Source organism: Nitrococcus sp. (genome assembly GCF_059432795.1).
The window spans coordinates 1-51,480 of record NZ_JBXWZQ010000002.1 but is presented as its reverse complement, the minus strand read 5'-3'; the positions used below and the strand labels follow the sequence as shown (position 1 = coordinate 51,480).

43 protein-coding genes are annotated in these 51,480 nt (G+C 64.9%); 28 read left to right on the top strand and 15 right to left on the bottom strand.

The annotated features are described in order from the left end of the window. The first annotated feature begins 40 nt into the window (after positions 1 to 40). The 15 genes from hmgA to AC52Q4_RS00290 all read left to right on the top strand — a co-directional run bounded on the left by hmgA (position 41) and on the right by AC52Q4_RS00290 (position 14,738). Positions 41 to 1,354 carry a homogentisate 1,2-dioxygenase gene (hmgA, locus tag AC52Q4_RS00360; RefSeq protein WP_495534807.1) on the top strand — a complete coding sequence of 438 codons (1,314 nt, stop codon included), beginning with the start codon at positions 41 to 43 and terminating at the stop codon, positions 1,352 to 1,354. Positions 1,355 to 1,559: 205 nt separating this feature from the next. Further along, the gene (gene paaX / locus AC52Q4_RS00355) at positions 1,560 to 2,483 is read left to right on the top strand and encodes a phenylacetic acid degradation operon negative regulatory protein PaaX (protein WP_495534806.1); all 924 of its coding nucleotides are present in this window, start codon (positions 1,560 to 1,562) and stop codon (positions 2,481 to 2,483) included. Positions 2,484 to 2,637: 154 nt separating this feature from the next. Continuing rightward, on the top strand, positions 2,638 to 3,633 hold the full coding sequence (paaA, locus tag AC52Q4_RS00350) for a 1,2-phenylacetyl-CoA epoxidase subunit PaaA (RefSeq protein WP_495534805.1): 996 nt from the start codon (positions 2,638 to 2,640) through the stop codon (positions 3,631 to 3,633). A gap of 20 nt (positions 3,634 to 3,653) precedes the next feature. Next, complete coding sequence (paaB, locus tag AC52Q4_RS00345) at positions 3,654 to 3,935, top strand: 1,2-phenylacetyl-CoA epoxidase subunit PaaB (RefSeq protein WP_495534804.1); 282 nt, start codon at positions 3,654 to 3,656, stop codon at positions 3,933 to 3,935. A gap of 23 nt (positions 3,936 to 3,958) precedes the next feature. Next, the gene (paaC, locus tag AC52Q4_RS00340; protein WP_495534803.1) at positions 3,959 to 4,717 is read left to right on the top strand and encodes a 1,2-phenylacetyl-CoA epoxidase subunit PaaC; all 759 of its coding nucleotides are present in this window, start codon (positions 3,959 to 3,961) and stop codon (positions 4,715 to 4,717) included. Next, entirely contained in the window at positions 4,704 to 5,201 is a 498-nt protein-coding gene (gene paaD, locus AC52Q4_RS00335; RefSeq protein WP_495534802.1) for a 1,2-phenylacetyl-CoA epoxidase subunit PaaD, read from the top strand. Before paaC ends, paaD begins: the two co-directional genes overlap by 14 nt. Before the next feature lie 62 nt (positions 5,202 to 5,263). Next, positions 5,264 to 6,346 carry a 1,2-phenylacetyl-CoA epoxidase subunit PaaE gene (gene paaE / locus AC52Q4_RS00330; RefSeq protein WP_495534801.1) on the top strand — a complete coding sequence of 361 codons (1,083 nt, stop codon included), beginning with the start codon at positions 5,264 to 5,266 and terminating at the stop codon, positions 6,344 to 6,346. Positions 6,347 to 6,504: 158 nt separating this feature from the next. Beyond that, entirely contained in the window at positions 6,505 to 7,278 is a 774-nt protein-coding gene (locus AC52Q4_RS00325; RefSeq protein WP_495534800.1) for a hypothetical protein, read from the top strand. A gap of 539 nt (positions 7,279 to 7,817) precedes the next feature. After that, positions 7,818 to 8,531, top strand: a complete 714-nt coding sequence (locus AC52Q4_RS00320; RefSeq protein WP_495534799.1) for a hypothetical protein — start codon at positions 7,818 to 7,820, stop codon at positions 8,529 to 8,531. Between the two features lie 133 nt (positions 8,532 to 8,664). After that, entirely contained in the window at positions 8,665 to 9,663 is a 999-nt protein-coding gene (locus tag AC52Q4_RS00315) for a hypothetical protein (RefSeq protein WP_495534798.1), read from the top strand. 15 nt (positions 9,664 to 9,678) lie between these two features. Next, positions 9,679 to 10,482: a hypothetical protein gene (locus AC52Q4_RS00310; RefSeq protein ID WP_495534797.1), complete on the top strand. Its 804-nt coding sequence runs from the start codon at positions 9,679 to 9,681 to the stop codon at positions 10,480 to 10,482. 39 nt (positions 10,483 to 10,521) lie between these two features. Further along, positions 10,522 to 11,304, top strand: a complete 783-nt coding sequence (locus AC52Q4_RS00305) for a Dyp-type peroxidase (RefSeq protein WP_495534796.1) — start codon at positions 10,522 to 10,524, stop codon at positions 11,302 to 11,304. A gap of 52 nt (positions 11,305 to 11,356) precedes the next feature. Then, positions 11,357 to 12,721 carry a cytochrome P450 gene (locus AC52Q4_RS00300; protein WP_495534795.1) on the top strand — a complete coding sequence of 455 codons (1,365 nt, stop codon included), beginning with the start codon at positions 11,357 to 11,359 and terminating at the stop codon, positions 12,719 to 12,721. Beyond that, positions 12,711 to 13,550 (top strand): glutathione S-transferase C-terminal domain-containing protein, encoded by an 840-nt coding sequence (locus AC52Q4_RS00295; protein ID WP_495534794.1) that lies wholly within the window; start codon positions 12,711 to 12,713, stop codon positions 13,548 to 13,550. The genes AC52Q4_RS00300 and AC52Q4_RS00295 overlap by 11 nt, the downstream gene beginning before the upstream one ends. Positions 13,551 to 13,955: 405 nt before the next feature. Further along, complete coding sequence (locus AC52Q4_RS00290; RefSeq protein WP_495534793.1) at positions 13,956 to 14,738, top strand: hypothetical protein; 783 nt, start codon at positions 13,956 to 13,958, stop codon at positions 14,736 to 14,738. A gap of 170 nt (positions 14,739 to 14,908) precedes the next feature. Here the strand turns inward: AC52Q4_RS00290 and AC52Q4_RS00285 are convergent, their stop codons facing one another. Then, positions 14,909 to 15,625, bottom strand: coding sequence for a response regulator (locus tag AC52Q4_RS00285; protein WP_495534792.1), 717 nt, complete (start codon positions 15,623 to 15,625; stop codon positions 14,909 to 14,911). A 37-nt stretch (positions 15,626 to 15,662) separates the two neighbouring features. Next, entirely contained in the window at positions 15,663 to 19,418 is a 3,756-nt protein-coding gene (locus AC52Q4_RS00280; RefSeq protein ID WP_495534791.1) for a chemotaxis protein CheB, read from the bottom strand. A 986-nt stretch (positions 19,419 to 20,404) separates the two neighbouring features. On the opposite strand from AC52Q4_RS00280, the gene AC52Q4_RS00275 reads away from it, so the two are divergent. Further along, positions 20,405 to 22,483 (top strand): PAS domain-containing sensor histidine kinase, encoded by a 2,079-nt coding sequence (locus AC52Q4_RS00275; protein WP_495534790.1) that lies wholly within the window; start codon positions 20,405 to 20,407, stop codon positions 22,481 to 22,483. Between the two features lie 233 nt (positions 22,484 to 22,716). Here the strand turns inward: AC52Q4_RS00275 and AC52Q4_RS00270 are convergent, their stop codons facing one another. Beyond that, complete coding sequence (locus AC52Q4_RS00270) at positions 22,717 to 22,962, bottom strand: hypothetical protein (RefSeq protein WP_495534789.1); 246 nt, start codon at positions 22,960 to 22,962, stop codon at positions 22,717 to 22,719. Positions 22,963 to 23,318: 356 nt separating this feature from the next. Here AC52Q4_RS00270 and AC52Q4_RS00265 point away from each other — a divergent pair, with 356 nt between their 5' ends. From AC52Q4_RS00265 to AC52Q4_RS00250, 4 genes are all read left to right on the top strand, one after another. Then, positions 23,319 to 24,044 carry a hypothetical protein gene (locus AC52Q4_RS00265; RefSeq protein WP_495534788.1) on the top strand — a complete coding sequence of 242 codons (726 nt, stop codon included), beginning with the start codon at positions 23,319 to 23,321 and terminating at the stop codon, positions 24,042 to 24,044. Beyond that, positions 24,041 to 24,745 (top strand): LamG-like jellyroll fold domain-containing protein, encoded by a 705-nt coding sequence (locus AC52Q4_RS00260; RefSeq protein ID WP_495534787.1) that lies wholly within the window; start codon positions 24,041 to 24,043, stop codon positions 24,743 to 24,745. Before AC52Q4_RS00265 ends, AC52Q4_RS00260 begins: the two co-directional genes overlap by 4 nt. Positions 24,746 to 24,947: 202 nt before the next feature. After that, positions 24,948 to 25,985, top strand: coding sequence for a L,D-transpeptidase family protein (locus AC52Q4_RS00255; RefSeq protein ID WP_495534786.1), 1,038 nt, complete (start codon positions 24,948 to 24,950; stop codon positions 25,983 to 25,985). An 87-nt stretch (positions 25,986 to 26,072) separates the two neighbouring features. Next, positions 26,073 to 26,945, top strand: a complete 873-nt coding sequence (locus tag AC52Q4_RS00250) for a DMT family transporter (protein WP_495534785.1) — start codon at positions 26,073 to 26,075, stop codon at positions 26,943 to 26,945. 114 nt (positions 26,946 to 27,059) lie between these two features. Here the strand turns inward: AC52Q4_RS00250 and AC52Q4_RS00245 are convergent, their stop codons facing one another. The 4 genes from AC52Q4_RS00245 to paaN all read right to left on the bottom strand — a co-directional run bounded on the left by AC52Q4_RS00245 (position 27,060) and on the right by paaN (position 31,128). After that, positions 27,060 to 27,278, bottom strand: a complete 219-nt coding sequence (locus AC52Q4_RS00245; protein ID WP_495534784.1) for a TOBE domain-containing protein — start codon at positions 27,276 to 27,278, stop codon at positions 27,060 to 27,062. After that, positions 27,265 to 28,149: a molybdate ABC transporter substrate-binding protein gene (modA, locus tag AC52Q4_RS00240; protein WP_495534783.1), complete on the bottom strand. Its 885-nt coding sequence runs from the start codon at positions 28,147 to 28,149 to the stop codon at positions 27,265 to 27,267. The genes AC52Q4_RS00245 and modA overlap by 14 nt, the downstream gene beginning before the upstream one ends. A gap of 491 nt (positions 28,150 to 28,640) precedes the next feature. Further along, a complete protein-coding gene (locus tag AC52Q4_RS00235; protein WP_495534782.1) occupies positions 28,641 to 29,420 on the bottom strand; it encodes an enoyl-CoA hydratase in 780 nt (259 codons plus the stop codon). A 40-nt stretch (positions 29,421 to 29,460) separates the two neighbouring features. Further along, positions 29,461 to 31,128 carry a phenylacetic acid degradation protein PaaN gene (gene paaN / locus AC52Q4_RS00230; protein WP_495534781.1) on the bottom strand — a complete coding sequence of 556 codons (1,668 nt, stop codon included), beginning with the start codon at positions 31,126 to 31,128 and terminating at the stop codon, positions 29,461 to 29,463. Positions 31,129 to 31,458: 330 nt separating this feature from the next. Between paaN and paaG the strand changes: the two genes are divergently transcribed. Genes paaG through pcaF form a run of 4 tightly spaced genes read left to right on the top strand, consistent with a single transcriptional unit; the run spans position 31,459 to position 35,428 of the window. Beyond that, positions 31,459 to 32,250, top strand: a complete 792-nt coding sequence (gene paaG / locus AC52Q4_RS00225) for a 2-(1,2-epoxy-1,2-dihydrophenyl)acetyl-CoA isomerase PaaG (RefSeq protein WP_495534780.1) — start codon at positions 31,459 to 31,461, stop codon at positions 32,248 to 32,250. Position 32,251: 1 nt separating this feature from the next. Next, complete coding sequence (gene paaH, locus AC52Q4_RS00220) at positions 32,252 to 33,769, top strand: 3-hydroxyacyl-CoA dehydrogenase PaaH (protein ID WP_495534779.1); 1,518 nt, start codon at positions 32,252 to 32,254, stop codon at positions 33,767 to 33,769. Beyond that, a complete protein-coding gene (paaI, locus tag AC52Q4_RS00215; RefSeq protein WP_495534778.1) occupies positions 33,762 to 34,226 on the top strand; it encodes a hydroxyphenylacetyl-CoA thioesterase PaaI in 465 nt (154 codons plus the stop codon). Before paaH ends, paaI begins: the two co-directional genes overlap by 8 nt. After that, positions 34,223 to 35,428 (top strand): 3-oxoadipyl-CoA thiolase, encoded by a 1,206-nt coding sequence (pcaF, locus tag AC52Q4_RS00210; RefSeq protein ID WP_495534777.1) that lies wholly within the window; start codon positions 34,223 to 34,225, stop codon positions 35,426 to 35,428. The genes paaI and pcaF overlap by 4 nt, the downstream gene beginning before the upstream one ends. 40 nt (positions 35,429 to 35,468) lie before the next feature. On the opposite strand, the gene AC52Q4_RS00205 is transcribed toward pcaF, so the two are convergent. Beyond that, a complete protein-coding gene (locus tag AC52Q4_RS00205) occupies positions 35,469 to 37,451 on the bottom strand; it encodes a hypothetical protein (RefSeq protein WP_495534776.1) in 1,983 nt (660 codons plus the stop codon). Between the two features lie 29 nt (positions 37,452 to 37,480). Further along, positions 37,481 to 38,707 carry an ATP-grasp domain-containing protein gene (locus AC52Q4_RS00200; RefSeq protein ID WP_495534775.1) on the bottom strand — a complete coding sequence of 409 codons (1,227 nt, stop codon included), beginning with the start codon at positions 38,705 to 38,707 and terminating at the stop codon, positions 37,481 to 37,483. A 210-nt stretch (positions 38,708 to 38,917) separates the two neighbouring features. Between AC52Q4_RS00200 and AC52Q4_RS00195 the strand changes: the two genes are divergently transcribed. Next, a complete protein-coding gene (locus AC52Q4_RS00195; protein WP_495534774.1) occupies positions 38,918 to 40,324 on the top strand; it encodes a GGDEF domain-containing protein in 1,407 nt (468 codons plus the stop codon). Between the two features lie 81 nt (positions 40,325 to 40,405). On the opposite strand, the gene AC52Q4_RS00190 is transcribed toward AC52Q4_RS00195, so the two are convergent. From AC52Q4_RS00190 to AC52Q4_RS00180, 3 genes are all read right to left on the bottom strand, one after another. Continuing rightward, complete coding sequence (locus AC52Q4_RS00190; RefSeq protein ID WP_495534773.1) at positions 40,406 to 41,146, bottom strand: endonuclease/exonuclease/phosphatase family protein; 741 nt, start codon at positions 41,144 to 41,146, stop codon at positions 40,406 to 40,408. A gap of 163 nt (positions 41,147 to 41,309) precedes the next feature. Next, entirely contained in the window at positions 41,310 to 41,942 is a 633-nt protein-coding gene (locus AC52Q4_RS00185) for a thiol:disulfide interchange protein DsbA/DsbL (RefSeq protein ID WP_495534772.1), read from the bottom strand. Between the two features lie 201 nt (positions 41,943 to 42,143). Next, positions 42,144 to 42,794: a c-type cytochrome gene (locus AC52Q4_RS00180; RefSeq protein ID WP_495534771.1), complete on the bottom strand. Its 651-nt coding sequence runs from the start codon at positions 42,792 to 42,794 to the stop codon at positions 42,144 to 42,146. A gap of 85 nt (positions 42,795 to 42,879) precedes the next feature. On the opposite strand from AC52Q4_RS00180, the gene yihA reads away from it, so the two are divergent. Further along, complete coding sequence (yihA, locus tag AC52Q4_RS00175) at positions 42,880 to 43,800, top strand: ribosome biogenesis GTP-binding protein YihA/YsxC (RefSeq protein WP_495534770.1); 921 nt, start codon at positions 42,880 to 42,882, stop codon at positions 43,798 to 43,800. Between the two features lie 174 nt (positions 43,801 to 43,974). Here the strand turns inward: yihA and polA are convergent, their stop codons facing one another. Continuing rightward, entirely contained in the window at positions 43,975 to 46,671 is a 2,697-nt protein-coding gene (polA, locus tag AC52Q4_RS00170) for a DNA polymerase I (RefSeq protein ID WP_495534769.1), read from the bottom strand. Positions 46,672 to 46,899: 228 nt separating this feature from the next. On the opposite strand from polA, the gene AC52Q4_RS00165 reads away from it, so the two are divergent. Then, positions 46,900 to 47,625 (top strand): LOG family protein, encoded by a 726-nt coding sequence (locus tag AC52Q4_RS00165; RefSeq protein WP_495534768.1) that lies wholly within the window; start codon positions 46,900 to 46,902, stop codon positions 47,623 to 47,625. Between the two features lie 12 nt (positions 47,626 to 47,637). Next, positions 47,638 to 47,997 (top strand): DUF2782 domain-containing protein, encoded by a 360-nt coding sequence (locus AC52Q4_RS00160; RefSeq protein ID WP_495534767.1) that lies wholly within the window; start codon positions 47,638 to 47,640, stop codon positions 47,995 to 47,997. A gap of 36 nt (positions 47,998 to 48,033) precedes the next feature. Here the strand turns inward: AC52Q4_RS00160 and uvrD are convergent, their stop codons facing one another. Then, positions 48,034 to 50,199, bottom strand: coding sequence for a DNA helicase II (uvrD, locus tag AC52Q4_RS00155; protein WP_495534766.1), 2,166 nt, complete (start codon positions 50,197 to 50,199; stop codon positions 48,034 to 48,036). 148 nt (positions 50,200 to 50,347) lie between these two features. Next, positions 50,348 to 51,295, bottom strand: coding sequence for a LysR substrate-binding domain-containing protein (locus AC52Q4_RS00150; protein ID WP_495534765.1), 948 nt, complete (start codon positions 51,293 to 51,295; stop codon positions 50,348 to 50,350). Between the last annotated feature and the right edge of the window lie 185 nt (positions 51,296 to 51,480).

Below are 51,480 nucleotides of genomic sequence, written 5' to 3'. Positions count from 1 at the left end.
CTGCGATAATGGGACCGGACGAGCGGGGAGGGTCGCGAACATGCCCACATCGGAGCGTGCGCTTGAATACCTCAGCGGCTTTCACAACGAGTTCGAGACCGAGGCGCTGACCGGCGCCCTGCCGATCGGGCGCAATTCGCCTCAGCGCCCGCCGTATGGACTCTACGCGGAACAGCTCAGCGGCACCGCCTTTACCGCCCCGCGCGCGGCGAACCGACGCAGCTGGCTTTATCGGATCCAGCCCTCGGTGGTGCAGTCGGAGTACCGGCGCATCGGCAACGCCGGGCTGCAGCCTCCGGGGAGCGACGAGCCGGCCGACCCCAATGCGATGCGCTGGAATCCACTGCCGATGCCGACAAGCCCGACGCAATTCCTTGACGGTCTGCTTACCTACTGCCTGGCCGGCGACATTGTCGCGCAGGCCGGCTGCGGCGTTCATCTCTACGCTTGCAATCGCGACATGACGGATACGTTTTTCTACGACGCCGACGGCGAGCTGCTCATCGTCCCGCAGTCCGGCGAGCTGCTTTTACACACGGAGATGGGACGCCTCACCGGCGCCCCTGGAGAGATCCTGGTCATTCCGCGCGGGGTGAAGTTCCAGGTGCGCCTCGCCCCCGGCACGAGCGCGGCGCGCGGATACGTCTGCGAGAATTTCGGCGCGTTCTTCCGCCTGCCCGAGCGCGGGCCGATCGGAGCCAATGGCCTGGCGGCCGCGCGGGACTTTCTCACTCCGGTCGCCGCCTATGAGCAGCGCTCGGGCGAGTTCACGCTGCTCGCCAAGTTCCAGGGCCACCTCTGGGCGTGCACCCTCGATCACTCACCGCTCGATGTGGTCGCCTGGCACGGTAATTACGCCCCGTACAAGTATCCGCTCGCGCGCTTCAACACCATCAACACGGTCAGCTTCGATCACCCCGACCCGTCTATCTTCACGGTACTGACCTCACCGAGCACCGTGGCGGGCACCGCCGACGTCGATTTCGTCATCTTTCCGCCCCGCTGGCTGGTCGCGGAGGACACCTTTCGCCCACCGTATTTCCACCGCAATGTCATGAACGAGTTCATGGGCCTGATACGGGGTGTTTATGATGCCAAGGCACAGGGCTTCCAGCCGGGCGGCGCGAGCCTTCACAATTGCCTGACCCCGCACGGCCCGGATGCCGAGACCTTCGAGGCCGCCGCGCAGGCCGCGCTGCAACCCGTCCAGCTAAGCGATACGCTCGCCTTCATGTTCGAGAGCCGTCACCCCTTCCGCGCCACGGCGCAGGCGCTTCGCACGCCTCTGCGTCAGCGCGACTACGTGCGGGTGTGGCAGGATCTGAAGCCGCGTTTTGACCCCGATTCGTGTTGATCGCCTCGCCTCGCCGCGCTCCGGCCCGGGCCCGGAGATCCTGGCAAGGGCGGCCACGTTGCGCCCTGCCGGGGTAGCCGCTGTGATCGGGAGACCTCAAGGGGCAATATTCCGTATAATATCGCGCACTTGCGCGACCTCGTGAGGTTCGATCCCCACGTTCCGTAGCCGAAAGGCGCTCCACCGGCGTCCCCTTGAGCGAGCCATGGCGAAGATCCGCAGCGTTGAAAGGCTGATCGAAGAATTCCGCGCGCGCCGTCCCATCCGCGCCGGCTCTTTAATCATCACGGTCTATGGCGATGCCATCGCGCCACGCGGGGGCACGGTCTGGCTCGGCAGTCTGATCGAGCTGCTCGAGCCGCTCGGACTCAACCAGCGCCTGGTGCGCACCTCGGTCTTTCGCCTGAGCAAGGAGGGCTGGCTCAGCGCCGAGCAAATCGGCCGGCGCAGCTATTACAGCCTCACCCCGTCCGGCTGGCGCAGCTTCGAGAAGGCCTACCACCGCGTTTATGCCGAACCGCATCAGGACTGGACCGGGGAGTGGACGCTGGTTTTGACCTCATTGCTGCCGAACGGCACACGTGACGCGCTGCGCCGGGAGCTGGCGCAGCTCGGGTTCGGCAACATCGCCCCGGGAGTCCTGGCACATCCCAGCCCGCCCCGGGAGGCGTTCATCGCCACGCTTCAAGAGCTCGACGTGCAGAGCGAGCTGATCGTGATGAAAGCCCGCCACGAGGGGCTCTCCACCTCGCGGCCGATCACTCGCCTGGTGCGGGCCTGCTGGGACCTGGAGCAGCTCGCCCACGACTACCAGCATTTCCTGGAGTGCTTCCGGCCGGTCTGGCGGGCGCTCAGGAATGGCAGACACCTCGACCCGCAGCAATGCTTTTTGGTGCGCACCCTGCTCATTCATCACGTACGCCGCCTGCTGTTGCGCGACCCGCAGCTACCCGATGCGGTATTGCCCTCGGATTGGAACGGGGCGGCCGCGCGCCTGCTCGCCCGCAATATCTACCGGCTGACGTATCGGCTCGCGGAGCAGCATCTCGCACGGATTCTGCAGACCGCGGAAGGGCCGCTGCCGGAGCCGGCGCATTACTTCTACCAACGCTTCGGCGGCTTGATCTGATCCGAGACGCGCCCGGGCAGGCCGCCCCTCTGTCACCGACCTTAATGACACATATTATTGACTTGTCCCTTGCTGGCTGTATCATTTAATTAGCCTTCCGAAGGCCCAGTCCCGCGGCTTGCGGCTCCCTTCGTCCACGACCGGGAGGGTTGCGATGCCCCGCCAGCGAGCCGACACCGAGATCGAATCCCGCCGCGGCGCGCCCTCGCTTGCGCAGAGGGAACGTGCCTTTCAGGACAAGATCGACGCCGATATCAAAATCGAGCCCAAGGACTGGATGCCGGAGGCTTACCGCCAGACCCTCGTGCGGCAGATTTCCCAACATGCGCATTCCGAGATCGTCGGCATGCTGCCGGAGGGCAATTGGCTCACTCGCGCCCCGAGCTTCCGCCGCAAACTCATCCTGCTGGCCAAGGTGCAGGACGAAGCGGGTCATGGTCTCTACCTCTACAGCGCCACCGAGACGCTCGGCACTTCCCGCGAGTCGCTTCTGGAGGCGCTGCATGCCGGACGAGCCAAGTATTCGAGCATTTTCAATTATCCCACGCTCACGTGGGCCGACGTCGGGGCGATTGGCTGGTTGGTGGACGGTGCGGCGCTGATCAATCAGATTCCGCTGTGCCGCTGCTCCTACGGACCTTACGCGCGCGCGATGGTGCGCATCTGCAAGGAGGAGAGCTTTCACCAGCGCCAGGGCTACGAGATCATGCTCGCGCTGTGCCGCGGCACAACCGCGCAAAAGCGCATGGCTCAGGATGCGCTGAACCGCTGGTGGTGGCCCTCCCTGATGATGTTCGGGCCGCCCGATGCCGAATCCCTGCACACGCAGCAGTCCATGCGCTGGAAGATCAAGCGCCACACCAACGATGAGTTGCGCCAGCGCTTCGTCGACCAGTGCGTGCCGCAAGCCGAATACCTGGAATTGAGCTTGCCCGATCCGATGCTGCGGTGGGACCCGCATACCGGTCATTACGCTTTCGGCGCCATCGACTGGAGCGAATTCCACCGCGTGCTCAAAGGCGACGGCCCCTGCAACAGGGAGCGCATCGACACGCGGCGCCGGGCCTACCGGGACGGCGAGTGGGTGCGCGAGGCGGCGCTCGCCTACGCCGCGAAGCATTCTCACCGTGGCGCGCCGGCGCAAGGCTAAAACCTCGAGGGGGCATTGCCGTGAAGGACTGGCCGCTTTGGGAGGTCTTCATCCGCAGCCGTCACGGGCTTTCCCACAAGCACGTGGGCAGCCTGCACGCCTGCGACGCGGCGATGGCGCTGACCAATGCCCGTGACGTCTATACCCGCCGCAGCGAGGGCGTGAGCATCTGGGTCGTGCGCTCCACGGACATCGTTGCCACCGCGCCCGAGGACAAGGACATCCTGTTCGATCCGAGCGATGACAAAATCTACCGGCATCCAACCTTCTACGAGGTCCCGGACGAGGTGGACAACCTCTAGCCCGTGGCCTGAGGCGCCCGGCAATGAAGGAAGAGCACGCCTTATTCGAGTACCTGCTGCGCCTTGGCGACAACGCGCTGATTCTGGGGCAGCGTCTGACGGCCTGGGTCGGCCGCGCGCCGGCGCTCGAGGAAGAAATGGCCTGCGCCAACATCGCCTTGGATCTACTCGGCCAGGCACAGCATTGGCTCACCTACGCCGGCGAGGTGGAGGGCGCGGGCCGCGATGCCGACGCACTGGCCTGGCACCGCGACGTCCTGGACTTCCGCAATGCCCTGCTCGTGGAACAGCCGAACGGCCATTACGGTGATACCCTCATGCGGCAGTACCTGTTCGACGCCTTCCACCAGCCGCTGCTCGCCGCGCTGAGTGACTGCGCCGATCCGCGCCTCGCGGGCATCGCGGCCAAGGCCTGCAAGGAAGCCGGTTATCATCGCCGACGCAGCGCCGAGTGGATCATCCGTCTCGGCGACGGCACCGACGCGAGCCATGCCAGGTTGCAGGCGTCCCTCGACTCGCTGTGGCCGTATACCGGCGAGCTCTTCGCCACGGACGAGGTCGAGCGCACGCTGGGCGCGGCTGGGGTAGCCGCGGATCCAGCCATCCTACGCCGGTGCTGGGACGAAGAGACCACGCGCACGCTGACGGCCGCCACACTGCAACGCCCGGCCGACGGCTGGATGCAGGCGGGCGGCAAGCAAGGCCGGCATTCCGAGCAGCTCGGCTATCTCCTCGCGGAGATGCAGTTCCTACCGAGGGCCTATCCCGATGCGCACTGGTAACGATACGCAACGCCTCCCTGAGCGTGCGGCGGCCGAGCTACGCACATGGCTCGAAGCGCTTCCCGACCCGGAGATTCCGGTGCTGAGCATCGCCGATCTGGGCATTTTGCGCGACGTGCACCGGAGCGCCGGCGAGTGGGTGATCGTGATCACCCCGACCTACTCGGGCTGCCCGGCCACGCATGCCATCGAGCAGGCCATCGAAGCGCAGCTGCGCCGCCGCGGCGTGACGGCTTTCCGTATCGAGACGCGCCTCTCACCGCCATGGAGCAGCGATTGGATCACGCCCGATGGGCGGCACAAGCTGCAGGCGTACGGCATCGCCCCGCCAGCGCCCACCGCCGCCGGGCCGGCGCGACCGGCCTGCCCGCGCTGCGGTTGCAAGGACACCAGGCGCCTGAGCGAATTCGGCTCCACCGCCTGCAAGGCGCTATACCGGTGCACGGACTGTCTGGAGCCGTTCGATTACTTCAAATGCATTTGACGAGCGGACAACGATGAGCGTACCCATCATAGCCGCCGCTCACACCGCGCGGCGCGGGCCGGATGCCGATGGCCACCTTTCATGAGCTCACCATCGCCGATCTGCGCCCGCTCACGCGGGAGGCCGTCCTTATCACCTTCGCCGTGCCGGAGCCACTGCGCGAGACCTTCCGCTACCGCGCGGGTCAGCACATCGCGCTGCGCGCCCGGATCGGCGGCGAGCCAGTCACACGCACTTACTCCATCTGCGCCGGCGTCCCCGCCAACGAGCTGCGCATCGCCGTCAAGCGCCAGCCGCAAGGGGTGTTTTCGAACTTCGCCAACGATGAGCTGCACTCGGGGCAAGCGCTGGAGGTCCTACCGCCGCGGGGCCATTTCCATACGCCGCTCGACTGCCGTCAAGCCAAGCACTATCTTGCTTTCGCCGCCGGCAGCGGCATCACCCCGGTGCTCTCTCTCATCGAGACGGCTTTCGCCGTGGAGCCCGCGAGCCGCTTCACGCTCGTTTACGCCAATCGCGACGGTGCCAGCGTGCTCTTTCGTGAGCGGCTCGAGGATCTCAAGAACCTCTACATGGAGCGGTTCAACCTCGTTCATGTGCTCAGCCGCGAGCCCACCGAAATCGAGCTTTTTCACGGACGAATCACCCAGGAAAAGTGTGCCGAGCTCTGCGAGCGCTGGCTCGATATCGCGACGGTGGACGAGTGCTTCATCTGCGGCCCCGAGCCCATGATGCACGCCGTCTCCACGGTGGTGCGCGCGCATGGCCTGCCCCCCGGGCGGATCCACGTCGAGCGCTTCACCGCTCCGGGGGAGGCGAGGCGGCAATCCCGCCAGCGCCGCACTGAGACGCGGGCCGATCACACCGTCAGCCGCGTCACCGTCATCGCCGACGGCCGGCGGCTCGAATTCACCCTCGCGCGCAACACGGACACCATTCTCGAGGCCGGGCTGCGCTCCGGCGCCGATCTGCCCTTTGCCTGCAAGGGTGGGGTCTGTGCCACCTGCCGCGCCCGGGTCATCGCGGGCGGGGTGGAGATGGCCACCAACAACGCCTTGCAGGGCGACGAGCTCGCAGCGGGCTACGTGCTCACCTGCCAGAGCTACCCATTGAGCGATGAGGTCGTCGTGGACTACGACGCCTGACGAGCCGGAGTCATCCGCGCAGTGAGCAGCCTGCCAGACCACGGCGCACGAGAAGGCGAAAGACGTCGGGTGCCGATTGCCGACGAGGGCGCGTGGTTGTTGTAGAATAGCGGCCGTCGATCCACCGCCAGGACCCGCTTCCCGAGGTTCGAGACATCATGGGCAAAGCCTCCCGCGGCAAACGCCGGAGCATTACCCGCGACGATGCACAAGCGCTTCGCCTCGCGGCGGAAATGATTTTTGACCCGCGTCTGATCGCGACGTTCCAAAGCATCAAGCTGCATGACAAGCTCAGCGCGGCTCGCCTCGATGGGATCACCCCCGGGACGACGGCGTTGCTGGAAGCCCCGCGCACGCCCACTGACGCACCGGCGCAGGGCGACAATCCCACCGAATCCAACGCCCGCCCAGGGCATCCGACGCCGACCGCCTGGGCGGAGGGCATTCGCAAAGGCCTTCGCAGCCCGCCGTTGCGTGAGCGTCTGACTGCCGCGATCGAGTTCGGCCGCCAAGCTCTGCGCGCCGAGCCGGACTTCGAACGCCACACCGATCGCTTCGGTCTCGACGAGCCCACCCGCACGCAGGCCGAACGCGCCTACACCGCAACCCGCGAGCGGCTGCTCGCCGAACCTGCCGGACCCGACTGGCTCGCGCTGACGATGGTTTGCCTCGGCCGCGCCATTGCCACCAGCGCCCACGAGCACTTCGCCGAGGAGACGTGGGACGAGCTGACGTCGTTCATGTACGGGCTCGAAAGCCATTTTCTCGCGGCCGACGGGCCGCGGTTCGCGGACGAACTGCTGGAGTTCGACAACGTCTTCTACGAGGATCGGTTGCCGGAAATCCTCGGCTCGCGGATGCCCTTCGGCCTCGCCGAGCTCGCCTGCAACATGGCCGACGCGGGCCTATTCGAGACCAGCCGCCAGAGGTGATCCGAGGCACGCCGCGCCAGCCGCGTCGGCGCAATGGAACGGCCAAAAAGCGACGCAGTTGGCATTCCTGACAACGAATTCTTTACCGCTGCGCGCCGCTGCCCCTAATCTAAAGCCCGAGGCGCGCGGGGCGGGCGTATAGCGAAGTGCCGATCCATCTCTCATGCGGACCGAATCGCATCCGGACTCCGGTGTGGCAACCCCCCGCCGTGCTCATTAGGTTTTCTGGATCGCAGCGAACCTCCCTTATCGGCATCCATCGAACTGCCTTGGGCGAAAACGCCAGTCACCCGTCTCGAACGGTCTCCGAGGGCAAGCCGGATTGGCAAGTACGCGGCGCGGGGCGCCGTGTTGAGCTGTCCGTTGCGCCTGGCCCGGCGTTTCGTTGGGACGGCCGTGGGAGGATCCATCAGGGCTTGCCGAACAACGAAAAAATCTACTACCTGCCCGGTGTCATGCCAGGCGGCCGGGGGCGCCCCACGCACCGGCGTCCGGCCACTCAAGGATGACCGTGAGCAGGCACTCTGCGGAGGCCTTCTATGTCGAATATTGCTGGCAAAGCCTATGCCATGAACGTGGTCACACCCATGCCGCCGCGATGGACCTGGGTGAACCGCTTCCTGTTTTTCCTCGCGCGCGTGCTGCCCAGCAATCTCAAAGGTCTGCTGGGGCTTTCCCTTATCCACTTTGCCCGCTGGGTGGTCATCCGGCGCGATCAATGGCCGGATCTGGGGCAAGGAGGGCAAAGGCTTAAAAACGATTACATGCTCTTCTGCAGCAATTTCAACGGCACCTGGGATCAATACATCGATGCCTTCTCCGATGGTATTCCCAATGGCCTCGATCTTTTCTGGTATTCGAGCCGCAAATATCCGCACTCCATTCCCATAACGCCTTTCAAGGACTACATCGTCCACAATCAGATCGATACGACCTATTACTACAATGCCGTGCCCGGATCGGCGCAGCGCGACATCAAGTGTGCCCTGCGGGTGCGCCGCGCGATCAAAGCCCTCGCCGAGCAACACGCTCGCCTCGACGCCGAGGCGTTCGCGGCCGAATATTACCGGACACTGGCGGCGGTACAGAACGCCCTGGGCGCACCGGGATACGCCCCCATTGCAAGCAACGATACTGAGGCGGCCGCCATCAACCGTCAGCCCCATATCGAGCAGCGCTGGCACGAGGCGCCCGGGCGTCGAAGCGAAACGCCCGCGGAGCAGACCGGCGGCGCGGTCCTCCAGGAGAGTTGACGCCGCGAGGACGGCCGTACCCCGCTCTCGGGCGGAATCCTCGGCGATACCTTCTCCCGGCCGGCTCCGCCGGCACGAGGACGAGCCGTTAAGCCGGTTTTTGGCGTAAGAAAAACGAATAGGGAAGGGCACCATGCCGAATTTCGACGGCGGACATTACTTTCTCACGGTGCTGGCCCCTGTTAGCCAGCAAACCTTCAGTCAGGGCGATCACCCGCCCCAAGCGTGTGTGCAGGCACTGCGCGAGACGTTGGCCTGCCTGCCCACGGCCCGCCAATCCCCCGCGAGTGAGGCGGGCAGCCTGAACAGCCCCTTCGCGCGCAATCGCCGCACGCACTTCGCCCGCTTCGTGGTGCTGGAGGATGTTGTCGACAACGGACGCGATCCGACCAACACCCTCGTCACGGCCGTCACCAACACCAACCTGGGGATCGCGCAACCCGTCGACCATCTGAGCACGCCGTATCTGCTGTTCGCGGCCGACATCGACGCCGCCAGCGGCGATGCGGCGGAGCTGCGCAGTTATCTGACGGAATTATGGGCCGACATGGAAGCGGAGCTGCGCGCGATCTTTCGTTACTGCATCGGCTTCGAGTCAGTGAACGATGCCCGCGGTTTCGCCGACTACATCATGCGCTGCCAGATCGAGACCACGATGCCGTTCAACGACTACTGGGTCGGTGTGCCGCCGCTGCAGGACATCAACCGCACGGCGTTGCTCGCCCCCATCGCGATTCCCGGCGGCATGGCGCTGCTCTGCGGCGCGTTCTGGCTGCTCGGCAATTTCGGCCTGGACGTGGGGGATGCCCTGGTTTCCCTGTTCGGCGCCACCGCCGGCTGGCCCTGGGGCTGGATCTCTGTAGGCTGGGCCGCGTTGACCGCGGTGCTCGGCTATGGAGTCTACCGCTTCATCCTGCATCGCGGCAGCCAACCGCTGCCAACCGCTCCCGATTCGGATCTGCCCTCTGTGCTGAAGGCGCTGTACCTGCAGCAGCAGCTCACACGCTTCGCCATCGAGCAGCAAGGCGCGGACGCCGCGTCTTTGTACGACGCCTTCGGAGAATTCCTGGCACGACACCGGCCTCACGATCTCGAGCACCCGACCCAGACGCCCGGCGTCATTCGCTCATAACAAGAGGGCACGGCAATGAGCAGAGCACTGAACCTGGCGGATATCCAGGGCAATATCATTCGGGCGTATGGGGGCTACGGTTATCCGATCGCCCGCTATTTTTGTCTGCATATACGCAACCACGTCGCCGGCCGCGCCTTCGTTGATGCCGTACGCCGGGAGGTGACCACCGCCGAGCGCTGGCAACGCGGCGCCCGTGACTATAGTGGCAGCGATGCGGTGCCGCGACCGGAGGTCACCGTCAATATCGGGTTCACCTTCCGCGGTCTGCTGAACCTGGGCCTGCCGACCCGTACCCTGCGCCTCATGCCGGATGAGTACATCGACGGCATGGCAAAGCGGGCCGATATCCTCGGCGACGTCGAGGCCAGTGGCATCCCCCGTTGGGACAGCGTCTGGCGGGATTCAGCGGGTGCTGACAGTGCCAGTAATGGCGAGCGGGCAGTGCATATCTGGATCTCGCTGAATGCCCAGGCGGATGAAAACGGTGAGCCGCTCCCGGCGCTGGAAGAGAAAACGCAATGGATCCGCGATCTGTGCAAGACATCCATGGGCGGCGTCGAGCTGCTCGCCGGACACGGCCCCCAGCAAGCCGATTTTCAGGCGGCCAAGGCTCTGATGGTACGACGCAACGGCCGCATGGTGGCGAGCGGCAAAGAGCACTTCGGGTTCAGCGACGGTATCGGCAATCCGGTTTTCCAGGGTCAGTACGAGGCGCCCATCGAGGCGCAGCGCGTAGTCGGTCGCGGCAAGCTGATGCCGGACCTGGCCTGGGCGCCGCTGGCGCCCGGGGAGTACAACCTCGGCCCCGCCGATTAATCCCAGCAAAACCCCCCGGCGCCCCCGCCGGCGGACTTCATGCGCAACGGCACCTTCATGGTCTATCGCAAGCTCCATCAAAACACCGCCAGCTTTCACGACTATATCGATGAGGTGGCGCAGAGCTACGCCAAAGCCATGGGCGTCGGCCGGGAGGAGGCGGCGGAGACGGTGCTCGCGAAGATGGCGGGCCGTTGGTCGGATGGCGTACCGCTGATGGCCGCGCCGACCTATGCCGAATGGCAAGCGTTCAACGAGCGCTGGGCGCCAGGCGACCCACAAGCCGCGGCGGAACGCGCGCGCGCGCTCGCTGATTTCAAGTACGCCGACGATCCGGACGGGCTGCGCTGCCCGATCACCGCCCATATCCGCCGCGTCAATACGCGGGATATGCTCGATCCCGCCCTTGCCACCGGCGAGACGGCCAAGCGTAACGGCTCGGCGCTCAACAAGCGCCGGCGGATCCTGCGCCGCGGTCTGCCCTACGGGCGCTTCGACTCACAGGCGAATGCCGACGAGGACGAGCACGGGATCATCTTCATGGCGGTATGCGCCAGTATTTTCCGCCAGTTCGAGTTCGTCCAGCAACAATGGGTGCACTATGGGCTGGACTTCAACGCCGGCAATGATACGTGCCCGATCGTCGGCAATCATGACCCGCAGGCGAAATTCGTCATCGCCAGCGATCCCGCGAGCGGCAAGCCGCCATTCATCTGCGAGCGGCTGCCTCAGTTCGTGACCACGCGGGGCGGGGACTATTTCTTCATTCCCAGCATCACGGCTCTGCGCATGATCGCCACCGGCATCGTCGACCCCACCTGATCGCGCAGGCGCCGGCCAGGACGAATCACAAGAAAGGAAAATGCCGACTCCCATGCAATTCATCATCAATGTGCTGCTCAGTATCCGCACCGCGCTCGCGGTTCTCGGCGAGGGCGTCCTCAACATCCTGCAATTGCTTACCCTGGGACTCCACGCCCTCGCCACGGGCACGGGCGGGGTCAAGGCCCGGCTCGCCGCCCCGCTCGCCTCCCCCGGCGGGCAGCGCGCCGTGTTCAGCGTGCTGCGGGCGTTCATCCCCAATCTGCTGCTGCGCCGGGCGTTCGTCACCGCCTATCCCAACACCGCCACCGCCGTCGTGAGCCGGTTTGAGGACGTACACGAGGTGCTCAACCGGGAGAGCGATTTCGAGGTGGTGTACGGCCCGAAGATGCGCCGGATCACCGCGGGAGAGAATTTCTTTCTCGGCATGCAGGACAGTGCCCGCTATACGCGCGACGTCTCCAATATGCGTCTGGCGGCCCGTCGCGACGACGTCCCTCGGCTGATCACGCCGTTTGTCGAGAGGGAGGCCGCCGCGGTCGTCCAACGCGCCGGCGGCAGCCTCGACGTCCCCGAGCAGCTCACTTTGCCTCTCGCCGCCCGGCTTGTCGGGCACTATTTCGGTACACCCGGCCCCTCGGAGCGGACGCTGATCGACTGGACCACGATCATGTTCTGGTACCTGTTCATCGACCTCCGGGACGACCCCGAGGTGATCGCAGGCGCCGAGCGGGCGGCGGGCGAGTGCCGGGACTATCTGGATCAGGCCATCGCCGAGCGCAAGCGCACGCCCACGGCCGGCGATGACGTGCTCAACCGCTGCTTGGCGATGCAGGCCGCGGGCCTGCCCGGAATGGACGATCTGGCGATCCGCAACAATCTGATCGGTCTTATCATCGGCGCTGTGCCAACGCTCTCCCGAGCCGCCGTTCAGGCGCTCGATCAACTGCTGCAGCGGCCCGAAGCGCTCGCCCAGGCGCAGCAGGCGGCGTGTGCGGAGGACGACGACGCGCTCGGGCGCTGCCTCAACGAGGCGCTGCGCTTCAATCCGCTCAACCCCGTGATCTACCGACGCGCGGTCCGTGATACCGAGATCGCCCGCAGCAGCCTGCGCCGCCGGCCGATTCCGAAGGGCACTTTGGTCTTCGCCGCCAACCTGTCAGCCATGTTCGATCGCCGCGAGGTCTCGAACCCCGGCACGTTTCGCACGGACCGACCCCGATCCCACTACATCCTCTGGGGGTTCGGCTTGCATACCTGCTTTGGCGCCCACATCAATCAGGCGGTCATTCCGGCCATGCTCAAGGCGCTGCTGAAACACCCCAAGCTACGGCGTGCCGATGGCGCGGCGGGCCGAATCGATACGGGCGATACACCGTTTCCACAACATCTGAGGGTATGCTTTGATGCCGAGTAATTCCCGGACCGCTCGCCGGCCAGGCGACGAGAGCAGCGAGCCGTTCCTGGTAACGCTGCTGCCGAGTACCGACTGCGAATTGGGTCGCTGGCTGCTGCAGCATTACGGAGTGAATTATCGGGAGCACCCGCATGCACCCGTGTTTCACGCCCTTGCCTTGAAATGGTACGGCTACGGCGCCGACGACTATCCGTTGCTCGTCACCGCAGCCGAGTCCATACCAACTGTTGATAAAATGCTCCCCTATCTGGATTCCAGGGCTCCGGCGGCACGGCGGCTACTGCCCGAGCGGACGGAGCTGCGCGAGCAGGTCATCAATGCCGGCCACGAATACCGCTTCGGTATGGGCGTGGGCGTGGTGGATTGGGCCTATTACCATCTACTGCCGCACCGGCGCCTCACCCACGCCGCATTCACAAGCGGTGTACCCTGGTTCGAAAAGCTTTTGGTGCCGATCGCTTATCCGCTGATCCGGGGGCTCATGTCGCGCGCCCTGCAACTGAGCCCCGCCAAGGCCGAGCAAGGCCTCGCGGCCGTATACGCCGGGTTCGATCGCATCGACGCCCGGCTCGCCGACGGCCGGGAGTTTCTTTACGGTGAGCATTTGAGCTATGCGGACATCGCCTTCGCCGCCGCGGCGGCACCCATGGTGCTCGCCAGCGGCTATGAGGGTCATTTACCCACCTTCGAGGCGCTTACCCCGCCCATGCGCAAGGTAATCAGCGCGCTGCGCGAGCGGCCCGCCGGCGCCTTCGTCCAGCGGATGTACGCTCGCCACCGCCTCGGTGCTCAGCAAGGAGCCACAGCCGAGCAGTATTCGCCCGCCTAGCGCCGAGCGCGCGCAAACCGCGTCGCGCACCCGCACGCCACGCCCGACGGCCGCCTTCCTGCGCAACCGCACTCCGCCCGTGCGGAGTGCGGGCGCTCGCCTTGCGCGTACCGCCGCGCTTGTTAAAAATGTTTACAGATCGCCAACACATTGAGCATCGAGTGACGCAGAAGACATTTTTAATACCGATAATTCAATCCGATACACACTTAGGCATCTATTTTGCTTATAAGTTGGCAAGGACAACGCACAATGAAATGACCGAAAACGTTGTGCCGTACCGACAGATGCACACAGTGCCTCGAGACCTCAAACAACCGAATAAAGATAATGGGACAAAACTAACGAAGCAGGCCTGGGGCAAAGACGCATTGGAAATGCAGTAAAGTCTGAGAGAGGGAAGTCATGCTCAGGATCGCGAAGATACTTGCATTATCAGGGGGTTTGCTGTCGGCCGCCGTGACTCAGGCGGCCGTCGTTGACCTGACCGACGGCAGCTGGTCCCGTCACGACAACAGCACGAGTGCCACACAGACATTCGGCGCCAACCACGTCACGTTATCAGCGGGCGGAACGCACCGATTGCGCTTCACCGGCTACGATGGCGGGCGCGACGCGGCATGCGGCTCGCTGGCCTGCGCCAACGACGGCGTCGGCATCAACGACGACGAAGTCACCTTCGGCTCGGAGCGGCTTACCGCCCGCTTCTCCAGCGCCGTTACATTGAACCGCGTGCACTTCCTCGATCTGTTCGGGGCGGGGCCCGGCGGTGATCCCATGGCGGAAGGCGTCGGGATGCTGATCGAGTACGCGGGCGGCAGCACCGAATCGCTCAGCGCCATGGGGACGGACCGGAATGGCGCCGGTTATCTCGACTTCGCCATTGGCCTTTCCAACATCATGAGCATCAGCTTCTTCACGGATGCGGACAGCGGCCCCTCCAACTCGGACTTCGCACTGGCGGGGCTGGATCTGGACTGGACGGACGGGCGTACCGACGAGTACGGTCAAGACGGGTCCGGAGACGAGAGTTCATGGCTCAACGATGCGCGTGGACCGGCCAACCTGATCGTCACGGCCGCGCAAAACGTGCCGGCCCCGACGCTGCCTTGGCTGATGCTGCTCGGGCTGCTCCTGATCGTGCTGACCGGCCCGCGCGCGAGCGCGGAGCCAGTGCCCGCCCCCTAGCCCGCGAAATCATTGCATCGGCAAGCCGTCTACGGCATTCGGCGGCGGGCACTACCGAAGGGAAGTGCCCGCCGCCATCGCTTAATCGCCCCGCCCAAGGCAACTTCGAACGAGATGACAACCGCCGCCCCGATGAACGGCGTGACCGTCGCCTCGGCTTACGCGGGCATTCATTGATTCTGCAGCACCCATAGGGTCGCTTGGTGGGTAAGCTCGGCACTGCTTCCAAGGGTTAGCTTCGTCTTCAGACGCTCACGATAGGTCTCGACCGTCGTCATCGCCACGTTGAGCTCGCAGGCGATCTGTCTCGTGCCATACCCCAACCCGATCAAACGAAAGACCTCCAGCTCTCGATCGGAGAGCGACTCGAGCGCATCCTCGCCTCCCGCCTTCAACAAACCCGCCTTGCGGTGCAAAAGGCGTTGCGTCATTTCCTCGCTCAAGTAAACGCAGCCGTCACACACCGTACGCACCGCTCGCAAAATTTCCCCGGGCGAGGCCTGTTTGGAAAGATAACCACGCGCTCCGGCCTCCAGGGCGCGCAGCGCATAAAGCCGGTCATCGTACATGGATACCACCAGAATCAAGGTCGTCGGCGCGATGCGCTTGATTCGCTTGACCAGCTCGATGCCACTCGCCGAGCCGAGCGAGATGTCCACGGTCACCAGAGTGGCGCAGGTGGTACGTATCTGCTCGAGCGCTCCGCCCACATCGGCCGCCTCGCCGCAGACTTGCAGATTCGGCTCACCTAGAAGCAGCTCCCTCAAGCCATCGCGGAAAAGCGGATGATCGTCGACGATGAGCACGCGAACCGGCGAGGCCGCCGCCGCAGGGCTCCCTGCCTGATTGCTGTTGCTGCGCTTGACCACGACTCGGAACCCACGCAATAAGTATCTGTTTGGACCCCTCGCCAAGCACCCGCGTTCAGTTCCGGAGGTAACAGGTCACCGTGGTTCCTTCGTCGTCACCGGATTCGATGGTAAGGCTCGCACCGATCAGCTCCGCCCGATAGCGCATCATGCGGATTCCGATACCCGCTAGGTTAGTCCCCGACAAGCCGATGCCGTCATCTTGCACAGAGAGTACCTTGCCGTCGGCTTTGCTCAGGCACACCGTGACTTGCCGGGCTTGGGCATACTTGACCGCGTTGTGGACGGCCTCAAAGGCGATGCGATAAAGATGCGTGGCGGTGAAGCTGTCCGTAATTTCGACCGGTTGGCTACATTCGAAGGTGCAGCGCAGCCCGTACATCGTCTGGGTGCGCTCGGTTAGTCCCTCGAGGGCGCCCATCAGCCCGGCGGGCTCGACCGCCACGGGCATCACTCCGTTGATGAGCGCGCGGCTCTGGCGCTTGGCCTCCTCGAGGGCCTCCTTGAGCCGCTGCGCCTTCTCCGCCTGCGGCAGCCCGCTCGCCCTCAAGCTCTCGGTCAGCCCCGCCGCGAGCAAGGCAGTACCGGAGATCTGCTGACTGAGCCCGTCGTGAATCTCCTGGCCGAGGCGGCGCTGCTCCCAATCCGAGATCTCGGCGATCTCCTTTTCCAGGCGCTTGCGCGCCATGAGATGGCCGAGCTGGATGCCGATGTTCGGCATGATATGGAGGAAGCGTTTCTCTTCGGCGAGCGCCTCATCCGAGTAGAACGCCAAAACGGCGAGGACCGCGCCCGCCGCGGTGACCGGGCAGGCGATTACCGTGCGCAGGCCGGTTTCGCTGAGCGCGCCGTGACGGGGCTTCGAGTCCTTGTCGAAGTCTTCGGCCCACTGCGGCTGCCCGCTACTCAGCACACGGCCGAGCACCCCGTCGGCGGGACCGAAGCGCTGCGCGGCGAGGCGACGCTGCAAATCCTCGAGACGCGCGCGTAGTGCCGGCGGCGCGTTTTCGCGCACCACTGAACGGCCCGAGTAGACCAGATCGCCGCTGTCGTCATCGGCAAGTTGATAAAGCTCGCCCATGAGCCAGCGATTGGTCTCGCAGATCGCGTTGAGCGCCCGATGCAGCCCATCCTCGACGGATTCCGCCTCGTTGGCGGCCACGGTCACGCGCTGCAGGAGGCTCAGCTGCTCGGTACGATCTCTCACCTGCACTTCGAGCGTTTGATTCAGCTGCCGCAGCCGCTGTTCGCTGCGATGCAACGCGTCCTCAGCGCGCTTGCGCCGGGTAATGTCGACCAGGGTAATCACTACACCGTCGATGCGCTCCTCCTGGGCGCGATAGGGGACGACACGGCGCAAATAGACGCCGCCATCGACCGTGCTCACCTCCTTTTCGCTCGGCACCAGCCGGTCGAGCACTTCTCTCGCGTCCTCGAGCAGATCCTCGCCGGTGAAATTGTGGGAGAAATCCGTCAGCGGCCGGTCGATGTCGGATACGACCAGATTCATCAAACGCGTCGTGACGGGCGTGAACCACTTGATGCGCATGGCACGGTCGAGACAAAGAGTAGGGATGTCGGTGCTCGTGATCAGGTTGTTCAGATCGTTGTTCTTCTGCTCCAGCTCCTCGACTTTGATTGCCAGTTGATTGTTGAGCGTATTGAGCTCTTCGTTGAGCGATTGCAGCTCCTCCTTGCTGGTCTCGAGCTCCTCGTTGGTGCTTTGCAGCTCCTCGCTGACCGACATGACCTCTTCGTTGGAAGCCTTGAACTCCTCGTTGGAGGTCTCCAGCTGATCGATCGACGATTGCAGGTCTTCCTTAGTGTTCGCGAGCTCGTCTTCCAGATGACGAATGATGTCCTCGCCGTCGACTTCGCTCGCCTCCTGTCGCTCCGCACCGCGGGAGGCCTGCTTGTCTTCCTGACGTGAGCCGCCCTCACGGTTGCTCGCCTCATCGAAGATCACCAGGGCGAGCACTTCCTCGCTCGGCGGGTCACGCACCGGCCGGGCGGTGACCCGAACGGTTTGGAAGCGACCGTCGCGATTCACGCGCGCCTCGGCGACAATGGTCTCGCCTTCGCTCAACGCCTTTTGCACCACCCCGCGCACCTTCGTGCGCAGCCCCGGTCGCGCCTTGGCGAGCAGATCCTGGGTGGCCGCGCCGGGCGTGTGAGTCAGAAAGGCATCGGTATCGCCGCAGAAATAGACGATCTGCCACTGCTTGTCGACCAGCACCGCACGCGGCGCCAACCAGTCGAGCAGCCGCTGCTGCGCCACGTGGGCGAGGCGCACCTCGCGGCGCTGGGGTAGGGATGACGGCGTCTTTTCGATCTCGGCCCGCGGCCGCTCGCTCGCGGCCGGCAACGCCACGTTCTGCGAGCGTACCCCGCCGACCCGCCGATAAATCCGCCACTTGCGAGTCACCGGCTGGAACAGCCCCGTCTCCCGGCCGACCGTCTCCGAACTGCCGAGGAACAAATACCCGTCTTCGCGGAGCGCAAAATGAAACAGTCCCAGAATTTTCTGCTGGACCTCCGGGCGAAGATAAATCAGCAGGTTTCGACAGCAAATCAGATCGAGCCGGGAAAAGGGCGGGTCAGCGATCAGATTCTGCTCGGCAAAGATGACCGACTCGCGCAGTGCCTTGCTCACCTGGTAATAGCCATGCCGCGAATGGGGCTCGAAAAATCGCTTCAGACGCTCCGGCGCCACGTCCCCCACGATAACCTGCGGATAGAGCCCGCGCCGGGCACGCTCCAGGGCATTCTTGTCGATGTCGGAGGCGAACACCTGCACCGTGCAGTGCTTGCCGGCCCGGCTCATGTGCTCGAGCAGCAACATGGCGAGCGAATACGGCTCCTCCCCCGTGGCGCAGCCGGGCACCCAGGCGCGCAGCGTGGTGTCGGCGGCCTTGGCCTCGAGCAACGGCGCGATGACGAGTTCCTCCAGCGCCTGCCACGCCGGTGGGTCGCGGAAAAAATCGGTGACGCTGATCAGCAGGTCCTTTGCGAGAGCGTCGAGTTCCCTTGGGTGCTCACGCAAGTAGTCGCGATACTCGGCCAGCTCGCTGATACTGTGCAGCCCCATCCGTCGGCGGGTACGGCGCAGCAGCGTGCCTTCCTTGTAGCAGCGGAAGTCCTGCCGGGTGTGCGAGCGCAGCAGTCCGAGTACTGCCCTGAGCTCGGTGCTGGTCTTTTCAGGGGAGGTAGTCGATTTCTCATCGGCAACGGCGGCGTGTTGCGCATAGTGCACCAACGCCTCCGGAATGCGCTCGACCGGCAGGCTGAAATCCACCAGTCCCGTGCCGAGCGCGCTCTCGGGCATGCCCGCATATTCCGCGCTGCCCGGCTCTTGCACGATCACCAGCCCGCCCTCGGCCTTGATCGCCTTGAGACCCAAGGTGCCGTCGGCGCCGGTGCCGGAGAGGATGATCGCCACGGCTCGCTCGCGAGCGTTCTCGGCCAGCGAGCGGAGAAAGAAGTCGATCGGAACGCGCCTCCCGCGGGGATGGCCGGGCTCACTCAGATGCAGCATGCCATCGGCCAGGCTCAAGTATTTGTTCGGCGGAATGACATAGATGCAGTTGGGCGTGACCCGCGGCTCGTCCTCGACTTGAGTGATCCTCAGATCGGTGTGCTTGGCGAGAAGCTCGGCGGTGAAGCTCGATTTGGTCGGATCCAGGTGCTGGATGATTACGAACGCCATCCCCGGCTGAGCGGGCATGTTGGCGAAGAGCTTCTGCAAGGCGTTCAGCCCGCCGGCCGACGCCCCGACGCCCACGATCGGAAAACCCCGCTCGGAGTGCGTCATCGCCTCCGACCGCCCGGCACTACCGGAGCCTTGCGTGTCCTTCTTTGCCGAACCGCTCGCTCGCCGCCTCGTGTGCGTCTTTTTCCTGGTGATGACAGCCTCCCGAGCAAATGCTTCCTTGCGCTTTTCAGGGATGAAACGTGTTCGGTCGATACCGTTTATGTGGTGGAAATGACCACATAAGGTTCCTGACCTGCACGACCGACACACTGTAAGACATCAAATAGCATAACTTATCGGCGCGAAACGCAGCGATCGGGACGGTCTGGGGCACTCGATCTCCCGGGTGACAAGGCTGCGCAGATCCGTCTCCCGGGGCAGGACTTGCGAATAGTCTGGTCAGCTACGAGGCTAAGCAGCGATGTCGTAGAGGCCAGCACGCGCAGCACACGGATTCCGATCATTGCGTAGCGACAGTCGCCGAAGGCACGCAACGGGCTTGATCCTGGTCAATGCAGCCGCCGCTGCACGCGTTATGAATAGTTGTATGGTCGAAATCCTGGTGGAGCCGATGACGTTAGCTAACAGAGCCCGTCTGCGGAAGGGTGGTGATCTCGGGGCGATAAGGTTCAAGGCAAGAGCCTGATCCACACTGGTGCCGCAAGCGGTTGCGTCAATCTCAACCGCGCGAGCGCGGAGGAGGAATGGCCGGATCGTGCATGTGGGACCCGTACGGGCGAGCGTCATCCTCGGGTCACCGTGGCATTGGGTGGGTGAACTCGCTCGCGTGAGGGGGCTTGAGGAAACGCGTGTCAGGCCGGCCGATGCGGGCAGCGCGGCGACTTCACCAAGCCACGTAAACGATCAGTAAAACAGGTGGGAGCGGGGTGGCTTGCCGAGCAGGCAGGCCAAGCGGATCGCGGCCGGCGAGTCCCCAGGGACGTCTTTATGGCGTGTCTTGGCAAGCCACCCCGCTCCCTCTTGTCACTACAACCCGTCCGCTGAATCCATGCCCTCGTTGGGTCGACAACGGAGCCTCCTTGCCGATGGACATTCAGGCCCTGGAACGATTCGCCGCCGCATTCCCTGAACCGGTCCTATTAGTCGCAAGCGATGGCCGCGTCCAGGGCGCCAATGCCGCCGCGCACAAAGCCTATAGGCTGCCGCGGCCCTGGGCGGCGGGGCTTTCCTTGACCGGTTTGACCCAAAACTCCCCGGCGCAGCTCAGCCGTTATCTACACCGCTGCGCGCGCGCTCGCCGGCCCCTGCCCGCCAGGCTGCACTTAAACGCACCGGCGGACAAGCCGCTCCTGGTCGCCGGCTCGGTCATCGTCCCCGCAACGGCGCGGGAGCCGGCACTCATCGCCCTGCGCGCCGCGGGCGCGGTCCGTTCGGAGCCCCTTCGTGCCGGGCGTTCGGTGCACGGTGGCGACGACAACCCCGTCACCGCCAGCCAGCGATCCCGAGAGGGGCTCATCAGCCAGCCCGAATGGCTGCAGGCGACGCTGGAGAGCATCGGCGATGCCGTCATCGTCACGAATGCGCAAGGCCGGGTCGCGTTCCTGAATCCGACCGCCGAACACCTGACCGGCTGGCGGCAGTGCGAGGCGGTGAACCGCCACGTCGACGCGACCTTTCGCCTGGTCCGCGAGGAGACCGGCGAGGTGCTCGAAAACCTCTGCCACCAGGCCATTCGCAGCGTCCAGTCCATTACGACGCTGCCCGGGCAGACCGCGCTGATCGACCGAGACGACCGGGTGCGCCCGGTCCACGGCCGTGCCGTGGCGATCCGCGACACAAACGCCGGCGTGACCGGCGTCGTGCTGGTGTTCCGCGACATAACCGAACGCCGCCGCTCCGAGCAGCAGTTAACCGCCTTGAACAAGATGCTAGAGCGCCGTCTTCACGCGCGGACCACCGAGGTCGAGCGGCGCGGCGCCGATCTGAGCGCGAGCGAACAGCGCCTGACGCTCGCTCTGGAGGCGAGCAAGGCGGGCTACTACGAGCACAGCGTATCGCTCGAGCGCGGCTACGTCTCCGAGCGCTGGGCCGCGTTGCTGGGTTATCAGCTCAATGAACTCCCGCCGCTGCCCGGGCTGCTGCCGTGGTGGGAGAGCTGCCTGCATGAGCGGGATCGCTCGCGGGTGACCCGGGCGTATCGGAATTTCCTGCGCCGCCGGGATGCTCGCCTCGATATCGAGTACCGCATTCGCCATCGCAGCGAGCATTGGCGCTGGCAGCGACTGACCTGCCGCCTCGTGCAACGCGGACCGGGCGCGCAGGCAAGCGTGGTCGCCGGTGTGGTGTTCGATATAACGGCGCAGAAGCGCTCCGCCCGCCGGGCGCACAAACTGCGGCGCGCATTGGTGCGACGTGCCGCGCAGCGCCAGGCGCTGGCGAGCGAGCTCAGTCAGACGGAGCAAAGCGAGCGCCGCCGCGTGGCGCAGCTTCTGCATGATCACATGCAGCAGAGTCTGGTTGCCGCCGATTGTAAGATCGCGGTCCTGCTCGATCGGGAGGACGCCTCACCCTTGCACCGGGATCTGGTCACGCTCAAGCGCCTGGTCCAGGAACTCGTCGGGGTATCGAGCTCGTTGACGCTCGAGCTCAATCCACCCGCGCTCGAGCAGGGCCGCTTGACCGCCGCTCAGCAAGCGCTCGGCGGCCCGCTCAAAGAGCGCTACGGTGTGCAGGTCGTGGTGGAAAGCACGCTTGGCATGAAGGAGAATCACGAGGGGGGAATCAGCGATCCCCTCCGCGTGCTCCTATTCCAGGCCGCCCGTGAGCTGCTGTTCAACATCGTCAAACACGCCCAGGTGGATCGGGCTTACCTTCGCCTGCGCCGGCAGGCGAACGGCGTCGAGCTTGAGGTGGTGGATTGCGGCGTGGGTATGATGCGTATCGCGGATGGTGACGAGCGGCGCGATGGTCTCGGCCTCTTCGGCCTGCGCCAGCGGGTCGAAGCCCACGGCGGCCGCCTCGAAGTCGACGGCGCGGCCGGGTTGGGCACGCGGATTCGCCTCAGGGTGCCGCTTTTCCCCGCGCCGCTCACCGCTCCCGAAGCCGCCCCGGCGCCTGCGGCGAGCGCACAAAGGGTTGATCAAGCCAACGAAGATGCCCTGTAACACCCAGGCAAGGTGTCGAGCCACTAAAAGAGAACGTTAGCGGCCTGGACAAAGCCCCCGGCGAAGCGCACCGTGGCGAAGGGCTAACCACCGCCACGGCGGGCAAACCCGGCGGGCTGCGGGAGCGCCGCGCCTGCCCTGAACCCACCGCCCGTGCACATCGAACCTCCCGAACCGCCGGCACCCACACCCAGCGCGGCACGTCTTGCGACGGCCGAATGCAGACCCTGGCGCTAGCGGCCACCATGACCCTCGCCGGTCGGGATGACATCTGGCTGCTCGGCCTGCTCCATGCGGCACTGCAGAGCCGCTTCCATAGCGACGCTCCAATGCCGTGGAGTGATCCGCCACTTCTTGCAGGCCTCCGGGTCGGCGTCATCGGGGCTGTGCGGCTGTTGCAGCTCTTCCAGCGTTTTATTCTCGTAGCAATCCACGGCAAAGCTTTTGGTCTGTCCGGTGAGCTCTTCTATCGGATTCATGGGCGCTCCTTTACGCTATGGACCAGTTGCCAGTAATAATAGTAGAGAGGGTGTTCGCGGAAAACCAGGCAAAAGGACATGCTGTGCTCGAACAAATTCAGTTAAGAAAACTCTGTTTACATTGTTCCCTTGCCATTCTGGTAAAAAACAAAACCCCATAAACTCAATACAATGGATATTGCTCCCGGCTCAGTGGCCGGGGCAGGCCATGCCGGGGTGACGCCTGGATCAGTCCATCCTTGGGGGCTTACCATGGCGGCTGGAATCGGCCCGCGTGCGGCGTTTACGCCCTTGAGGTCACCCAAGTCCAGTCCTCCAAACGCGAGCGGCTGGGCGACGCAGATGAGGCATAAGTTATGAGCGAAGAGACGGGCCCCGCGGCCGACGCCACCCGGATCAGCGATTTCGACGAGGATCCGAAAACCACCCGGGGCCATTTCTGGGGTTATCGGGGGGGCATACTGCGCAATATGACCACGATCACCATGGTCGCGCCCGGCTCGCTGGAGATCTACCCGTCGGCGACCAATTACGTCGAAGTCAATCGCGACGGCCGGGTGGTGGTCAATAAGGGCGGCTTCACCGACGGGCACATCCCGCTGCGCAAGATCACGACCGATGCCACCGGTATCACGGATTCACGCGACCAGCGCGCTTTTTTGGTGCTTTCCCTCGACGATTTCAAGTGCGACGGCAGCATCCCCATGACCGGCGATCTGCGCATGCAGCGCAACGCCATAAAGGCTTACGCCGAGACGTTGGCAAAGCCGAAGATCTTCGGCGGCGCATTGAAGATCATTCTCTCCGTCGGCAACGTATTCGCCGTCACGCTGACCGCCGACGTCAAGAACGTCACCTTCGAGAGCGCTCCCGCTGCCGACAAGGCCGGATCGTTCACCCTCATTCTCACCCAGGATGAAACCGGTGGCCGCAGCATCAGCTGGCCGAAGGGCGTTAAATGGCCCAACGGCACCGCGCCGAGCATCAGCAGTGCACCGAATGCCGATACCGTGCTGACTTTTATCACGACCGACGGCGGCTCGACCTGGCGCGGCTTTCTGGCCGGGAAGGACTTCGCATGATTCCTCATCGAACGATGATGGCCGCCGCCCGGCCCGGCTACCGTGAACTTGTGCTGAGCGATGAGCCCTACGCCTACTATCGCCTGAAGCACACCACGGGCGATATCGCGGCCGACGAGACACCGGCGCAGCGTGACGCCGCCTGCCGGGGTGCCGTGCAGCTCGCTGAGCCGGGCCTCGGCGCCGGATCCGCGGCGGCGGTGCGATTCGGCGCTGCCGGGGCCTATTTGGACGTGCCGTTTGCCCTCGATCCCGGGGAGGCGAGCGTGACCTGCGAGCTGTGGATTCTCACGCCGGCCACGTTGCCGCGCACCGGATGCCAGACGCTGCTTGCCCAACGCGACGGCCCCGGCGTGGGGCGAAGCTGGCTCTACATCGACGATGGCAATCACGACGGGCTCGGTGCGGACAGTCTCAACACCAGCCTTGGTAAGGCGCCGAGCGCGACCGGCGTCGTCATTGCCGCCGCGACGCGCTACCACTTGGTTTTGGAGCTCACGGCGCAGACCTGGCAGCTCTACGTCAACGGCGAGCCCTCGCAGCGTGGCGAGCTGAGTCCGCAGCCCGCCGGTACTTTCGTGCTAGGCATCGACAAGTCCCTGAGCGAGAATCCGTTTCAAGGCGTTCTTGATGAAATCGCCTTTTACGCCGAAACGCTTGGCGCCGCCCGCATCAAGGCTCATTATGAGGCTGGCGCTTGAGGACGGCCCGAAGACACGCTTTCGGGCCCTGAACAATGTCGTGGACCGAGGAGGGGGACCGGGCGCGCGACTCGACGCTCGAGCAGCGCGGAGCAGGCCGATCGCCCACGGCAGGGGATTCGACACGCGCAGTAAAAAACCAGAAACAAGGCAAGCTGCCTGAATGATGCGGTCAGCGCTGTCTTCATGTGATCACGTTTAAATGAGCTTGAAGTTCAGGGACGACATCAGCATGGACCGCCGTCGCCTCCTGCGCCGGTTGGCGGGGCTGGCCGGCACCTTGCTGGTCGGCGCTTTGCACCCCGCGATCGTGCTCGGCGAATCACGACGAAGCGGGGGCTCGAAAGCGCGTGCCGATCGCGATTTCTCTACCTATGAGCTACCCGCCGATGGCAGCCGCCTCATTGGCCATAGCCATGGGGTGAGCGCCTGCGCGCATGATACCCTGCTCGATATCGCCCGCCATTTCGATCTGGGCTACTGGGACGTCGTGCTGGCGAACCCGGGAGTCGATATCTGGATGCCCGGCGCCGGAGCGCGGGCCCTGGTACCCAGGCGCTACATTCTCCCCGACGCCCCGCGCGACGGCATTGTGATTAACGTCCCGGAGCTGCGGCTGTACTACTATCCGCCGGCCGCCAAGGGCGCGGCACGCCAGGTCGTAACGCATCCGGTCGGCCTCGGGCGCCAGGACTGGGGCACGCCGCTCGGTCATGCCTCGGTCGTCGACAAAATCGTCGATCCCGCCTGGTATCCGCCGGCGTCCATTCGCGCCGAGCATGCCGCTGCGGGTACCGAGCTGCCCGGCATCGTGCCGCCCGGCCCGGAAAACCCGCTCGGCCAATATGCGCTGCTCCTCGACATCCCGGGTTATCTGATCCACGGCACCAACAAACCCTACGGCGTAGGCATGCGGGTATCACACGGCTGCGTGAGGCTCTACCCCGAAGACATCGCGAGCCTCTTCGGCCAGGTCACGCGCAAGACCGCCGTGCACATCGTCGACCAGCCTTACAAGCTCGCTTGGCACCAGGGCGAACTGCTGCTCGAAGTGCAGCCCCTGCCGGGCGCGGACGACTTCACGCGCCTGAGCCGCGAGCGCCACCTGGCGATGCTCTCGCAGTTACGCCATGAAGCGAACCACATGGCCCTCGCCGCCGGTTACACGATCGACCGCCGCGAATTCGACTGGATGTTGAGCCGCTTTTCCGGTATTCCCGAGCCCGTGCCCCTGATATGAGACGGCAGCGGGCCCGGCTTCTCCGCCGTTGGCTTCGCAGCCGAGGCCCGGCGGCGGAAAGGCCCCTGCATCCGCCGTGCCGCGACTATGTCCTGGCTGCCGCTCGCCCTGCTTAGCGCGTTCAGCCTGGCATCGGCGGACGCCTGCTCGAAAAAATTCCTGGCGAGCTATACCGCCGGCGAAATGGTGCTCACGCGGTTCGCTTATTCAGCCGCGCTATTGGCGCCCTTGCTTTATCTCAACCCCCTGCCGCCGGTGCCACCGGCGTTTTGGGGCTGGATGGCTGTGGCGTTGCCGCTGGAAATCCTCGCCATGCGGCTCTATATGCGCGCGATCCGTGACACGCCGCTATCCCTCACTTTGCCTTACTTGGCATTCACGCCGGTGTTCACGGCGGTAACGGGCTATCTGCTGCTGGACGAACGGCTCTCGATACAGGGCTGGATCGGCATTCTCGCAGTCGTCGGCGGCGCTTATCTGCTCAATCTGGAGGCCACCGAAAGCGCCGGCTGGCGCGCCGCATTGAAGCCTTTGCAGGCCATCCTGCATAACCGAGGTTCGCGAAGAATGCTCTCGGCGGCGATCGTCTACAGCCTGACCTCGGTGATCGGGAAGATCGAGCTGCAGTATGCGAGCGCCCTGAGTTTCGCCGCTGTCTACTTCGTCGGGCTCGGTATGCTGAGCTTGGCCCTGTTCGCGCTCTCCGCGCCCCGGGCGCTGTCCGTGCTCGGGCGCAGGCCGGCGATACACCTGCTCATCGGCGCTCTGTTCACCGCCATGATCATTACGCATTTCATGGCGCTCGAGCGTGTCGCGACCGCCTATATGATCTCCGTCAAACGCACCAGCATCCTCTTCGGGGTCATGTTCGGGGTCGTACTCTTCGGTGAGAAAAACCTGCTCGGACGCCTGGCCGCCGCCGCAATCATGGTAAGCGGTGTCGCGTTGATCGTGCTTTAGCGGCAAGCTCGGTGCGCGGCGAGCACGAACGGCTTTTCAGGCCCATGTTGCGATCGGTCCCGAGCTCTGACGATCGCCGTTGGACATTGCCTGGCGCAACGGCTTTTGTGCCGGTCAATCAATGGCCACCATGACATTGGAAGCCTTGATGATGGCGTAGCATTCCTTGCCCGGCGTCAGACCGAGCGTATCGGCCGATTGCTTGGAGATGACGGAGACCACCCGATCACCCCCCGGCAACTCGATGATGACCTCCGTGTTGACCGCGCCGACGTTGACCTCGATTACTTTGCCTTTCAGGGCGTTCCGAGCGCTTATGTTAATGCGCATCATGAGACTCCATTGGCTTCGGTGAACGGTGCGTACGCTGCCTGTCCGCGCCCGGCGCGATGACAGCGGCGCGGTGTAGCGCGGCGGTACGCGCCGGTATCCGGTAGCCGTAGGCTTCGATGAGCTCGCGCCCCGCCGGGGTGCGCATGAAGCGCAGAAAGGCGCGCGGCGCCGGCGCGTCACGCAGCAGGAGCGCTTGCTGCTCGATGGGAGCGTGGCGATCGGCCGGCACAACCCAATAGCTGCCGACCACGTCGCGGCCCGGCTGCTTGATCTGGGAAAGCGCCACGAAACCAAGCGTCACGGCGCCGCTCGCGATCATCTGATGCGTCTGGCCGATATTCTGTCCCATGACCACTCGCCCCGCCTCTCGCAGGGCCGCCCAGCGCTCGAATGCCTGTAACGTCTGTTTCGCCGCACGGCCGTAGGGCGCCAGCTCGGGATTGGCCAGCGCGATGTGTTCGAAATCGCCCTCGCGTAGCACATTGCCGTCGTGAAGCGCATAGCCCGGCTGCGCGCTCCACAGCGCCAACCTGCCGCGAGCGTAGGTGAATCGGCTGCCCGGAACACCTGCCCCCTCCGCCTCCAGGCGCCGCGGACGCTCGCGGTCGGCGGCCAGAAAAGCATCGAACGGCGCACCGTGGCGGATCTGGGCATAGAGCACGCCCGTCGATGCGAAGGCCAGCTTGACGTCGTTGCCCGTCTCGCGCTCGAAGGCGGCGGCAAGCGCCTCGGCGCTCGCGCGGAAGTTGGCGGCGACGGCAAGCTTCACCGTAGCAGCGGAAGCCGCCCCCTGCGCGAGCAAAATCATGCCGATCATGGCAAGCACCGCCGCTGCCCGACGGCTCAGCAAGCGGCGGACAAATACCCTCATCTCGATCTCCCCTTGCCGAAAACCACCACCGCGTGGACGTTGGGCTTCCACGGCGAGGCGGCATGGATGCGGACGATCGTTATGTTTAATTCTGCATAACGAAAAGTCAAGCACACGCCTTCATCCCCGGTCGCCGCGGCATGGCCACGCACGAAAAGCGGCCCTTCTGGCGCAACGTGAATGGCCCAGACAGGGCCGTTGGAGAATTGCCACCGGCCGTAGGGGGCGGTCGTCGCAAGCGAGCGAAACGGCGGCGCGGCGCGTCGTATGCACGGCGGCCTTGCCGTGATCCGAGAGACTGTCGCCGAGGATCAAAAGATGGCCGAGCGGACTCGACCAAACGGGCGCAGCATAAAACAACACAACCGAGAGCTGCGGGCCACGAGGAAAACGTCAAATCACGACACCGTCCCTGGGGTTACCGAAGCCAGCGTCGTGACTGCCGGCGCTCGACATCACAGTATTGAAATCGGGCCGACAATGCATTTTCTTCAACGGTGCCTGAATTGCGGCGCACGCTTGTCCACGAAGGCCGCCATGCCCTCCTTGCGGTCCTCGGTCGCGAAGGTGGACTGGAAGAGCCGACGCTCCAATCGCAGCCCCGCCTGCAGGCCGGTCTCGAAGGCCTGGTTGACGGCTTCCTTGATCATCATCGTCACGGGCAGCGAATGCGCCGCGATGGCGGCCGCCGTCCGCAAAGCCTCGTTCAGCAGCTCGGCGGCCGGAACCACACGCGCCACCAGCCCGGCGCGCTCGGCCTCCGCGGCGTCCATCAGCCGCCCGGTCAGGCACAACTCCATCGCCTTCGCCTTGCCCACGGCGCGCGTGAGCCGCTGCGTGCCGCCGGCCCCCGGCATGGTGCCAATGGTGATCTCCGGCTGCCCGAAGCGGGCGCTATCGGCGGCGATGATCAGATCACAGGCCATCGCCAGCTCACAGCCACCGCCGAGCGCATAGCCGGCGACCGCGGCGATGATCGGTTTGCGTGCTTGCAGCGCTGCGCTCCACCCCGCGGCGCTGGGGAAGTCATGGCGAAATACGCCGAAGAAATCCTGCGCCTGCAGCTCCTTGATGTCGGCACCGGCGGCAAACGCCCGGTCGCTGCCGGTGATGACGAGACAACCGATGCCATCGTCGGCGTCGAGATCAATGACGGCCGCGCCGAGCTCATCCATGAGTTCGTCGCACAACGCATTCAGCGCCTCCGGCCGATTCAAGGTAAGGATCGCGACCCGATCGCGAGATTCGATGCGAATGTAGCGATAGCTCATGAGCGTTCCTCGTTACCCCGGCGGCGACTGCGCCGCCCCATCAGGCCGCGTGCCGGCGGCTCTGCACCACACGGAAGCGGTTGGCGACGAAGGCGGTATCGCACAGACAGGCATTCGCCGCCGGATTCGCTCCGGTGGCGTGAAAATCGCTGAAGGCCGACGATTGATTGACGTAGACGCCGGCGGTGAGATTGCAGGACAACGCCACCCCGGCCTCCAACGCCGCGCGCTCGGTACGCTGCAGCACCGCCTCGTCCGTCGCGTAGACCGACCAGGTGATCGCCCCCTGCGCCAGCGCCGTGGCACGCGCCCGTTCGATGCTCTCTTCGGTCGAATCCGTGGCGATGATGAAGGCGATCGGGCCGAACCATTCCCGCTCGTAGCAATCGCGGCGCTCGGCGCCGACTTTGAGCAGTTGCGGGGTGCGCATGCGCGCGTCGGGAAAGCGGGGGTGGCGGTAGGGTTCGGAGGCGAGCACCAGCTCACCGAGCCGCGCCGACTCCGTGATGCGCTGCAGCGTCTCCTCGGAGTGAATGGCCCCGAGCAGCTCGGCGCCCCGCTCGCCGTCGGCAAGCAACCGCGTGACGCCCTCGCCAATGGCCTCGGCGAGATGATCGTAATCGAGCCAGCCCTGCTCCGTATGGATGCCGCCCCGCGGCACGTAGATATTCTGAGGTGTCGTGCACATCTGCCCCGAATAAAGGCTGAGCGAGAACGCCAGGTTGCGCACCATCCCCTTGAGATCGTCGGTGGAATCGACGATCACCGAATTCACGCCCGCCTTCTCCGCGTAGAGCTGCGCCTGGTGGCAATGTTCCTCGAGCCAGCCGCCGAACGACGAGCTCCCCGTATAGTCGATCAGGCGGATCTCCGGGCGCCGCGCCAGCTCCTTGGTGCGTGGCGCCTCCCGGCTGTCCGCCACGAGCGCGACGAGCCAGGGATCGAACCCGGCTTCCTCGAGCACTTCCTGGGCAATCTGCACGGTAATCGCCAACGGCAGCACAGTGGCCGGATGCGGCTTGACCACAACCGGGTTGCCCGTTACCAGACTGGCGAACAACCCGGGGTAACCGTTCCAAGTCGGAAAAGTGGAAACGCCGATCAGCAAGGCCAGCCCCCGCGGCACCACATGATAGGTTTTGTCCAGGCGAAGCGGATCGTGCTTTCCCTGAGGCTTTACCCAGCGGCTGTGGGGCGGAATCCGGCTCATCGCCTCGTAGGCATAGGCAATGGCCTCCAGCCCGCGATCCTGAGCGTGGGTCCCCCCGGCTTGGAAGGCCATGACGAAACCCTGGCCGGTGGTATGCATGACCGCGTGCGCCATCTCGAAGCTGTGCCGATTGAGCCGCTCCAGGATCTCCAGGCACACGCCCGCCCGCACCTCGGGACCGGCATCCCGCCAGGCCGGTAAAGCCGCTTGCATGGCCGGGAGGAGCTCATCGAGATCGCTCGCGGGGTAACGTACGCCGAGGGCGAAGCCATACGGTGAAACCTCCTCGCCGAGCTCGCCCGCGCTGCACGGCTGCCGCAGCGCGAAGGGCTTGTGCAATCGGTTCTCAAAGGCGGCCTGACCGGTGGCGGCCGCCTCCTCACCATAGATCCTGCCGCTCGGGACCTCGGGATAGGGGCTCCAGTAGTCGCGACGGCGAGTCATTTCAATGGCCTGCTCCAGGGTAGCGCGATGCTTAGCGAAGAATTCCTGGCTCATGACGCCTCCTCAGACTGGCCCACCGTCCGCTCGGAGATTCCGCTCCTGCTTGCAATACTGATACGTATTTTCGTTGTGTCAATTGATTTTTGTATCTTGTTTGACGCTGTCGCTGGTGATGCCATTTACGGCCTGTCAGGCTTCCCTCAGCGCTTCCTCTCCCGCTCCGGCGCTGCGCAGACGGCTCAGCAGATGACAAGCTGATACGCTTCTATAATCGCGGAAGAGCCTAACGGTAAAACCGGCATCGCCTATGGTCCTTGCCAGCGCAACGGCCTCGCGCCGGTCGCGACCGCCCTACAAGAAAATACCGCCAGGAACGCTGCACTCATGAGCTATCAGACCATCGAACTGACAACCACCCGCGGTGTGGCAACGCTGACGCTCAACCGGCCCGAGCGTCTGAACAGCTTCAACGCGCAAATGCACACCGAGCTGCGTGACGCCCTTGAGCGCATCGAGCCTGATCCGAAGGTGCGCTGCCTCCTTATCACCGGGCGCGGACGCGCCTTCTGCGCGGGCCAGGATCTCGACGAGCGCGCGATCGCGCCGGACGCTCACGCCCCCGACCTCGGTGAATCGCTGGAGCGAAGCTACAATCCGCTCGTCCGGCGGTTGCGCTCGCTGCCCCGCCCGGTTGTCTGCGCCGTCAACGGCGTTGCCGCCGGCGCCGGCGCCAACCTGGCGCTCGCCTGCGATCTCGTCCTCGCGGCAACCTCGGCGAGCTTCATTCAGGCTTTCTGCAAACTTGGCCTGGTGCCGGACACGGGCGGCACCTGGCATCTGCCGCGCCTGGTCGGTCCCGCCCGTGCCATGGGCCTGGCGCTGCTTGGCGAGCGGCTCACGGCCGCGCAGGCCGCAGATTGGGGAGTCATCTGGAAATGCGTCGATGACGCGCAGCTGATGGAAGAGGCGGATGCGCTCACCCGACATCTCGCCGCGCAACCCACGCAAGGCCTCGCTCTGATCAAGCAGGCACTCAACGCCACCTGGCAGAACACTCTGGAGACGCAGCTCGATCTCGAGCGCGACCTGCAGCGCCTGGCCGGGCGCACGGCGGACTACCGCGAGGGCGTGGCGGCGTTCAAGGCCAGGCGCACCCCGCGTTTCGTGGGGCGCTGATATGGCGGCCTTGCCGACGTCAGCCGTGATCGGCGTGGTCGGGGCCGGCACCATGGGCGCGGGCATCGCGCAGGTCGCCGCCGCAGCCGGGCACCCGGTCCTTTTGTTCGATATTCACCCGGAGGTCCTCGGCACGGGGATCGAGCGCACCCGCACGGGACTCGAACGCCTCGTCGAGCGCGGCAAACTTACCCGAAACGCCATGGACGCGGTGATCCGGCGCATACGCCCCAGCGAGCGCTTGGGCGACCTCGCGCCGGGCGCGCTCATCATTGAGGCGATCGTCGAGGAACTCTCGAGCAAGCGTCAGCTCCTCGAACGGCTCGAGGCAATCTGCGCCGCACACGCCATCCTGGCGAGCAACACCTCCTCGTTGTCGATCACCGCGCTCGCGGCGAGATTGCAGCGACCGGAACGCGTGGTCGGCATGCATTTCTTCAACCCGGCCCCCGTCCTCAAACTGGTCGAAGTGGTGAGCGGACTGGCCACCGCGCCGGAGGTAGCCGAAATCGTGCAGGCCACGGCGGCGAACTGGGGCAAGCAACCGGTCGCCGCGCGCTCGACGCCCGGGTTCATCGTCAATCGGGTGGCCCGGCCCTACTATGCCGAGGCCCTGCGCCTGCTGGAAGCGGGCAGCGCCGAGGTCGCCACCATCGACGCGGCGCTCAGAGAGGCCGGCGGCTTTCCCATGGGTCCCTTCGAGCTGATGGATCTCATCGGTCAGGACGTCAATTTCGCCGTGTCTCGCTCGCTTTACGAAGCTTATTTCCAGGACCCCCGCTACCGGCCGTCCCTACTGCAACAGGAACTCGTCGATGCCGGCCGGCTCGGGCGCAAGAGCGGTTGCGGCTTCTACGATTACCGGGAGGACACACCGCCTCAGGCGCCGCCCGAGGCGCCGCGCGGTCCCCGCCCGGTGCGCGTGACCGTCCACGGCGAGCTTGGCCCCGCCGAGCCGGTGGCAAGCACTTTGGCCGAGGCGGCCATTCCAGTGAAGCGCAAGACCGGCGCCGGCGTCATCGCTTTGCCGGGGGCGACGCTTACCCTCACCGATGGCCGCAGTGCCTCGCAGCGCGCGGCCGAGGAAGGGGTCGCGGATCTGGTCGTCTTCGACCTCGCGTTGGATTACGCCCACAGTCCACGTGCGATAATTGCCGCCGCCGATCAAGCCCCCGCAACGGCCATCGAGGCCGCCGCCGGACTGTTTCAAACGCTCGGCAAAACGGTTTCGGTGATCGATGACAGCCCGGGGCTCATCATCATGCGAACCGTATGCATGCTCGCCAACGCCGCGGCCGAGGCCGTCGGCCAGGGCGTATGCACGGCCGCCGCCTGCGACGCGGCGCTGCGCAGCGGCCTCAACTACCCGCGCGGCCCGCTCGCCTGGACCGATGGTATCGGAGCCGCGCGCGTGCTCACGGCACTCGATCACCTCGGCGCGTTCTATGGGGAGGAGCGTTACCGTGCGGCCGCACTGCTGCGCCGCAAAGGTTATGGAGGCAGTCGATTCCATGACTGATCCCTCGCGTTACGTATTGCCCGCCCAGCAAGTCGCCGAAGCCTGCGCGGAAACCCTCTGGCAAAGCGATCGCGCCTCGCAAGCGCTCGGCATGGTGCTCGAGGAGATCCGCCCGGGCTATGCCCGGCTGTCCATGCCGGTGCGCGCGGATATGGTCAACGGTCACCGTGACTGCCACGGCGGCTTCATTTTCAGCCTGGCCGACTCCACCTTCGCTTTCGCCTGCAACTCGACTAACCAGCGCTCGGTGGCCGCCGCCGCGAGCATCGATTTCCTCGCTCCGGCCAAGCTTGGCGATGTACTCACCGCAAGCGCTCAAACCCGATTCCGCCAAGGGCGCACGGGAATCTACGACATCCGAGTGGAGAATCAGGCCGGCGAGCTGATCGCGCTGTTCCGCGCCCGCTCGCATCAGCTCAAGGAGCAGTTGATACCGGGGCTGGAGGTGGCGCGATGAGCGAGGCCTATATCGTCGATGCCCTGCGCACTCCCTTCGGCCGCTACGCCGGCGTGCTCGCCTCGGTGCGCACCGACGACCTGGCGAGCCTACCCATCCAGGCGCTTGTGCAGCGTAACGCAACGGTAGACTGGCATGCCCTTGACGATGTGGTGTACGGCTGCGCCAATCAGGCCGGCGAGGATAATCGCAACGTCGCGCGCATGGCGGCGCTGTTGGCCGGTTTGCCGGTCACCGTGCCCGGCATCACCGTCAATCGCCTCTGCGGTTCGGGCATGGACGCGCTCGCCTGCGCCGCTCGCGCGATCCGCTGCGGCGAAGCCGATCTGCTCATCGCCGGAGGCGTGGAATCCATGTCACGGGCGCCATTCGTCATGGCCAAAGCGGAAACTGCCTTTTCGCGCCAGGCGCAGATCCACGACACGACGCTGGGTTGGCGTTTCGTCAACCCCAAGCTGCAGGCACGCTACGGGACCGACTCCATGCCCGAGACAGCGGAGAACATCGCCGAGGCGTTCCAGATCACCCGCGAGGACCAGGATGCCTTCGCGCTGCGCAGCCAGCAGCGCGCGAAAGCCGCCCTGGACTCGGGCCGCCTGGCCGAGGAGATCACGCCGGTCTGCCTTCCCGGCGGCAAGGGACCGCCCGTGCGGGTGACCCACGATGAGCCGCCGCGACCCGATACCACGCTGGTGGGGCTCGCGAGGCTGCCGACACCTTTTAGGACGGAAGGCACGGTCACCGCCGGCAATTCCTCGGGCATCAACGACGGTGCCGGGGCGCTGCTACTGGCCTCCGAGACGGCGCTGGCGCGCTACCGCCTCACGGCGGCGGCGCGGGTCCTCGGCACGGCCGTAGCGGGGATCGAGCCGCGCCTGATGGGACTGGGGCCGGCACCGGCCAGCCGCAAGCTGCTGGCACGCTGCGGCCTGCGCCTGGCGGACATTGAACTCATCGAGCTCAACGAGGCATTCGCGGCGCAGACACTCGCCGTGCTGCGCGAGCTTGGCTTGCCGGACGATGCCGAGCACGTCAATCCCAACGGCGGGGCCATCGCGCTGGGTCATCCGCTCGGCGCAAGCGGCGCCCGGCTGATAGCGAGCGCCACTTATGAGCTGCGGCGCCGTGCTGCACGCTATGCCCTTTGCACGATGTGCATCGGCGTGGGTCAGGGTATCGCCACCCTTATCGAGCGGATTTGAGCGCCGCGGGCGCGCGCCTCGACGCCGCTGCGCCAGCCGTTCAGCGGGCGACGACCAGCTCGTGCCAGGCGACTCCTCGCGCCCAGCTCTCCCGCGCCAGAGCGGCGATCTCGGCGAGATCCGCCGCCGGAACGAACGCCGGATCGCCGAGCTCGCGGGGATTGTAGTGAAAGACGTAAAGGCGGGCGGCAAACTGCCTGAATGGCAAAGACGATTCCCCGGCAAGCTCACCATGGCCTGCGGTCGAGGTGACGATGCCCTGGCCCCAATCCTGACCGCCGTCGTTGTTGGGGTTGTAGAAATACACGCGCACCTCGCCGCTGCGATCCAGTGTGACCCGTTGGATGGATACGGCATGCCAGCCGATGAATTGGCCGTTTTTATTGGTGGCGGCGATTCCCGCCGGCTGGGCGTAGATGAGCTGACGCGCGCCGTTGTAAGCGGGGTGATAGCTGGTGTGGAAAAGCCGCATGAATCCCTCGAAATCAACGACATCGCCGCTCGAGTATTGAATCGCCGTCGCGAAGCCGCGATGCACCCACCAGCCGTGAAACTCCGGATTGATCCACTTGTGACCATCCTCGCCACGCCCGGCGATACGCCGCCCCATCTCCCAATAGATCCGGTCGAGATGCGGCACGAGCACCAGGGAGGCCGGGTCGAGCTCGGTGTGCAGTTCCACGATGCCGCCGGACTGCAGGTCGGTGGAACGAAGCAGCTGCCCCTCGAAGTGCATGTCCACCTCATTGTCCCGCGCCGCCCAGGTAATGAGCTCGAGTAGGAACCCCGGGTCGCACTGTGACCAGAGACTGATGGCCCGCGCCGACTGACAGGTGGGATTGTCGCCCTGTCCCACGCCGAGAGGCTGACCCAGCACACTGACGGTACCGGCCAGCAGCACCGTATTGGCGGACAACTCGGTGCCACCGTCGATCAGCTGCTGTAGCGCGGCGGCCACCTGCGAGTCGATCTGCAGTCCCGCCAGACGCCAAAGGCCCGGGGCGAGCGGTGGAAAAAAAAGCACGCCGCGATTCAGCATGCAGGCGAGGCCGTAGATCGCCTGTGCCAGCGAAGGATGCGCCAGGCTGGCGATGAGCTGGCGGACCAGCCCGCCGTAGGCGTCCAGGCTGTCCCGGCCCACCGAATCGAGGCCGAGAACGCGTGCGAGGCCCGCGTCGTCGCTGGTGGCGCAGACCTGCTCGAGCAGCGCCGCATGCTGGGGACTCACCAGACCGGTCTCGTGCATGGAGTAGGCGAATGCCTGCGCTTCGCTCGCCAACGCGCCGTCGTCCAGCTCGGCCAAGGCCTGCCGATAATCCGCGTGAGCGGGCGAGGAGCGACTCAATGCCGTCGGCCCGTGAATGGCGTGCGTGAGCTTTTCGGCTTGCGCGTAAACCGCGCCGCTTCCGCCCGCCGGGAGCGTCTTGGCGGCGGCGTCAATCATCTGCCGAATGCGGTGCACGAGGATGGGCCGCTGCTGCAGGATCCGAACCGCCTCGCTGACCGTGCTCTCGAGAATGCCTTCGGTGCCGAGTTGGTCGGCAATGAACCGGAACAACTGGTGAACGCCATCGAGCAGCGGCGTGCGCTCGGCCCGGGCCGCTTCCGTGGAGGCCGGAAACAGCAGGTCCAGGTTCCGGGAAATGGCGTCCTCGAGGAATTGGCGCGCGCCCTCGGCGGAGATCTCCTCACTGTGAGCCCGTCCGGTAGCCACCGCGAGCAGCCGCAGCTCGCTCAGCGATTCGACCGCCACGGAAAGCGCCGGACCGCGCATTGATGCCGAAACCAGTGCCGGCTGCAGCGCGCCCGGACGTGCCCAGTCGCCGCCATAGAACACGCCGGCTCGATCGAATCGAGGCGCGTGCTCGTAGAGCCGCTCCACTCCCTGCGGCTCTTTGATCAGACGCAGCGTGAGATCGCAGATATGGCCCTGGTAGTTCAGCTTGGCGAATGGCTTGACGCTCTCGAGCTGATCGAGCGCCGCTGAAAACTGCCCCGCCAGGCGTTCGGCCTTGTCACTCACCGTCCGGCCCCTGTGGGTGCGCCTAAGGACTAACGGTAGAAATCATACGCTTCCTGCTCGAGCAGCAGATCACGCATCCGAGCGGGATCGTCGCCGAAAAAGTAGACCGTTCCGTAATGGTTGCCGAAAGCGACCCGCTCGGCCACCTTCGGATTCGCGGGCATGAACAGGTCGTGCTTCTCGTAATAGGGATCGTTCTCGACCGCCTCCGGCATGTCGATATCGCTGATCACGCGTTGCTTCGGATAGACCAGAAAGCATCCGGCAAATCCCTTGGCATCCTCCACCTCGCGTGGGAAGAAGCTCTGTATCTCCTCTTCGCTCGCCTTGGGATCGCTGACCAGCACTTGACCCTGATAGGCATTGAAGCCGTAGGCGCGCTCGATGAGCTCGAAGGCGTTGCCGCCCGGCACCCGATAGGCCACCTCACCAAAGTGGAGATTACCGTCGTGGGTGATGAAGAACTCCGGGTGGATCAGCCCGTGCTCAATCTCGAAAGCCTGAATGAGGTGCTCCACGGCCTTGCGAATCTGCGGCCGCCACTCTTCGAGCTCCGGCGAGGCCGGGATGAACACGGAATACCCGAGATGGACATACTCGGAGATGTTCAGGAAACGGATCTTACCATTATGAATGAAGACCTCGCAGGCGAACTCCTTGCCGTCCAGATGGCTCTCGAGCAAGCACGGGAACTCGTCGTCGCTGATGGCATCGATGTCCTCGTTCGTCTTGATGACGCGATGGCCATACGTGCCGGCTTTATCGAACGGCTTCATGTGAATGGGATCGTTCGGGTCGCCGTCGAGCTTGAGCAGCGCCTTGTTGACGCGCATGAGGAAACGGCGCACGTCGTCACGATCGTGCGCCTCCTCGAATACGCCGACGCGGATACCGGCGAGCTGCGCCCGGCGTTTCATCAAGGATTTATCGCGAAACAGCAGGGACTGCGGAAACAGCCGCGGCTTGTTCTGTAACCGGGCATTGATCGCCCCGGCCCATTCGACCGTCTCCTCGAACAGCGGCACGGCAACCTCTACACCCTCCTCGGCAAGGCGCTCATAGAGCTCGATAGAACGATCATTGAGCCGCTCGAACTCCCACGGGATATACGGAATGGCATTTTCCTTGGCGTATTCCTCGGCCCAGCCGGGCGCGACGACGACGTATTTGCGGTTGAAGCGATCAATGGCCTCGATCGCTCGCAAACTCCAACCAAGGATTGCTACGTAGCTCGAAGTCGGGGCAGACGCGGCCATGAGCGGCCTCCTCATTCGCGACAATTATGCGGATAGTAACGCCCTAAGTTCACCCTAGCGCACGGCCACAGGAGGCACAACCGCTACTCGCGCCTTCAGCCGCCCACACCGTCACGCTGTGCCTGGAAACTGGTTCGCATCACACCTCTCCACTCCGCACGTGCTTCGGTCTAAACTAAAACATGCTGTGCATGGATGCCGAGGCCTTAAATGCCGCTCAAGCGATCGTTGATCCTGCTTACCCTCATCGCGGGAATCGCGCTTCTGACCGGAGCGGTGATTTACCACCTCTCTGTGTATTCCTCGGAGCTCGCCGAGACCGAAGAGATCAACGAGCGCGAGCTGCGTTTGCTGGACCGCCTGCTCGACGCGCGTCTACAGTCCATGCAGACCGCCGCTCGGGTGGCGTTGAACCCGCGCATCGGCAGCCCCAACCTGGATGGCCTACGCCAAGCCACGGGGGCCATGGCGGTGCTGCGGCTGAACCGGGAGGACAAGCTCATCGCCGCCTCCGGCCCGCATCAGTGGTTCGACGAGCCGCCGGCGGAGCTCGCACGCGCGCTCTACCCGGATGCCGCAGCGCGCCTCGTGGTGGACGAGCCGGGGACCGACGGCGCCTCGGTCTACCTGGTCACGGCACGTTCCATGGAAGGGCAGCGGCTCGTGATCCGGCTCAAGGGCGCGGCGCTCAACCCCATATTGGCGGCCTTGGATCAAGGCCCCGTGTTGCTGGTCGACCCCGGGGGGGACATCGCCGCCACGACTCAGGCCGATCTGCAGGGACGTAAACTCTCGGCGCTGGCCGGCCATTCTCCCTGGCGGCTGTGGCTCTACGGCGATGAGTGGCTGGTCACGGAGCATACCTCCATGACCTTCCCGGGTTGGCGCCTGGTCAGCCTTACCGACCGCGCGCTGTTACCCCGGCTGCTGCAGCCCTTCCTCTCGCCCATCGGCGTCGTCTATATCGTGCTGATCGCAATTCTCGCCGTCACCTTGCGCCGGCTCTACCACCGGGCGGCCCGGGAAATGCGCCATCGCGCCGAAGTCGAGGAGCAGCTCAGGCGTAGCGAGGCGCTGTATCGCGAGCTCGCCAGCAGCGACAACCTCACCGGACTCTATAATAGCCGAAAGTGTCATGCCGATCTCGAATACGAGCTGGAACGCCATCGCCGTTACGGTCAACCCTTGTCGATCGTCGTGCTGGATGTGGATAAATTCAAAGACATCAACGACTCCTTCGGGCACGCCGAGGGCGATCGCGTGCTGCGGCTGATCGGACGTGTGCTGCGGGAGTCGCAGCGCATGGCGGACTGCGCCTACCGCATCGGCGGCGAAGAGTTTCTCATGCTGCTGCCGGCGACCGAGCCGAAGGATGCCTACGTGGTTACAGAGCGCATCCGCGATCGGCTGCGGCAGACGGCTTTCGTGACGACCAGCGGTACGCGGCTGCACATCAGCTTCAGCGGGGGCATTGCCGGCCATCGGGGGGAGGAAAGCGAACGCGAATTCTTTACCCGCGCAGACCAGGCCATGTATCAGGCGAAGCGCAGCAGTTCCGGTGAGATCCGGATCGCCGACGAGGAACCGCCCAGCGGCAACATCGCGTCCGCCGAATGACCCCCGCCGCCGACGCGGTCGTCGCGGCCATTGGCTATCATCCGGCCGGCGGACGGGAAGTGGCGAGCGCCGGCGGCTGCTTTATTCCACCAGTACGACGCACTCGGGCAGCTCCACCTCCATGATGACCGGCAGGTGGTCCGAGAGGGGGTAGTTCAGCGCCTCGGCCCGGCGTACCCGCAGGGTTGGCGAGACCAGGATGTGATCGATGTTGCGATGCGGGCGCCAGCTCGGATAGGTATGCAGATCATGGATCGGCTCGCGCAGATCGGTGTGCTTGCCCAAGTAATCGAATTCCACACTGCGGGAGAGACAATTGAGGTCTCCCATGACGATCACATGCCGGCACGCATTGACCAGCCTCGCGACATAGGCGAGTTGTCGCAGCCGCGTGCGCTGTCCGAGCGCCAGATGTAGCAGGACGACATCCAGGCCTTCGGCGGGGCCGCCGAAACGGAGGTGCAAGGCACCGCGGCCGGGGATCATTCCCGGTAGCCGGTGATTGCGAACCTCCAATGGGCGAAAACGACTGAGCACGCCGTTGCTGTGTCGGGCCAGCCGGCCGATGCGGCGGTTGGTCTGGAAATGCCAGAACGGAAAGCCGCCGCGCTGTGCCAAATACGCGGCCTGATTGATGAAACCGCTGCGCAGGCTGCCGGCATCGATCTCCTGCAGGCCGACGATATCGAAGTCGGCGATCAGTCCGCCGATACGATCAAGATTGCCGAGCCGATTGTTGTCCGGCAGCAAGTGGCGCCAGCCGCGGGTAATGTAGTGATGGTAAAACCGGGTCTCGATTCCGGTCTGGATATTGTAGCTCATCAAGCGCAGGCATCGCTCACCGTTCGCATGGCGCTCGGCCTCGCCGCTAGGTGCAGAGCTTTCGTTACCGAACATCGCACGTCGAACTATTCACGGTGGCCTGCGCCGATCATCAATCGCCTGCTGATACCAACCATGCCATGACCAAAATCATGGCGCAGATTCAGCGGCTACGTGAAGACCGCTCTTTATCGATCAAAAAATCCACGACCTTGAGCATCGCCTTCTGGCCGCCGGTGTCGCCCGAGTCCACCAGATATTTACCCGCCACGGCCATCGACGGCGTCGATCGCACCTCGTAGGCACGCACCATGCGCTCGGCGCGGCGCACGCCAACGTCCACGGCGAAGGAATCGAAGGCTTCCTGCGCCGCCTGGCGCTCGATGCCGTGCTGAGCGAAAAACGCCGCGAGCGCGTCTTCGTCGGCAAACTCTTGGCCACGATCATGAATGGCCTCGAACAGCGGCTCATGGACCTTGTCACCGGCCTGCAGGGCCTTCTCCGCGTAATAAGCCTTCGCCAGCAACGTCCAGTTCGGGCGGCCGAAGGTCACCGGCACCCGCACCAGCTCAACGTCGTCTCCAGCCTGTTGCAGCCAGCTTTTTAGCTGGGGCGAGAAGTCGTAGCAGTGCGAGCACCCGTAAGAGAAAAACTCGATGACTTCGATTCGCTCGTTGGTCATCGTCGGCTGTTGCGGCTTGACCCGGTGGTACTGCTTACCGGCTTGGTAATTCTGCGCCCCGGCGACCCCCGCGCTCAGGGCCAGCATCAAAACTGCCAGCGCAAACGCCCGCATCACTCTGCCTCCTTTTTGGGTATTTCCGCTTGGCCCATTGCGAACGCTATCCCTTCCTCGGGAGAGCACCGCCGCCTCACCCTTTACAGCCGGCGCGCGGTTGCAATCGCGCCGGGCCACGTTGGGCGCACGCGGGCGGTGCCGCACAGCGGGCTCAGGCGCAGACGCGGAGTGACGGGCGCAGCGCGACCATCTCCGTGTCTACATATGCCCCGGCCTGATCGCCGGCCGATCCCCCAGATGCAGCCCTGAGAGAAACGACGCCAGCGCCTCGATCTGCGCGTCGCTCAGACCACCGGCAACGCCCTGCATGACCTTGGCTTCCGGGTAATCGCCACGCATGCCCGCCCGATAAGCTTGCAATTGCTGAACCAGGTACTGAGTCTTCTGGCCGCTGATTCGCGGGTACTTGGCAGGTGGATTGCCCAGCCCCGCCGGTCCGTGGCAGCCGGTACAGGCCGGAACGCCCTCGCCTGGCATGCCGCCCCGAAACAACTGCTCCCCCCGCTCGATGAGCGTTTTGTCGGCCGAGCCGATGCGCATGGTCTGCGAGGCGAAATAGGCCGCTAGATCCTTCAGATCCTGGGCGTTCAGATTGGCCACTTGCGCCTGCATGATGGCATTCTTGCGCTCGCCGTTTTTGAAGTGACGCAGTTGCTCGTAGAGATAGCTCGCGTGCTGTCCGGCGAGGTTGGGAAACTGAGCGGCGGCACTGTTGCCATCACCCCCGTGACAGCCGGCGCAAGCGGCTGCCTTCTGCGCGCCCGCCGCGGGGTCTGCACCCTCGAGGGCCAGTACCACAACGCTTGGCGCAAGCAAAGCCAGGAATATGATCACTCGCTTAATCAGCATGCAGCGCTCTCCTGATTCGGGACGCGCTTGCCTTTATAACTCAAGGTGACGGTTCGCTGAGCGTTCCAACCGGCAGGCAAGGCCGTTGCAGTTTATATCAGCGGCCGGCGAAACGGTCAATTTCTCCACCGTGGACGCCGTCGCCGATATCGCCGAGAATCCGCGGAACGCCACGGCTGACCCTGCCCCCAATGCGCCTTTGGCGCAGCGAGCAATCCGGATGAATCCAATCTACCGTAAGGCCCGATTCCTGCTTAGCGCCCCGGATGTGCGCCACCTGCCCCCGGATACCGGCCGCGAGGTGGCCTTTGCGGGGCGCTCCAATGCCGGGAAGTCGAGCGCCATCAACACCATCACGGGGCAGAAGGCGCTGGCGCGTACCAGCAAAACCCCGGGGCGGACCCAGCAGATCAATGTCTTTCCGGTCTGCGAGCAGCGTTATCTGATTGACCTGCCGGGATATGGCTTTGCCAAGCTGCCGCAGGCGATCCGTGCGCACTGGCAGCGTGCATTGCCCGAATATCTGCAGAAACGGCAATCGCTATGCGGGCTGATGATCATTATGGACGTGCGCCATCCGTTGACCACGCTCGATCAGCAGATGCTTGTCTGGTGTCGCGAGGCGGAATTGCCTGTGCACGTGGTGCTGACCAAAGCCGACAAGCTCAAGCAGGGACCGGCCACCCACACCCTACGCCACACGGCACAATGGCTGACCGAACACCATCGGCAAACCACCGTGCAGCTGTTCTCCGCAACCCGCGGACGGGGTATCGACGAGGTGCACGCCAAGCTCGACGATTGGCTGCGGCTCGCCCCCGAGACTGACGGCGAATGCGGGTCTGCCCCCGCCGACGATTCCCGTCTCGCTACCGGCAACGACGCGGCCGCGCCTCGGCACAGCCAGGCGGCAACGGACGGCCGAGGAGGTGGCTCAAAGTCGAAGGGGCATAAAGAAAAGACCCCGGGGGCCATGGGGGGTGGCCTCCCGGGGCAAAGCACCTAGCCTTGGGGGCAAGGCCAGGATATTGGCCCGCTGCTAAAGAGGAGGGATAAGCGGGCCGCGCCGGGCACTGGCGCTACCTCTAGAGACAGGGGAACGCAGGAAAAGTTCCGCCACCAAGCCGCTTGGTTGCTGAACCGAGCGCCGCGCCGCCCAGCGTAGCCGCCGAAGACGGACTCAGTGGGCTTCTTCCCAGTTGTTGCCCGAGCCGGTGTCGACGATCAACGGCACGCTGAGCTCTGCGGCGTCCGCCATGAACGAGCGGATGCGCTCGGCCACGACGGCCACATCCGACGCTGGCACCTCGAAGACCAGTTCATCGTGCACCTGCAGCACCATGAACACATCCTCGCGTTCGCTTTGCAGCCACTGATCCACACGGATCATCGCCCGCTTGATGATATCCGCCGCGCTGCCTTGCATGGGGCCATTGATGGCCGTGCGCTCCGCGGCCTGACGACGCTGCTGGTTGCTGGTATTGATCTCCGGGAGATAAAGGCGCCGGCCGAAGACCGTTTCCACGTACTGGCGCTCGTGAGCCTCCTGCCGGGTACGCTCCATAAAGCGCTTCACCCCCGGATAACGCTCGAAATAGCGCTCCACATAGTGGCGCGCGGCTTCGCGCTCGATGCCGAGCTGCCGGGCCAGACCGTAGGCGGACATGCCATAGATCAGGCCGAAATTGATCGCCTTGGCCGCGCGCCGCTGCTCCGGCGTTACCTGCTGCACATCGGTGGCGAACACCTCGGCGGCGGTGGCGCGGTGGATGTCCTCGCCCGCGGCAAAGGCACGGCGCAGTCCTTCGTCACCCGAGAGGTGGGCCATGATGCGCAGCTCCACCTGGGAATAATCGGCTGCGAGCAGGCGGTAGCCCTCGCGGGCGATGAAACTGCGCCGGATGCGCCGTCCCTCCGGCGAGCGCACCGGAATGTTCTGCAGATTCGGATCGGAGGAGGACAGGCGACCGGTGGCCGCGACCGCCTGCTGATATGAGGTATGCACGCGCCCCGTCCGGGGGTTGATCAACAGCGGCAGCTTGTCGGTGTAGGTTGATTTCAGCTTCGCCAGGGCGCGGTGCTCGAGGATCATGCGCGGCAGAGGGTAGCTCACGGCGAGCTCCTGGAGTACCGATTCGGCCGTTGACGGTGCGCCCTTGGGCGTCTTGGCGAGCACCGGCAGGCCGAGCCGATCATAGAGTATCGCCTGGATCTGCTTGGGCGAGCCGAGATTGAACTCGCAGCCCGCCTCGCCGCATACCGCTGCCTCGATCTCGATCAACCGCCGCCCGAGCTCCTCGCTCTGCTCGGCGAGCAGCTCGCGGCTCACCAGCACACCGGTACGCTCCATGCGCGAGAGCACGGGGATCAGGGGCATCTCGAGTTCGCGGAAAACACGCTCGGGCCCCAGGCGCTCGCGCAACCGCGGATACAGCTCCTGGTGCAGGCGAAGGGTGATATCTGCATCTTCGGCGGCGTATTCAGTGGCCCGGTCGAGCGCCACCTGATCGAAGCGGAGCTGTTTCGCGCCCTTGCCGGCCACATCCTCGAATTTGATGGTGCGGTGACCGAGATACTTGAGCGCCAGCGAGTCCATGTCATGACGCGTCGCGGTGGAGTCGAGCATGTAGGACTCGAGCATGGTATCAAAGCGTACGCCGCGTAGCGCGATGCCGTAATGCGCCAGCACGCTCATATCGTATTTCAGATTCTGCCCCAGCTTGGCGCGCTGCGGGTCTTCCAGCAACGCCCTGAGCTGCTCCAGGACATGGTGACGCGCGAGCTGGCGAGGGAGATCGTCGCCGGCGTGAGCCACCGGCACATAGGCGGCATGCGCGGGCTCGACCGCGAACGAGATGCCGACGATCTCGGCATCCATGTAATTGAGGCTCGTCGTTTCCAAATCGAAAGCGAACACATCGGCGTCCGCAAGACGGCGCAGCCATCGCTGCAGATCGCTTTCCTCGAGCACGGTCTCGTAGCGGACCGCCATCTGCCCGGCGCTGGCGAGTGCCGGATTGGCTTCGCCGAGCTCGGTGAGCCAGCTTTTGAACGCGTAGCGGCGATAGAGCTGCAGCAGTGCCTCCACATCCGGTGGCTGACGGCGCATGGAGCTCGGATGCCACTCCAGCTCCAGATCGCAGCGAATCGTTGCGAGCTCCCGCGAGAGCTCCAGTTGCGCCAGATGTCCACGCAGGCTCTCACCGACCTTGCCCTTGATCTCATCGGCATGCTCCAGAAGGGCGTCCAAGGAGCCGTACTGCCCGAGCCACTTGGCCGCCGTCTTGGGACCCACCTTCGGCACGCCGGGAATGTTATCGATGGCATCGCCCACCAAGGCCAGATAGTCGATCATGCGCGCCGGTGGCACGCCGAACTTTTCCTCGACGGCGGCCGCATCGAGCCAGACCCCGGACATGGTGTTGAGCAGGACGACGTTGTCATTGACGATCTGCGCGATGTCCTTGTCGCCCGTTACGATGATGGTGCGTAACCCCGCCGCGCCCGCCTGCACTGCCAGCGTGCCGATGACGTCGTCGGCCTCCACTCCTTCGACCTCGATCAGCGGCAGCCCGAGGGCACGTACGATGCCCTTGAGCGGCTCGAGCTGAAGCCGCAGGTCATCCGGCATGGGGGCGCGATTGGCCTTGTAGGCGTCAAAGAGATCGTCGCGGAAGGTTTTACCTTTCGCGTCGAACACGACCCCGAAGTAAGCCGTGTCATACTCGGCGAGCAGCTTGCGCAGCATGTTCACCACGCCGTAGATCGCCCCGGTCGGCTCGCCGCTGGGATTTTGCAGCGCCGGCAAGGCATGATAGGCACGGTACAAATACGACGAGCCGTCGACCAAGATCAACGGAGGGCATTGTTCGCTCATCGCGACACAATCGCTCCTTAGGTTGCAACCGTTGGAATGCCCCGGGCCCGAGGCCTTGCGGGAACGATGAGCATACCATCCGGACCGCTGGGCGTCGGGCGCGCGGCCGGGCGATCGGCCGCAGCCGGCGCAAGCGCTTTATATGGTACAAAAGGGGGGTGGGCGTTACATTGATTATCTGTCGAGTGCCGCTCGCCCGCAGCGGTAGACCCGGAGACGAGGGCCACGATGAAAGGGCACGACAAGTTCAAAGAGCATGAGCGTCTCCCGATCAACGACTCCATAATGACGCGCGAGTCGTGGAAGATTTTCCAGATCATGGCCGAATTCGTGGAAGGATTCGAGCGCCTCGCGCAGATCAAGCCATCCGTGAGCATGTTCGGCTCGGCACGCACTCCGACCGACCATCCCTGGTACAAGCTGGCCGAGGATATCGCCTACGCGCTGTCACAGGCGGGCTTCTCCGTGGTCAGCGGCGGCGGCCCGGGCATCATGGAGGCCGCCAATCGCGGTGCGTACGCGGGCAAATCGCCAAGCATCGGCCTCAATATTCAGCTGCCTCAGGAGCAAGCCGACAACTCCTACCAGAACATTGCGCTGCACTTCCGACATTTTTTCTCGCGCAAGGTGATGTTCGTGAAGTACGCCTCGGCCTATGTGGTGCTCCCGGGCGGTTTCGGAACGCTCGACGAGCTCGCCGAGATTCTCACACTGGTGCAGACGGGCAAAACCCGCCGGATACCCATCATCCTGGTCCACGCCCCGTTCTGGGAGGGGCTGATCGACTGGCTGCGCGACACACTGGCCGCCCAAGGCACGATCGACCCGGAAGATCTCGCCTTGTTCAAAGTTCTCGACGAGCCCAGCGCGGTCGTCGACGCCATTTTCGATTTCTACGAAAACCGCGGCCTTGAGCCCTCAGAAGCAGAACAGGAGATCCTGCTGGATCTCTAGGCGGGACAATCTATGGTCAAGGTCCGTGCTTTCCTCGCCGCACTCGCCGCAATCGCCGTGATCGGCGGCCTCGGCAATGTCACGGCCGCCGACAATACCGGCGCGGCGCCGCGTGTCGTTCCACCGCCGCGGCCGCAGGAGCTGACCAAGGGCAAGGCGATCGACGAGCAGGGCGTCAAGATCATCCGCCGCGACGGGGCGGTGTTCCAGGAATACAGCGCCGGGGGACGGGTCTACGCAGTCAAGGTCATCCCGAGCCACGGCCCGTCCTACTGGCTCTATGACTTTGACGGCAACGGCAGCCTGGAGATGCGCGGCGACTTCCTCAACGAGATGCCCCCGCCCATGCAGTGGCAGATCCTGACCTGGTAGTGGCCCCGGCGGCCAACGCGCGCAGCGCCTGCGGTCTCAGTAGCACGGCTTGAGGTTGGCGTAAGCCGCGACTAACCATTTGCTGCCGCTGTGCGTGAAGTTCACCTGCACGCGGCTGTTCGGCCCCTGACCCTCACAGCTGAGCACGACCCCCTCGCCGAACCGGTCATGGCGCACGCGCTGCCCCAGGCTGAAGGCCCCACCGCTCGCCGCCGGCACGGGCGTCTCGGCCACCGGCCGCGGCGGGGTCACACTGAAACGGGTACGCACCTCCTGCATCAGCTCCGCCGGAAGCTCCTGGAGAAACCGTGATGCCGTTGCATATTGGTCCTGACCGTGCAGGCGGCGACGCTCGGCGAAGCTCAGCAAGAGTCGCTCCCGCGCCCGGGTGATTCCGACGTAGCACAGGCGCCGCTCTTCCTCGAGCCGCCCCGGCTCGTCGAGGGCCATCCGGTGCGGGAACAAACCTTCCTCCAGGCCCACCAGGAAAACCACCGGAAACTCCAGACCCTTGGCGGAGTGCAAGGTCATGAGCTGCACGCCGTCCTCCCATTGCCCGGCTTGAGCGTCTCCGGCCTCCAGCGCGGCATGAGCGAGAAATGCCGTCAGGCCGTCCATCTCGTCTTCGGCCTCGCGGATCTGCTCGAACGTGCGCGCGGCGCTGATCAGCTCATCGAGGTTTTCCAGTCGGTCCAGGCCCCGTTCGCTGCGGTCTTTCGCGTAGTGCTCACGCAAACCGCACCGGGCCAGCACCGCCTCGACCTGCTCGGCGAGCGTCTGCGCCGCGAGCGGCTCGCTCAGGCGATCGAGCAGCTCGATGAATGCCGAGGTGGCGCGGGCCGCCCGCCCGGCAAGCCCGCCCGTGCTTAGGAGATCGCACGCGGCGCGCGCGAGGCTCCTCTGGCAGAGGCGGGCGTGGCTGCGCAAGGCATCGAGCGTCTTGGCGCCGATGCCACGGGCCGGCGTGTTGATCACCCGCTCGAAAGAGGCGTCATCATCGCGGTTCACGAGCAGCCGCAGGTAGGCCAGGGCGTCCTTGATCTCGGCTCGTTCGAAAAACCGCAATCCGCCATAGACCCGATACGGAATCCCGCGGCCCAATAAGGTCTCTTCGAAAGCGCGGGATTGGGCGTTGGAACGGTACAAAACCGCGCAGTCCCCACGCGCGTAACCCTCGGACTCGATCAGGGCGCGGATCCGCTCGACGACGAATCGCGCCTCATCGAGCTCGCTGAATGCCGCGTAAACCGCGATCGGCTCGCCGACCGCCCCCTGCGTCCACAACCGTTTGCCCAATCGGCTGCTGTTGCAGGCGATCAGCGCGTTGGCGGCGTCCAGGATCGTCCGCGTCGAGCGATAATTCTGCTCCAGTCTCAGCACGCGGGTGCTCGGCTCGTCACGGCGCAGCCGCTGCATGTTCTCTACCCGCGCGCCGCGCCAGCCATAGATCGACTGATCGTCGTCGCCGACGATGAAGACATCGCTTTCACGATCCATGAGCAGGGACAGCCACTCATATTGAATACGATTGGTGTCCTGGAACTCGTCGACCAGAAGGTGGCGAAAACGCCGCCGATAGTGCTCGAGCAACGCGGGATGGGCCCGGAGCAGCTCGTAGCAGCGCAGCAGCAACTCGGCGAAATCCACCAGGGCGCCGGCGCGACAGGCCTCTTCATAGGCTTGATAGAAGCGCCGCATCTGCTCGCTATAGGCATCCTGGGGCTCGAAATCGCCCGGCCGGCGGCCCTCGTCCTTGCGGGCGTTGATGAACCCCTGAATCTGGCGCGGCGGCCAGCGTGTCTCATCGATCTCGAGCTGACGCAGTGTGCGGCGGATGAGGCGGCGCTGATCCTCGGCATCCAGGATCTGGAAGTGCTGCGACAATCCGGCCTCCCGCCAGTGCAGTCGCAGCAGCCGATGGGCCAGCCCGTGAAAGGTGCCGACCCACATGCCCCCGGCGCTGATGCCCACCAGCTCGCCAATGCGCCCGCGCATCTCGGCGGCCGCCTTGTTGGTGAAGGTGACCGCCAGAACGGAGTAGGCCGAAGCGCCCTGCACTTGCAGCAGCCAGGCCGCCCGGTGCGTGAGCACCCGCGTCTTGCCGCTGCCGGCACCGGCCAACACCAGGGTTCGGCCGCACGACAACGTGACGGCCTCGCGTTGCGCCGCATTCAGGGAGCTGATGAGGTTGGCACTGTCCACGTCCGCTGGGTTCCCTGCCTATCGTCCTGCCCATTCGATCTTGCCACAGCCCGGCGCGCACCTGCGAGCTGTACCCACGCGGCAATGCCTCAGCACCACTGCGGCATGGCCGTGCCCCGCGCCGCTCGCTGCGTACGCCCGGAACCGATCAGGCCGCGCTGTGGTTCGCCAGCCCCGACTCATGGAGCGCCACTACGGCGTCCAGATTCCGCACGACGTCGGCCAAGCTTCGCAGGGTCGGCTCCCGTGCCGAGCCCTTGCGCCAGTACAGTGCCATTTCCCGTTGCGGTGCCGGCGCCTGGAAAGGCCGCAATTCGATCGCCGCGTGGTTCGGAACGGCGGTATTGGCCGCGGCCGCCAAAGCGGGCAACAAGGTCACGCCGGCGCCCAAGGCCACCATCTGGCGCAGCGTCTCCATGCTGGTCGCACGGAACTCGGCAATGTTGCCGGCACCAACCAAATCGCAGACATCCAATGCCTGATCACGCAGGCAATGGCCTTCCTCAAGCAACAAGATGTGTTCCGCCTCGAGATCACCGAGCTCGACCTGCTGACGCCGCACCAGAGGGTGCTCCGCGGGCAACGCCAAATAGAAGGGCTCATGGAAGAGCGGCATGGACTGCAACCCGCGCTCGTTGACCGGAACGGCCATGACGGCCGCGTCGAGCTCGCCGCGGCGGAGCCGATTCACGAGCACCCGGGTCTGCTCTTCGTAGAGCAGCGGCTTGAGCCGGGGGTAGGCGGTCCGCAATACCGGAATCAGATGCGGCAGAAGATACGGACCGATGGTGGGAATCAGGCCAAGACGCAGTTCCCCGGTCATGGGATCGCCCGCGGCGCGGGCGGCATCCACGATGTCCGCCACCTCGTTGAGCACTCGGTGTGCGCGCTCGGCAATCACCTTACCGGCCTGGGTCAGCATCACCTGTTTGCTGCTGCGCTCGATGAGCTGAACACCGAGGTAGATCTCCAGCTTCTTGAGCTGCGTGCTCAGGGTCGGTTGCGACACATAGCAGGCAGCAGCGGCACGGCCGAAATGGCGATGATTCGCCACGGCGACCAGATAACGGAGGTCTCGGAAATTGATCTGTACCATAACCAGCCAGCTCTTGCGCCTGACAAGGCACTCCCCCCGAAATCGCGTCGCAAGACCTTATTATACTAATAAAAATGCCGAGCGAGTCGAGACAATAACGCCGCCGGACGACCCCAGCAATAAGGACGGCCTCGATACCTCCATCGATTTCGGGACAGGGGATCTCACCGTGGCGCGCTCTGGTC

Bases quoted from the DNA above. Each gene is read 5' to 3' on its own strand.
- hmgA (WP_495534807.1), top strand. From the start codon at position 41: ATGCCCACATCGGAGCGTGCGCTTGAATACCTCAGCGGCTTTCACAAC.
- paaX (WP_495534806.1), top strand. From the start codon at position 1,560: ATGGCGAAGATCCGCAGCGTTGAAAGGCTGATCGAAGAATTCCGCGCG.
- paaA (WP_495534805.1), top strand. From the start codon at position 2,638: ATGCCCCGCCAGCGAGCCGACACCGAGATCGAATCCCGCCGCGGCGCG.
- paaC (WP_495534803.1), top strand. From the start codon at position 3,959: ATGAAGGAAGAGCACGCCTTATTCGAGTACCTGCTGCGCCTTGGCGAC.
- paaD (WP_495534802.1), top strand. From the start codon at position 4,704: ATGCGCACTGGTAACGATACGCAACGCCTCCCTGAGCGTGCGGCGGCC.
- paaE (WP_495534801.1), top strand. From the start codon at position 5,264: ATGCCGATGGCCACCTTTCATGAGCTCACCATCGCCGATCTGCGCCCG.
- AC52Q4_RS00325 (WP_495534800.1), top strand. From the start codon at position 6,505: ATGGGCAAAGCCTCCCGCGGCAAACGCCGGAGCATTACCCGCGACGAT.
- AC52Q4_RS00320 (WP_495534799.1), top strand. From the start codon at position 7,818: ATGTCGAATATTGCTGGCAAAGCCTATGCCATGAACGTGGTCACACCC.
- AC52Q4_RS00315 (WP_495534798.1), top strand. From the start codon at position 8,665: ATGCCGAATTTCGACGGCGGACATTACTTTCTCACGGTGCTGGCCCCT.
- AC52Q4_RS00310 (WP_495534797.1), top strand. From the start codon at position 9,679: ATGAGCAGAGCACTGAACCTGGCGGATATCCAGGGCAATATCATTCGG.
- AC52Q4_RS00305 (WP_495534796.1), top strand. From the start codon at position 10,522: ATGCGCAACGGCACCTTCATGGTCTATCGCAAGCTCCATCAAAACACC.
- AC52Q4_RS00300 (WP_495534795.1), top strand. From the start codon at position 11,357: ATGCAATTCATCATCAATGTGCTGCTCAGTATCCGCACCGCGCTCGCG.
- AC52Q4_RS00295 (WP_495534794.1), top strand. From the start codon at position 12,711: ATGCCGAGTAATTCCCGGACCGCTCGCCGGCCAGGCGACGAGAGCAGC.
- AC52Q4_RS00290 (WP_495534793.1), top strand. From the start codon at position 13,956: ATGCTCAGGATCGCGAAGATACTTGCATTATCAGGGGGTTTGCTGTCG.
- AC52Q4_RS00280 (WP_495534791.1), bottom strand. From the start codon at position 19,418: ATGACGCACTCCGAGCGGGGTTTTCCGATCGTGGGCGTCGGGGCGTCG.
- AC52Q4_RS00275 (WP_495534790.1), top strand. From the start codon at position 20,405: ATGGACATTCAGGCCCTGGAACGATTCGCCGCCGCATTCCCTGAACCG.
- AC52Q4_RS00270 (WP_495534789.1), bottom strand. From the start codon at position 22,962: ATGAATCCGATAGAAGAGCTCACCGGACAGACCAAAAGCTTTGCCGTG.
- AC52Q4_RS00265 (WP_495534788.1), top strand. From the start codon at position 23,319: ATGAGCGAAGAGACGGGCCCCGCGGCCGACGCCACCCGGATCAGCGAT.
- AC52Q4_RS00260 (WP_495534787.1), top strand. From the start codon at position 24,041: ATGATTCCTCATCGAACGATGATGGCCGCCGCCCGGCCCGGCTACCGT.
- AC52Q4_RS00255 (WP_495534786.1), top strand. From the start codon at position 24,948: ATGAGCTTGAAGTTCAGGGACGACATCAGCATGGACCGCCGTCGCCTC.
- AC52Q4_RS00250 (WP_495534785.1), top strand. From the start codon at position 26,073: ATGTCCTGGCTGCCGCTCGCCCTGCTTAGCGCGTTCAGCCTGGCATCG.
- AC52Q4_RS00245 (WP_495534784.1), bottom strand. From the start codon at position 27,278: ATGATGCGCATTAACATAAGCGCTCGGAACGCCCTGAAAGGCAAAGTA.
- modA (WP_495534783.1), bottom strand. From the start codon at position 28,149: ATGAGGGTATTTGTCCGCCGCTTGCTGAGCCGTCGGGCAGCGGCGGTG.
- AC52Q4_RS00235 (WP_495534782.1), bottom strand. From the start codon at position 29,420: ATGAGCTATCGCTACATTCGCATCGAATCTCGCGATCGGGTCGCGATC.
- paaN (WP_495534781.1), bottom strand. From the start codon at position 31,128: ATGAGCCAGGAATTCTTCGCTAAGCATCGCGCTACCCTGGAGCAGGCC.
- paaG (WP_495534780.1), top strand. From the start codon at position 31,459: ATGAGCTATCAGACCATCGAACTGACAACCACCCGCGGTGTGGCAACG.
- paaH (WP_495534779.1), top strand. From the start codon at position 32,252: ATGGCGGCCTTGCCGACGTCAGCCGTGATCGGCGTGGTCGGGGCCGGC.
- paaI (WP_495534778.1), top strand. From the start codon at position 33,762: ATGACTGATCCCTCGCGTTACGTATTGCCCGCCCAGCAAGTCGCCGAA.
- pcaF (WP_495534777.1), top strand. From the start codon at position 34,223: ATGAGCGAGGCCTATATCGTCGATGCCCTGCGCACTCCCTTCGGCCGC.
- AC52Q4_RS00200 (WP_495534775.1), bottom strand. From the start codon at position 38,707: ATGGCCGCGTCTGCCCCGACTTCGAGCTACGTAGCAATCCTTGGTTGG.
- AC52Q4_RS00195 (WP_495534774.1), top strand. From the start codon at position 38,918: ATGCCGCTCAAGCGATCGTTGATCCTGCTTACCCTCATCGCGGGAATC.
- AC52Q4_RS00190 (WP_495534773.1), bottom strand. From the start codon at position 41,146: ATGAGCTACAATATCCAGACCGGAATCGAGACCCGGTTTTACCATCAC.
- AC52Q4_RS00185 (WP_495534772.1), bottom strand. From the start codon at position 41,942: ATGCGGGCGTTTGCGCTGGCAGTTTTGATGCTGGCCCTGAGCGCGGGG.
- AC52Q4_RS00180 (WP_495534771.1), bottom strand. From the start codon at position 42,794: ATGCTGATTAAGCGAGTGATCATATTCCTGGCTTTGCTTGCGCCAAGC.
- polA (WP_495534769.1), bottom strand. From the start codon at position 46,671: ATGAGCGAACAATGCCCTCCGTTGATCTTGGTCGACGGCTCGTCGTAT.
- AC52Q4_RS00165 (WP_495534768.1), top strand. From the start codon at position 46,900: ATGAAAGGGCACGACAAGTTCAAAGAGCATGAGCGTCTCCCGATCAAC.
- AC52Q4_RS00160 (WP_495534767.1), top strand. From the start codon at position 47,638: ATGGTCAAGGTCCGTGCTTTCCTCGCCGCACTCGCCGCAATCGCCGTG.
- AC52Q4_RS00150 (WP_495534765.1), bottom strand. From the start codon at position 51,295: ATGGTACAGATCAATTTCCGAGACCTCCGTTATCTGGTCGCCGTGGCG.